Source organism: Micromonospora sp. WMMA1976, from assembly GCF_027497335.1.
Classification (GTDB): Bacteria; Actinomycetota; Actinomycetes; order Mycobacteriales; family Micromonosporaceae; genus Micromonospora; species Micromonospora aurantiaca.
On sequence record NZ_CP114912.1, the window covers coordinates 4,920,952 to 4,975,578 of the forward strand.

Consider the following 54,627-nt stretch of genomic DNA (forward strand, 5'->3'; position numbering starts at 1 on the left):
GCCGGCGATGCTCCGCGAGCTGCGGCCGGACCTGCGGATCGGCTTCTTCCTGCACATCCCGTTCCCGCCGATCGAGCTGTTCATGCAGATGCCGTTCCGCACCGAGATCCTGCGTGGACTGCTCGGCGCGGACCTGGTCGGCTTCCAGCAGCGGCTGGCAGCGCAGAACTTCGTCCGGCTGGCCCGGCACCTGCTCGGCCTGCGCTACGAGGGCCAGATGATCCAGGTCGACGGCCGGCAGGTGAAGGCGGGCGCGTTCCCCATCTCGATCGACACCAAGGAGATGGAGCGGCTGGCCGAGGACCCCGCGATCCAGGCCCGGGCCAAGCAGATCCGCGAGGAGCTGGGCAACCCGAAGACGATCATCCTGGGCGTCGACCGGCTCGACTACACCAAGGGCATCGAACTCCGGCTGAAGGCCTTCCGCGAACTTCTCGCTGACGGAAAGTTGACAGTTCCGGACGCGGTTATGGTGCAGGTCGCCACGCCCAGCCGCGAGCGCGTGGAGCACTACCAGGCACTTCGGGTGAAGGTGGAACGCGAGGTTGGCCGGATCAATGGTGAATTCGGCCGGGTCGGCGTGCCTGCAGTGCATTATCTGCATCAGTCGTACAGTCGCTCCGAACTGGCCGCGATGTACGTCGCGGCCGACGTGATGATGGTGACCCCGCTGCGAGACGGAATGAATCTGGTGGCCAAGGAGTACGTCGCATCGCGCGCCGACCAGGGCGGCGCGCTCGTGCTCAGTGAGTTCGCCGGCGCCGCGACAGAGCTGCGCCAGGCGTTCCTGTGTAATCCGCACGACCCGGACGCGGTGAAGGACGCGTTGCTGCGGGCCGTGCATGTCGAAAAGCCCGAAGCCCGCCGCCGGATGCGCGTCATGCAGCGCCATCTGCGCAGCCACGACGTGGGCCACTGGGCCAAGTCGTTCCTCAGCGAGCTCGGCGTCGGAGATACGGAGGCTGCGTGACCTCGCCCGCCCCCGCCGCCGCCCACGGCGGCGTGCTGGATCCCGAACTGCGTGCCGCCATCGGCCGTATCGCCCGGGTTCCGCAACTCCTGGTCGCCTGCGACTACGACGGCACACTGGCGCCGATCGTCGAGGACCCCAGCAAGGCCGTGCCGCTGCCCGAGTCGGTGGCGGCCGTACGCGCGCTCGCCGCACTGCCGCAGACGAGCGTCGCTGTCGTCTCCGGCCGGGCGCTGCGCGACCTGGCCACACTGTCCCGGCTGCCGAGCGAGGTGCACCTGGTCGGCAGCCACGGCTCGGAGTTCGACATCGGCTTCGTCGAGCGGCTCACCCCCGAGCTGATCGCGGTCCGGCACCGGCTCCGCGAGGCACTGCGCGAGATCGCCGCCGAACACCCGGGCATCCGCCTGGAACGCAAGCCGGCCAGCGTCGCCGTACACACCCGCGGTGTCGACCCGCACGTCGCCGCCCGGGCCGTCGAGGCGGTCCGCAACGGCCCCGCGACCTGGGAGGGCGTGACAGTCACCCAGGGCAAGGAGGTCATCGAGCTGTCGGTGGTGGTGACCAACAAGGGCACCGCCGTCGACCAGCTCCGTACCCAGCTCGCCGCGAGCGCGGTGCTGTTCATCGGCGACGACGTCACCGACGAGAACGCCTTCGGCAACCTGACCGGGCCGGACGTCGGCATCAAGATCGGTCCCGGGGAGACCCGCGCCGACTACCGGGTGGCCGAGCCGATCGAGGCGGCCCGCGCGCTGGGTCTGCTGCTGGAGACGCGGCGGCACTGGCTGTTCGGCGAGCGGGCGGTGCCGATCGAGCGGCACTCGATGCTCGCGAACGGCCGTACCGTCGCGCTCGTCACGCCGGAAGCCAAGATCACCTGGTTGTGCCACCCGAAGCCGGACTCGGCGGCGATCTTCGCCGACCTGGTCGGCGGCAGCCCGGCCGGGCACTTCACGGTCGGCCCGGAGCGCGGCGGCATCCCGCTGGGCCAGCGCTACCGCAGCAACACGATGACCGTCGAGACCCGCTGGTCCGGCCTGACCGTGACCGACTGGCTCGACCTCCCGGTACGGGAGACCACGCCGGACGACCCCGCAGTGGTCAGCGGCGACTCGACACTGGTCCGGGTGCTCAGCGGCACCGGGCGGGCCCGGGTCGAGTTCGCGCCGCGCCCCGAGTTCGGTCAGGTGGCGGTGCAGCTCCAGCCGCTCGACGACGGGCTGCTGGTGCTCGGCTCCAACGAGCCGGTCGCGCTGCACTCCCCCGGCGTCGAGTGGGAGGTCACGAACGACGCCGGGTACGAGACCGCGAAGGCGGTGGTCGACCTGTCGGCGGCCGGCGGCCAGGTGGTGCTGGAGCTGCGCTTCGGCACGCAGAGCCTGGAGCCGCACCGGCTGCCGCTGCACGAGCGGCAGACCGCCGCCGAGCAGCCCTGGAAGGACTGGGTGGCCTCACTGCGGCTGCCCGCCACCGCCCGGGACCTGGTCGCCCGCAGCGCGCTGACGCTGCGCGGCCTCTGCCACGAGCCGACCGGCTCGATCCTCGCCGCGGCCACCACGTCGCTGCCCGAGGAGCTGGGCGGTGTCCGCAACTGGGACTACCGCTACTGCTGGCTGCGGGACGCGGCGATGACCGCCCGCGCGCTTGTCGACCTCGGCTCGACCGAGGAGGCCGAAGGGCTGCTGCGCTGGATCGACGGCGTGGTCGAGCGCACCGGAGGGCACCCGGAGCGGCTGCACCCGCTCTACACGGTGGACGGCTTCGAGCTGGGCGCCGAGGCGGTCATCGACACGCTGCCCGGCTACGCCGGCTCCCGGCCGGTACGCGTCGGCAACCTCGCCAACCACCAGCTCCAGCTCGACGTCTTCGGCCCGGTCGCGGACCTGATCGCGGCGGTGGCCGACGCCCGGGGCTCGATCCGCGACGACGAGTGGCGGGTGCTGGAGAACATGGTCGAGGCGGTACGCCGCCGCTGGCACGAGCCTGACCACGGCATCTGGGAGGCCCGCCTCCCCCCGAGGCACCACGTCTTCTCCAAGGTCATGCTCTGGATGACTGTGGACCGCGCGCTGCACGTGGTCCGCCGCCACGGCGGCGAGGACCGACCCGAGTGGGTCGAGCTGCGCGACCGGATCGCCGCGAACGTGCTGGAGCACGGCTGGCACCCGGAGGCCGAGGCGTACAGCGTCGCCTACGGGTACGAGGAGATGGACGCCTCGTCGCTGTGGATCGGCATCTCCGGGCTGCTCGCCGGCGACGACCCGCGCTTCCTCTCCACCGTGCTCAAGATCGAGGCGGAGCTGCGCAGCGGTCCGGTCGTCTACCGGTACCACTGGGACGACGGCCTGCCCGGCCGGGAGGGCGGCTTCCACATCTGCACGTCGTGGCTGATCGAGGCGTACCTGCGCACCGGCCGCCGCAGCGACGCCGAGGAGCTGTTCACCCAGATGCTCGACACGGCCGGTCCGACCGGCTTGCTGCCGGAGCAGTACGACCCGCTGGCCGAGCGCGGGCTGGGCAACCACCCGCAGGCGTACAGCCACCTCGGCCTGATCCGCTGCGCCCTGCTGCTCGACAACATGCTCAAGCAGTGACCGACCGGGGCGGGGGACTGACGTCCCCCGCCCCGTCCCCGTCCCGGTCCCCGTCGACGCTTCTATAGGTGGGCCGGTTCCGGGAGGTTGGTATCGGTAGGGTTCGACGTTGGTGATCTATGGGTGACTCATGCAAGATCTGGCCGCTGTCAGTTGGTGTGCCGTGGCGTCGACTTGTCCTCGTGGGTTGCCGGCGTCGGCCCGGCCCACCTTGTTGGCCTGATCAGAAGCCTGTCCGCGAAGGGGTGTGCAGCCCGTGTCGCGTGACTCATCACAGATGTGCCGCTGGGTGATCGCTCCCGGGCCGACGCCGTCCGAACGTCGTCCCGTGCAAGGGAGAACCGTCCGTGTTTCCCATCCTGGCAGAACGTCTGGCCGAGCGTGTCGACGCGGTCGTCGGTGCGGACACCCATACCGATACGCACACCGCCGCGGTGCTCACCGCGGTCGGCACCGTGCTGGCGGAGATCACCGTGCCGGCCACCGACGACGGCGCCGCTGTCCTGCTGGCCTGGGCCGGCCGGCAGACGGCCGTGCTGGGAACGGGCCGGCGGGCCTGGGCCCTGGACGGCGCTCGTTGTCACGGTGTCGGTCTGCTGCGCGTCCTGCGCGCCGCGGGTGAGTACGTCCTGGAAGCACCCAAACCCGCTGCCGGGCGCTGCCGTCGAGGCGGCAAGTCCGACGCGCTGGACGCCGCGCACGCCGCTCGTGGCGTCCTGGCCGCCGACCACGTCGCCTCACCCCGCACCGACGGCGACCGGGAAGCCCTGCGCCTGCTGCACGTCTGCCGCCGCCACTACAGCGACACCCGCACCGCCACCATCAACCTGTTCAAATCGGTGATCCTCACCGCCGACGACGACCTCCGCACACAGATGCGAGGACTGAGCACCCTGCGACAGGTCCAGCACGCCACCACCCTCACCACCACCAGCGGCAGCGGTCTCGACCGGCTGCGCCGCACTCACCTGGCAACCCTCGCCGAGCAGATCCAGACCCTCGACCGGCTCCTGAAAGCCAACCTCACCGAAATCCGCACCCTGGTCGACAAACTCTGCCCCACCCTGCTCGACCAACCCGGCATCGGCCCCGTCACCGCCGCGATCGCGCTGACCGCCTGGTCACACCCCGGCCGGTTCCGCAACGAAGCCGCCTTCGCCTCACTCGCCGGCGTCAGCCCCGTCCCCGCCAGCTCCGGGCGCATCACCCGCCACCGCCTCAACCGAGGCGGCGACCGCACCCTCAACGCCGCCCTGCACACCATCGCCAAAACCCGCCAACGATGCCACCAGCCCACCAAGGACTACATCAACCGCCGCACCACCGAAGGCCGCACCCCAGCCGAGATCACCCGCAGCCTCAAACGCTACATAGCCCGCCAAATCTGGCGCACCCTCGAAGCCACCACTTGACAGCAACCTTCACAGATCTTGCACTTTCCGCCCTGACATAAGGGCTATAACGGGCACCTGGTGGGCACCAAGTGCAAGATCGACGGGGTCAGGCGCGCGTCGGGGCGGCGGGGGTCAGGGCGTGGACCACGTCGCCGAGCACCACGATCGCGGGTGGGCGTAGCGCGGCGGTCTCGACGTCCTGCGCGACAGTGCCCAGTGTGGAGCGCAGCGTCCGCTGGGCGGCTGTGGTGCCCTCCTGGATCACCGCGGCGGGGGTGTCCGCCGGCTTGCCGTGCGCGATCAGGGTCGCGGCGATCGCGGCGAGGTTCTTCAGGCCCATCAGGATCACGAGCGTGCCCCGCAGCCCGGCGAGGGCGTCCCAGCGCACCAGCGACGCGGGCGCGTCGGGCGCGAGGTGTCCGGACACCACAGTGAACTCGTGCGCCACGCCCCGGTGCGTCACCGGCACCCCGGCCACCTCGGGCACCGCGATCGCGCTCGTCACGCCGGGCACCACAGTCACCGGCACGCCCGCCTCGGCGCAGGCCAGCAGTTCCTCGCCGCCCCGGCCGAAGACGTACGGGTCGCCGCCCTTGAGCCGTACCACCACCTTGCCGGCCCGCGCCCGGTCCACCAGGATCCGGTTGATCTCCTCCTGGGCACGCGACGGCCCGTACGGGATCTTGGAGGCGTCGACCAGCTCGACGTCCGGCCGCAGTTCGTCCAGGAGCAGGCCGGGCACGAGCCGGTCGGCGACGACCACCTCGGCCTCGGTGAGCAGCCGCCACCCCTTCACCGTGATCAGCTCCGGGTCGCCCGGCCCGGATCCGACGAGTGCGACGCGCCCGCCGGTGTCAACAGGGGGCCCCTCCGCTACCGCAGGGGTTAAAAGGGGGCCCTTCCTTCCGAGCAGGGCGCGGATGGCGTCGCGGGTCGCCATCGCTCGGCGGGGGTCGCCACCGCCGAGTACCGCCACGGTGACCGGGCCGTGCCGGGTCACCGCCGGGGTCCACGCGCTCGCCGCCGTCCGGTCGTCGGCTCGTACGCAGAAGATCCGCCGCTCGGCCGCTGCCGCGCTGACCGCGGCAGCGGCGGCCCGGTCGTCGACAGCCACCTGCACCAGCCACGCGCCGTCCAGGTCGCCGGGGACGAACCGGCGCGGCTCCCAGTGCAGCCGCCCGGCGTCGACGTGCGCGCGCAGCGCCGGGGTCAGCTCGGGCGACACCAGCAGCACGTCCGCGCCGGCGTCGAGCAACGCGGGGACCCGCCGGGTCGCGACCGCTCCCCCGCCCACGACCACCACGCGCCGCCCGTCCAGCCGCAAACCCAGGGGGTACGGGCTGGGCGGCGTCGGCCCGGCCGGCTCGGTCACTTCTCCGCCACCCCGGCGGAGTCGAACGTGGCGACCTCGTGCAGTACCCGGACCGCGCCGGTGACCACCGGCAGGGCGAGCAGCGCCCCGGTGCCCTCGCCGAGCCGCAGGCCCAGGTCGATCAGCGGTTCCAGGCCGAGATGCCGCAGTGCCGCCGTGGCGCCCGGCTCGGCGCTGCGGTGCCCGGCGATCATGGCGCCCACCGCGTCCGGCGCGAACGCGGCGGCGGCGACCGCGGCGCTGACGGCGATCACGCCGTCGAGCAGCACCGGCACCCGGCGCGCGGCGGCGCCGAGGATCAGGCCGGTCAGCGCGGCGTGCTCCAGCCCGCCGACGGTGGCCAGCACGCCCAGGGGGTCGGCCGGGTCGGGCTCGTGCCGGGCCAGCGCGGCCCGCACCACAGCCACCTTGCGGGCGTACGTCTCGTCGTCGACCCCGGTGCCCCGGCCGGTGGCCGCCTCGGCGTCCACGCCGGAGAACGCGGCGATGAGCGTGGCGGACGGGGTGGTGTTGCCGATGCCCATGTCGCCGGTGAGCAGGATGCCCGCCCCGGCGTCGATCAGCTCACCGGCGATCCGGATGCCGGTTTCGACGGCCGTGCGGGCCTCGTCCCGGGTCAGCGCCGCGGTGACCGTCATGTCGCCGGTCCCGGGGCGGACGTTCGCGGACACCAGGCGCGGCCCGGCCGGGTCGGCGGACTCGGCGCCCGGGATCGGGGTGGCCACGCCGACGTCCACCACCGTGACCGAGGCGCCGGCCTGCCGGGCGAACGCGTTGACCACAGCGCCGCCGGCCAGGAAGTTGGCGATCATCTGGGCGGTGACCTCCTGCGGCCACGGGGTCACGCCCTGGGCGTGCACGCCGTGGTCACCGGCGAAGATCGCCACCGCGGCCGGCTCGGGCAGCGGCGGCGGGCAGGCGCCGGCCAGCCCGGCGAGGCGTACCGAGAGCGGCTCCAGGGCGCCGAGCGAGCCGGCGGGCTTGGTCAGCCGCCCCTGCAACTCGCGGGCCGCCGTCATGGCGGCCTCGTCCAGCGGCCGGATCGTCGCGACTGTGGACTCCAGCATCATGCCTCCAGGATCCGTGCCAGCGTCTCGATGAACGCGTCTGTGGTGCCCCGGTCGCGTACGGCGATCCGGAGCCAGTCCGGGCCGAGCCCGGGGAAGGTGTCGCCCCGGCGTACCGCCCAGCCGTGCGCTCGTAGCCGCTCTCGTACGTCGGCGGCGCCGGCCACGTGGATCAGGACGAAGGCGGCGGCGGGGCGGCCCGCCACGCGTACCCCCGGCAGGCCGGACAGGCGTGCCACCAGGTGGTCGCGGTCGGCGGCGAGTTCGGCGGCGATGCCGCGTTCGGCGGCGACGGCGGCCGGCGCGGCGCAGGCGGTGGCGGCGGCGAGCGCCGGGGTGGAGACCGCCCAGAGCGGCTGCGCGGCGGCGAACCGGGCCAGCAGCGCGGCATCGCCGAGCAGGTAGCCGATCCGCAGCCCGGCCAGGCCCCAGGTCTTGGTGAGGCTGCGCACCACCACGAGGCCGGGGAGGTCGCGGCGGGCGGCGAGCGACTCGGGCTCGCCGTCGACGCCGGGTGCGGCGGTGGTGTCGGCGAACGCCTCGTCGACCACGAGCACCCGGCCGGGACGGGCCAGCGCGGCGATGGTGCCGGCCGGGTGCAGCACCGAGGTCGGGTTCGTGGGGTTGCCGATCATGACCAGGTCGGCGTCGCCGGGGACGCGGGCCGGGTCCAGGCGGAAGCCGTCGGCCGGGTCGAGCAGCACCCTGTCCACCCGGTGCCCGGCAGCCCGCAGCGCGGCCTCCGGCTCGGTGAACTGCGGGTGCACCACCACGGGGTGGCGGACGCCGGACAGTGCGCGGGCGATCAGGACGAATCCCTCGGCGGCGCCGGCGGTGAGGAGTACCTCTTCCGGGGGTCGCCCGTGCCGGTGAGCGACGGCGACGCGGGCCGGCGCCGGGTCCGGGTACGCGGCCAGGTCGCCCAGCGCGGCGGTGATCGGGTCGGCCAGCCAGTCCGGCATCGGGGCGCGGCGCACGTTCACGGCCAGGTCCACCAGGCCGGGCGTGGCCTCGGCGTCCCCGTGGTGGCCCAGGTCGGGCTCGTCGAGCGCGGCGGCGCTCCCGGTCGGTGCTGCGGGCATGTCCGCGATCCTGCCGGGTAGCCGCCGCCCGGGACAGCGCATCCCGGCGTGGGTCGCGTCACGGTCCGCCGGTTTATGAGTTCTTCTCATTTCCGAATCGGAAATGTCATAGCTTGACCCCGTGAGCAGTCGTCCCCTTGCTTCCGCTGGCCGTCTCGTTCCCCTTCTCCGCGCCGGGCTGATCGCCGGCATCGTGGTCGCCGCCGCCCTGTATCCGCTGGTCGCCGTCACCGGCATCGGGGCCAAGGCCACCGCGCACGCGATCGAACAGAAGACGAACATCCTCAAGACCGCGTTGCCGGCCGAGACCTCGTACGTCTACGCGCCGGACGGCAAGACGGTGCTGACGATGTTCTACGAGGAGTACCGGCAGTACACCAAGATCGAGAACATGTCGCCGAACATCCAGCAGGCGATCGTCGCCGCCGAGGACAACCGCTTCTACCAGCACCACGGCGTCGACCCGAAGGGCGTGGCGCGTGCTTTCGTGTCAAACGCCCGATCCGGCGGCGTATCCCAGGGCGCCTCGACGATCACCATGCAGTACGTGCGGATGGCGCTGCGGGACAGCGCGACCACACCCAAGGAGGTCCAGGAGGCGACCCAGCAGACCAGCCTGCGCAAGGTCAAGGAGATGCGCATGGCGCTGGACATCGAGAAGCACCTGAGCAAAGAGCAGATCATGGAGCGCTACCTCAACTCGGCCTACTTCGGTCACCGGGCGTACGGGATCTACGCCGCCTCGCAGATCTTCTTCTCCAAGACGCCGGCCACGCTCACCCCGGTCGAGGCGGCCACGCTGGCCGGGCTGGTGAAGTCGCCGTCGGAGTACGACCCGATCACCTCCGACCAGAAGGAGGCCACCGGCCGGCGCAACTACGTGCTGGACAACATGGCCCGCCTCGGTTACCTGTCGCCGGACGCCGCCGCCGAGGCGAAGGGTCAGCCGATCAAGCTGAAGCTGACCGACCCGCCCAACGACTGCGCCGCCATCGACGGCGGGCACCGCGCCTGGGGCTTCTACTGCGACTACCTGAAGAACTGGTGGAGTTCCCAGCCCGCGTTCGGCGAGAACCGGCTGGAACGGATGGACAAGCTGCGCCGTGGCGGCTACCGGATCGTGCTCGCGCTCGACCCGAAGACCCAGGCGGCGGCGGAGAAGAACGTCGGGGCCAAGGACAACACCGGCAGCCCGTTCGCCAACGGCATCGTGGTCGCCGAGCCCGGCACCGGGCGGATCAAGGCGATGGCGGTGAACCGGAACTACTCGCTCGACCTGGCCGAGAACCCGAACAGCTCGAACCCGGAGGCCGGCCCGAAGGTCAAGGCGAACTACCCGAACACGGTGGCGCCGCTGCTCGGCGGCGGGACGCTACCGGGCTACCAGGCCGGTTCGACGTTCAAGATGTTCCCGATGCTCGCCGCGCTCAACGCCGGGATGCCGTTGTCCACCGCGTACGACTCGCCGTACACGTACAAGTCGGCCGTCTACGACGGGTGGGCGCCGTCCAACGCCAGCGGCGCGATGACCGGCCGGCAGACCATGTGGTCCGGATTCGGCAAGTCGGTGAACACCTACTTCGTCCAACTGGAGGAGAAGATCGGCGCGGACGCCGGGGTGCGCCTGGCCGAGCAACTGGGGCTGCGCTGGCGTACCGACGTGGACAAGGAACAGGCGTCGCCGGGCAAGGCGAAGAAGTGGGGCGCGTTCACGCTCGGCGTCTCCGACGCCACCCCGCTGGAGATGGCGAACGCGTACGCCGCCATCGCCGCCGACGGGCGCTACTGCGAGGCCATCCCGGTCAACGCGATCATGAACCGGGACGGCACGCCGGCCACGTACACGACGCCGGGCGGGGTGCAACGGGAGGTCGCCAAGCCGCGGTGCCGGCAGGTGGTGAACGCCGACGCGGCCCGCGCCGCCACCGACGCGGCGCGCTGCCCCACCGGCGACACCCCGGCCAAGGGGAGCTGCGGCGGCTGGTCGACGGCCGACAGCGTCCGCGGCACGGTCGGCCGCCCGGTCGCCGGCAAGACGGGTACGACGGACAGCACCCGGTCGGCGTGGTTCGTCGGCTACACGCCGGAGCTGGCGGCGGCGAGCTTCATCGCCGACCCGGACAATCCGTTCAACGCGGTGGGCGACGGGCAGTCGCAGATCCCGGTGAACGCGGTGGCGCAGACCCTGCGGGACTCCCTGAAGGGCCAGCCCACCCGCCAGTTCACCCCACCCTCGGACCAGATAGTCGGCTGAGCCGCCCTGATCCGCCCGGGGGTGCGCCCGGGTAGTTGATCAAGGAGTTTGCGTCACGGATCGTCCTATCCGCAGACGCGAACTCCTTGATCGACGTTGCGAAAGGGTGAGCTCAGCGGAGGTCCGCGGCGACGAAGGACCACAGCTCCAGGTCGACCCGGGCGCCCCTGACGAAACCGGCGTTGCGCAGCAGGCCCTCGTAGCTGAAGCCGGCCTTCTCGGCGACCCGCCGCGACGCCACGTTGCCGGCCGCCACCCGCAGCTCCACCCGCTGGAACCCGTGCTCCAGGATCAGAGCGATCGCCACCGCGTCCACCGCCTCGACCGCCAGGCCGTAGCCCCGGGCGTGCGGCGCGATCGCGTACGACAACTCGGTGAGCCGGGCGCCCCAGTCGGTACGGCGGGCCCAGAGCGAGCCGACCACCCGCTGGTCCTCCCGGCGGACCACCGCCCAGTGGTCGCCGTCGCCGCTGTCCCGCCGCTGCCGGGCCAGCTCGGTGCACCACGCCCGCCCGTCGATCTGCCCGGACGCATCCGCCAGCGGCAGCCAGCGTTGCGTCTGCCGGTCGGCGAACACCTCGTCCATCGCCTCCGCGTCGGCGGCGACGAGGTGCCGCACCTCGATGCGCGGGGTGGAGACGGTCAGCGCCGGGAAGCGGCGTACCGCCACCTGCCCGATCACGCCGACGCCCCCACCGGTGCCAGCGCGGCGGCCACCAGCCGGGCCGCGACGTCCGGATGCGCGGCCCAGTGCGGCACGAGCTGCGAGGCGTGCACCGCCTGCCGGACGAAGCCCTCCGGATTGCCACCCTCCCAGCGCCAGGCCGGCCGGTCACCGGCGCGCGGCGTGAGCACTGCGGCGTGCTGCTTGTGCCCGGTCACCGTGGCACCGGCCGCCGCCACCACGCTGTCGGTGACCGCCGTGGCCGTGCGGTAGCCGACCACCAGGCCGTCCCGGACCGTGCCGACCGCGTCCAGCACCCCGCACATGGGCAGGCCGTCCAGCTCCCGGGCCAGCCACAGCAGGCCCGCGCCCTCGGCGATCACCGGGCGGCCCGAGCGGGCCAGCTCGGCCACCGCGATGCAGAGGCGGCGGTTGGCGGAGAGCTGCTCCGCGTACGTCTCGGGCAGCCCGCCGCCGACGACCAGCGCGCGGGCCCCGGCGGGCAGCGCCTCGTCGCGCAGCGGATCGAGCGTCACCACCTCGGCGCCCGCCGCACGCAGCAGCTCGGCGGTCTCGGGGTGGCTGTAGGTGCCGGCCGGCCCGCCGGCGAGCGCCACCACCGGCCGTTCCCCCGACGGCTGCGGGGCGTCGGCCGGCTCCGGCGACCACGGCTCGACGGTGAGCGCGGGGGCGGAGCGGGCCAGCGCCAGCAGCCGGTCGAGGTCGACGGTGGCGGCCACCGCCTCACCGAGCCGGCGTACGCCCCGTTCGGCGTCCGCGTCGGCGCGCACCACGGGCCCGGTGCCGTACCGGCGGGCGGGCAGCACCGGGGGCAGCTCGTGCCGGCGCAGCGCCCCGTAGACCGGCACGCCCACGTCGTCGAGCGCCTCGCGCAGCAGCGCCTCGTGCCGGGGCGAGGCCACCCGGTTGAGGATCACGCCGCCCAGCCACAGCTCGTCGTCGTACGCCCGGAAGCCGTGCACCAGCGCGGCCACCGACTGGCCCATCGCCGCCACGTCCACCACGAGCACCACCGGGCTGCGCAGCGCGGTGGCGACGGCCGCCGTGGACTCACTCTCGGGTCGTCCGGCGACCGAGTCGTAGAGGCCCATCGTGCCCTGCACCAGCGCGAACCCGGCGCCGTTCGCGCCGTACGCGAAGAGGGGGGCGATGCGCTCCGGGCCGACCAGTCTCGGATCGAGCGTGCGCCCGGCGCGCCCGGCGGCGAGCCCCAGATACGCCGCGTCCACCTGGTCCGGCCCGACCTTGAACCCGGCCACCGGGATCCCCCGGTCGGTGAGCGCCGCGAGCAGGCCGAGGGAGACGGCGCCGGTGCCGTGCCCCGAGGAGGGCGCACTCAGCACGACGCGCGGCACGTCGGTCATCATCGACTCCTGATGTGGGTGGTTTCCGCCCGCGTGACCATACCCGTCCGGCCCGGCGCGCGAGAGCCGCGCACACCGCCGTTTCTGCCTGGCAGCGGCGAGTGGCATCGCTCATACGGGTAGCCTTGGCCAACGTGTACCGGTTCCTGCTGACCCCGCGCTGGCTCGGCTACCTCGCGCTCACGCTCGTCGCCGCCACGGTGATGGTGTTCCTGGGCAACTGGCAGCTGGACCGCTACCGGGGGCGCACGGCCGTCAACGAGCGCATCGACGCCGGGGCCACCATGACGCCCGCGCCGTTGCGCGACGCGCTCCCCGCGCCCAGCGGCGGCGACGTCGGTCCCGCGCCGTCCGAGGAGCTCACCTGGAGCCGGGTCACCGCCACCGGCCGGTACGACAGCGCGAACACCGTCCTGATCCGCGGCCGGACCCTCGACCGGACGGTCGGCTTCGAGGTGCTCACCCCGCTGGTGCTTGCCGACGGCACCGCGGTGCTCGTCGACCGGGGCTGGATCCCGCCCGTGCCGGGCGCCGGCGCGACAGTCCAGCCGGACGTGCCGGCGGCGCCGACCGGCGAGGTGACAGTGACCGGCCGGGTGGTCGGCAGCGAGAGCGGCGGCGGCGCGGTCAGCCGGCGTGACGGCAAGCTGGAGGCCCGGCGCATCGACATCCCCCGCCTGGCCGAGCAGCTCCCCTACCCGGTGACCGGCGGTTACGTCCTGCTCGACGGGCAGACGCCGGCGGCCGACCCGGCCTTCCATGCGGTCCAGATCGGGCACACGAACAACTGGCAGAACTTCGGCTACGTGTGGCAGTGGTGGATCTTCGCGGTGATGAGCCTGTTCGGCTACGGCTGGGTGGCGCGCCGGGAGGCCCGCCGCCGGGCCGGGCTGGACACCCCGGGCGAGCCGGTGGACCGCGCCGCCGAGCCGGCCACTCCCACCTCCGCCTGAACAGGCCGCACCGGGCACGGCCCGCCTCGTCGATCCTCTGCACAAGCGCCCGTTACTCGCCGTAGCGGCCATCGACGAAGGACTCCTCACGACGGATATGCCTGAGAGGCATATTTATGCCTCTCAGGCATATCCGTTCCGAGCGATGAGGCTTCCGCGCAGGGGCGGGCCGTGGATCCGGCGGCACACCGGGCGGCAGGGACGTTGGTAGGGTCCGCGGATGATCGTCAATCGTGGGGGTCGCGGTGACCTCTGACGCCACGACGCCCCCGGCCGCCGAGCCACCCGCGTACGACCCGTGGTCGGCCATGCCGCCGGCCGTCGCGCCCCCCACCGAGCAGTTCCCGGTGATCGCCGCGCCGGACGCACCGGTCACCCCCGCGCCGCTCTCCGCACCGCCCGCACCGGTCTCCGCACCGCCGCCCACCGCTCAGTTCCCGGCCGCGCCGCAGTTCTCCGCACCGCCCGCGCAATACTCCGCGCCGCCCGCGCAGTTCTCCGCACCGCCGGTGCCGGCGGCCGGGGTGGTCGCGCCGTACCACGGGCCGGCACCCGCGGCGTACCCGCCGGCCGGGCCGGTGCCGCCCACGCAGTCGGCGGTGGCCGTGCAGATCGCCGAGATCGTGGTGACGCCGCCGGTGATCCGTACCCCGGTCGGTGTCCTGCCGCTCGCCGGTGCCTCCTGGTACGTGACCGACTACTGGCAGAAGGAGGAGAAGATCGCTCCGTGGGCCGTCGTCGCCGCGATCCTCGGCTTCTTCTGCCTGACCGTGTTCAGCCTCCTGTTCCTGCTGATCAAGGAGACGCGGCACTACGGGACCGTGCAGGTGACGGTGAGCAGTGGCGGGCACCAGTACGTCGCGCGGATCCCGGTCACCGACCAGTTCCAGGTGCAGCAGCTCAACAACCAGGTCAACTACGCCCGGTCGCTGTCGGCGGGCTGAGCCGTCAGCCGGTGACCCGGCCGGCGTGGATGGCGCGGACCGCGTCGATGGTGTCCGCCTCGGCGGCGGTCTTGTCGTGGCGGTAGCGCAGCACGCGGGCGAAGCGCAACGCCATGCCGCCCGGGTACCGGCTGCTCGTCTGCACGCCGTCGAACGCGATCTCGACCACCTGTTCCGGCCGGACCCGCACCACCCAGTCGCCCTTCTCCACGGCGAGCGACAGGAACCGTTCGGTCTGCCAGCGCAGCAGCTCGTCGGTGAGCCCCTTGAACGTCTTGCCCAGCATGACGAACTCGCCGGTGCGCGGATCGCGGGCGCCGAGGTGCAGGTTGGACAGCCAGCCCTCCCGCCGGCCGCTGCCCCACTCGACCGCGAGGACCACCAGGTCGAGCGTGTGCCGTGGCTTCACCTTGACCCAGGCCGAGCCGCGCCGGCCGGCGTCGTACGGCGCGGCCGGGTCCTTGACGACCACGCCCTCCTGACCGGCGTCGACAGCCGCGGCGAACGCCGTGGCCGCCTGCTCCGCGTCGTCCACCTCGACCCGGTCGACGAGCAGCGAACCGTCGACAGCGCGGGCCAGGGCCGCCCACCGCTCCCGGCCGGGTGCGTCGATCAGGTCGGCGCCGTCGAGGTGCAGCAGGTCGAAGAAGTACGGCGTGAGCACCGGTTCGCCGGTTCGCTCGGCGGCGGCCAGCACGGCGGGCGCGACCTGCGTCGGCCCGGTGGTGCTGGGCGTGGCGCGACGGGCCGCGCGGCTGGAGGTCTCCTGGAACGGCAGCGGCCGGCCGGCGGCGTCCAGCCCGATCGCCTCGCCGTCGAGCACCAGCTCGCGTGCGGGCAGCGCGCGGACGGCTGCGACCACCTGGGGCAGCCGGCCGGTGATCTCGTCCAGGCTGCGGGTGAAGACCGCGATGTCCGCCCCGGAGCGGTGCACCTGGATGCGGATGCCGTCGAGTTTGACGTCGACCACGGCCGGCACGCCGGTGGCGGTGAGCGCCTCGTCGACCGAGGGCGCGCTCTGCGCCAGCATCGGCGCGAGCGGACGGCCCACCTGGAGCCCGAACCCGGCCAGCGCGGCGGCACCGCCGGTGAGCGCCGCGACCGCCACCGCCCGCAGGTCACCGGCGAGCAGCAGGGCCCGCCGCACGGCGGCGACCGGCACGTCGGCGGCGCGCGCGACCGCGTCGGTCAGCAGCCCGGCCTGTGCGCCCTGGCGCAGCTCGCCCCGGAACAGGCCGGTCAGCAGGCGCTGCTCGTCGGCGGTGGCGGCGGCGAAGAGACGGCCGACCAGCTCCCGTCGCCGGGCCTGCGAACCGGACCCGGCGACGCGGGAGATCTCGTCGATCGCCGCGTCGACCGCGCCGACGGTGAGCGTCGGCTCGGCGGCCGGCGTGGGCAGGTCACGCAGGCCCGCCCAGCCGACACCGGTCTGACGCTGGCGCAGCTCACCGGCGAGGTAGCCGGCGCCGGCCGGGATCTCGCCCGGCTCCAGACCGCGCAGTGCGGCGGCCAGCAGCTCCACCTTGGCCCGACGGCCGCTGGTGGCGCCGACCGCGGCCGAGGTGGCCGCCAGCTCTGCGAAACGCACGTCCACATCCTGCCAGCCACCTGTGACATCGGGGCGGATCCGGCGACCCGGCACACCGCACGGGTGCGCCGGGGCCGCCGGGCCGACGGTCAGGCCGAGACCGGTTCCTCGATGCGCAGGCCGCGCCCGCGCACGCCCTCGGCGACCCGGGTGAGCAGCGCGTCGAGCGTGACCAGGGCGGCGGAGAGCTCGCCGATCTGTTCGTTGAGCGTGTCCTCGGACCACGCGGAGACGTCGACGTCCCCCAGAGCACGGACGGCGGCCTGAAGCCGCTCCATCTCGTCGTTCGTACGCATGTTCGAAAGGCTATAACACCCCGCCCGCCGACACACCACAAACTCCGACATCGGCCCCGAAGTTACGGTTTCGACACCTCAGACGGGGTTTCCGGCCTCCGCCACCCGGGCCAGCAGCAGCGCCTCGGCCAGGCACACCCGGGCGAACTCACCCAGGTGCAGGCTCTCGTTCGGGCCGTGCGCCCGCGCGTGCGGGTCCTCCACACCGGTCACCAGGATCGCGGCCCGCGGGAACATCTCCTGGAACGTGGCGATGAACGGGATCGATCCACCCACCCCGATGTCGACCGGGTCGGTGCCGTCCCAGGCCGTCCGGAACGCCGACCGGGCCGCGTCGAACATCGGCCCGGAGGCGTCGATGACACAGGGCGCGCCGTCGTGCTCGAACGTCACCGACACCTGCGCGCCCCACGGCGCGTGCCGCTCCAGGTGCGCGGTCAGCGCCGCGTACGCCTTCTTCGGGTCGTCGCCCGGCGCCAGCCGTACGCTCAGCTTCGCCTTCGCGGACGGCACCAGCGCGTTCGGGGCCTCGCCGGTGGACGGCGCGTCCACGCCGAGGATCGCCAGCGCCGGCTTGGTCCAGAGCCGGTCGGTGATCCGGCCGGTGCCGAACAGCGTCGCGCCGTCGACCAGGCCGGCCTCGGCCCGGAACCGGTCCTCCGGGTAGTCGACGCTGGCGCCCTCGCGGCCGACCAGCCCGTCCACCGCGACGTCGCCCGCCTCGTCGTGCAGCGTGCCGAGCAGCTTCACCAGCGCGGTGAGCGCGTCCGGCACGGCGCCGCCGAACATGCCGCTGTGCACGGCGTGGTCGAGCGTGCGCACCTCCACGAAGCAGTTGACGATGCCGCGCAGCGAGGTGGTCAGCGCCGGCACGCCGACGTCCCAGTTGGTGGAGTCGGCGATCACGATGACGTCCGAGGCCAGGTCGTCGCGGTGCTCGGCGAGCAGCCGCTCCAGCGAGTCCGAGCCGTACTCCTCCTCGCCCTCGATGAACAGCACCACGCCGACCGGGAGCCGGTCACCGAACGCGCGCAGCGCGGCGACGTGCGCCATGATGCCGGCCTTGTCGTCGGCGGCGCCCCGGCCGTAGAGGCGGCCGTCGCGCTCCACCGGCTCGAACGGGTCCGACTCCCACAGCGACAGGTCGCCGACCGGCTGCACGTCGTGGTGCGCGTACATGAGCACCGTCGGCGCGCCGGGCGGGGCCGCCTTCGTGCCGATCACCGCGGGCTGCCCGCCGGACCGGACGATCCGCGTGTCGAGGCCGCAGCCGCGCAGCAGCTCCGCCACCGCCTCGGCGGAACGCTCCACGTGCGAGTGGTCGAAGCCCTCGAAGGCGATGCCCGGGATACGGACGAGTCGCTCGAGGTCGGCACGGACGCCGGGGAGTTCCCGCTCGACGGCGGCCCGCACCTCGGACTCGGAGAGGATCGGAGTGGTCATGACCGGAATCGTATGCTGGCCTTACCCCGCCACGTCGCCCGAGCCCGATCGCCGCCTGAGGCGCACGTAGTAGCGGTCCGCGTCGTGCGGCAGGTCCGGAGCGCCGTCGACCACCAGGTCCACCGCCCTCGCGGTGTCGTCGGCGGTGAAGTGCGCCCGCTCCCCCGCGTGCCACCGGCGCAGCTCCGGCAGGATCTGCGCGCCGTCGCGAGCCAGCGCCCGGCGTAACCGCAGCTCGGCCGGCGCGGTGACCAGGACCGACAGCGTCAGCTCGGGGCGTACCGCGGCGCGGGCGGCGCTCACCCCCTCGACGATCAGCACCGGACCGGCGGGCACCGGCACCACCCGGTCCAGGAAGCGCCGGCGCACCCAGCTGTAGCGGCGGTAACCTCCCGCCCGGCCGGCCCGCACCGGGCCGAGCACCTGCTCCTCCAGCCGGGTCCAGAACGTGAGCTGGTCGTCCCAGCCGTCGAGCAGGTCGTCGGTGTGCACGAGCGGCGGTCGCACGCCGCCCGCCCGCGCCGCGAGGGCGTCCGCGAGGCGCGTCGCGAACCGGCTCTTGCCCGCGCCGCTGGGCCCGTCGACGGCGACCAGCCGGGTACGCCCCAACCGCGCCGGACCAGCCAGTACCCGACCGGCCAGCCCGGCGTACGCCTCGATCACCGCCACGTTCACCCGACCGACGCTAACGTTCCCCCGTCCGCTGGAAACTGCGACCCGGGCGGACCGTTTCGCCGAGCGGCGGCGCGGCGCGCTGGGCATCATCGGGGGGTGCTCCATGACGTGATGTGTCCGGGCGTCGACGCCCTCCTGGAACAGGCCCGCGCCGGTCTCCGCCGGCTGACCCCGCACGAGACCGTCGAGGCGGTCCGTGGCGGCGCGCTGCTTATCGACACGCGTACCGAGGCGCAGCGCCGCGAGGAGGGTGAGCTGCCCGGCGCGATCGTCATCGACCGCACCGTGCTGGAGTGGCGGCTCGACCCGGCCAGCGCGTGGCGCATACCGGAGGCCACCGGGTACGACCGCGAGGTCGTCGTGGTGTGCCGGGAGGGGTACAGCTCCAGCCTGGCCGCCGCCAGCCTCCAGACGCTGGGGCTGCGGCAGGCCACCGACATGATCGGCGGGGTGCAGGGCTGGCGGGAGGCCGGGCTGCCGATGTCCGACCGCCCGGCCGACGTGCGCTACTGAGCCGGTGGCGCGCCGGGTGGCACGAACGGCAGTCCCGGCGGTGGCCCGGACTCGATCAGCCGCCACAGCGCGTCCGTGTCGAGGTGCTCCTCCACCAGGTCGCCGAGCAGGTCGAGCGTCCGCTCCCGGGCCGCCGCGAAGGACGTGTCCGGCGCGACCTTGAACCCGGTACGCCCGGCCGCCTCCGCCACCTCGGTCAGGAACCGGCGGCGGAACGCGTCGGAAGAGAAGGCGCCGTGCCAGTGCGTGCCGTACACGGTGCCGAGACGCGCGCCCTCGCCGGTGCCGTCGGCGTGGCGCAGCAGCGGCGCGAGTCCCGGGTCTGCGGCCGTGACCCGGCCGTGGTGGATCTCGTACCCGTGCACCGGCACGTCGCCGGCGGCGGTGCCCTCGGCTCGGCGAACCGTCTTGCGCGGCTCGAAGGTGATCTCGACGGGCAGCAGCCCGAGGCCGGGTACGGTGCCCCGGCGGCTCTCCACCGCGTCGTGGATCGCCCGGCCCAGCATCTGGAAACCGCCGCAGATGCCGAGCAGCGGCCGTCCGGCGGCGGCGTGCGCCCGGACCGCGTCGGCCAGGCCGGTCTCCCGCAGCCAGGCCAGGTCGGCGACAGTCGACTTGGTGCCGGGGAGCACCACCACGTCGGCGGCGGCCAGTTCGGCCGGCTCAACGGTTAGGCGGACCCGCACGCCCGGCTCGGTCGCGAGGGCCTCCACGTCGGTGGCGTTGCTGATCCGCGGTAGCCGCACCACGGCGACGTCGAGCCAGTCGGTGCCCCGGGGCGCCGCCGGGCGGCCGAGCACCCGCCCGTACGCGAGCGAGTCCTCCGCGTCCAGCCACAGGTCCAGCGCCCAGGGCACCACCCCGTACGTCGGGCGGCCGGTGACCCGGCGCAGCATGTCCAGCCCCGGCTGGAGCAGGCCGCGGTCACCACGGAACTTGTTCACCACGAACCCGGCCAGCAGCGCCTGGTCGGCCGCGTCGAGCAGCGCGACGGTGCCGAACATCGAGGCGAACACGCCGCCCCTGTCGATGTCGCCGACCACGATCGTGGGCAGCCCCGCCTGCCGTGCCAGACCCATGTTGACGTAGTCGCCGTCGCGCAGGTTGATCTCGGCCGGGCTGCCCGCGCCCTCGCAGATCACCACGTCGTACTCGGCCCGCAACTCGGCCAGCGCCGCGTACGCCGTGGTGGCGAGCCGGGACCGTACCTCGTGGTAGTTGCCGGCGGTGACCGTGTCGACCGCCTCGCCGAGCAGCACCACCTGGCTGGCATGGTCGCTACCCGGCTTGAGCAGCACCGGGTTGAAGCGCAGGTCGGCGTCGAGCCCGCAGGCGGCGGCCTGCATCGCCTGGGCGCGGCCCAGCTCGCCGCCGCGACCGTCCGGCCCGACCACCACGGCGGAGTTGTTCGACATGTTCTGCGCCTTGAACGGGGCGACCCGGACGCCCCGGCGGCGCAGCCAGCGGCAGATGCCGGCGGTGAGCACGCTCTTGCCGGCGTCGGAGGTGGTGCCGGCGACGAGCAGCCCGCCGCTCACCGCCCGCTCCCCCGGCGGGCCGCACGCATGAGGACGCCAAGCGCGGCCCGTCCGGCCGCCCCGGCCGCACGGCCGACCGTCACCGGGTAGAGCGCGGCCAGGCCGAGCGCTGCCACACCGACCGCGCCGGAGATCCGGGCGGCCCGCTTCAGGTGCCGCGCCTCGGGCCGGGGCCCGTCGCCGAGGAAGGGCCGCGTCTCGGCGCGGCCGAAGTAGACGTTGCGGCCGCCGAGCCGGACGCCGAGCGCGCCTGCCATCGCGGCCTCGCACTGACCGGCGTTCGGGCTCGGGTGGTCGGTCCGGTCCCGCCGCCACACGTGCCACGCGGCGGCGCGGTCCCCGTGCGCCACCGGCGCGACGGCCACCGTGAGCAGCCCGGTGAGCCGGGACGGCAGCAGGTTCAGCGCGTCGTCCAGCCGGGCCGCGGGGGTGCCGAAGCGGGCGTACCGGGGTGAGCGGTGGCCGACCATCGCGTCGAGCGTGTTCGCCGCCCGGTAGCCGAGCAGGCCGGGCAGGCCCGCGACGGCGCCCCAGACCAGCGGGGCGACCACGGCGTCCGAGGTGTTCTCGGCGACCGATTCGACTGTGGCGCGGGCGAGTTCGGGCTCGTCGAGGGCGGACGGGTCGCGCCCGCAGAGGTTGCCCAGGCGGGCCCGGGCGGCGGGCAGGTCGGCCCGGCCGAGTGCCCGCGCCATCACCCGGGACTCGTGCCGCAGCGTGCGCCCGCCGAGCACCGTCCAGGTGCCGGCGGCCACCAGCGCGGCCCGCGCGATCGGATGGTGCCGGGTCGCCAGCGCGGCGGCGGCACCGAGCAGGACCGGCGCGCCGACGGCGAGCGCCGTGAACGCGGTGCCGGCCGCCCGGTCGGGGCGGTAGACCCGCCGTTCCAGCGCACCGGCCGCCGTGCCGAAGCCGGCCACCGGATGCCACCGGCGGGGGTCGCCGAGCAGCGCGTCGAGCGCGTAGCCCGCCACCAACCCGGTCGCGTTCGCCATGGCGGTCGCCTGCCGCACCCGTCACCACCTCCGGCCGGCCAGCCTAGTCGTACCGCGGGGTGGTGACGCCGACGTCACCACCCCGCGCCCCCGTCGGACGAAGGGTCAGGCGGGCACCGGGGTACGCCGCCGTCCGCGACGCCCCGACGCGTTCCCGCCCGCACCGCCCGGGCTCGCGGCGCCCGCCTCGCCCTCACCCGGTCCGGCACCACCCGGCCCGTCGGCCTCCGCCGGCGCGGCCTCGCCCAGTTCGTCGTCCTCGGCCGTCGCCGGGCCGTCGTCCTCCGCGTCGCCCAGCTCGTCCTCCTCCGGGCCGCCCGACCCGGGGTCGAAGCCGGCGGCCTGTCGCACACCGGGCCGGCCGTCGAACGGGTCGGGCTCGCCCACCCGCTCGACGGTGCCGGCCAGTCCGACCCGGCCCCCGTACTCCGGCGGCGGGAAGTCGTCGTCGAAGGGCCGGTCGTCGAACGTCGCCGGGGCCTGCGCGTCCGGCACCGGCTCGGTCGCCTCGCCGTGCACCCGCTGCTCGGCCTCCGCGTCCTCGACCGTGCTGGTGGCCGCGCGGGGCTGGTTGCGCAGGAAGCGGGCGCGGCCCCGGGACAGGTCGTGCCCGACCGCGACCGCCTCCAGCTCGTAGAGCGTGCGGTGGGTGCCGGACTCGTCGGTCCAGTCCCGGGTGTAGAGGCGCCCGGCCACGATGACCGGGTCACCGACCGCCACCGAGGCGGCCACCCCCTCGGCGAGGCGGCGCCAGCAGTTGACGCGTACCCGAAGGCTGTTGCCGTCCACCCAGCGGCCGCTGTCGCGGTCGAGCCGGCGGGCGGTCGAGGCGACCTTGAAGTTGGCCACCAGCGTTCCGCTCTGCGTGGTGCGGCGCCACTCCGGCGCGGTCAGCACGTTGCCGACGATCGTCACGTACGTATCGAACATCGCCCCTCCCAGGGATCGACTTGTCCCGGTGAGCGTCGGCCGGACGCCCGCCCCGGACCACCCGCCGGCCCGGACCTGTGGACGACGAGCGGGCCTGTGGACAACCACCTGATCAAGGTCCCGATCTGCTAGGCCGACCGGCCCTACGGGTCTGACCTGCGCCGACGCACGATCGAGTGGAGCCGGCAAGCAGGCGTTCCGGAATCACGCCGGTTGGGTAAGTACTTGATCAACCGAGAGAAAGGGAGCTCCCATGCTTCTCCGAGACGTCCGCGAGGCAGCGCGATGAGCGCCGTGGCGAACCCCGCGACCGTGGCCGAGTGCCTGCGGGTCGGCGCCGGGTTCTCCCAGGGCGACCGCAACTGGATCGCCGAGCAGTTCGGGACCCTGGACGCCCGGCTCGCCGGCTTCCACGCCGACGCCACCGAGCTGGAGGTGTCCGTCAAGGATCGCGAGGCCCGGGGCCAGAAGGTGACCCTGGAGTGCTGGATCGCCGGGCGGCAGAAGATCGTCACCACCTCGACCGAGGAGGATCTGCACGCCGCGCTCAACGACGTCCGGGACGACCTGCGCCGCAAGCTCAACGACGCGAAGACCCGGCAGGAGCCGCGCCACAACAAGCACCTGCGCGCCGTCGACCAGCCCGAGGGCGTCCCGTTGCAGGACGCCGAGCGCGAGGACGCCGAGACCGTCTGAGGCCCTGTGCCCCCGTCCGTCCGGTGCGGGCGGGCGGGGGCTACCGCCGGGTAGCGAGGCGGCGTACCGTCGCGGTCGTGGAACCGGACGTGCTGGGCGCCCCCTACGAGCGGCGGACGATCGAGCTGGGCACCGACGACGAGGGGCCGGTGGTCGCGACCCTGGTGCGTCGGCGGGCCGACCGCCCGACCGGCCGCGCCGTGCTCTACGTGCACGGCTTCGTCGACTACTTCTTCCAGACCCACGTGGCCGACTTCTTCGCCGAGCGTGGCTGGGACTTCTACGCGCTCGACCTGCGCAAGTACGGCCGCAGCCTGCTCCCGCACCAGACCCCGAACTTCTGCCGTGACCTGAGCGACTACTTCCCCGAGCTGGACGCCGCCGCGGAGATCATCCGCGCAGAGGAGGGCCACGACACCCTGCTCGCGATGGGCCACTCGACCGGCGGCCTGATCATCTCGCTCTGGGCACACGACCGCCGCGACGCCGGCCTGGTCGACGGCATCGTGCTCAACAGCCCCTTCTTCGACATCAACGCGCCCTGGATGGTCCGCCGGCCCCTCGCGGCCGCCGTCTCCCGCCTGGGCCGCAGGGCGCCGCAGCGGGTACTGCCGTTCGGCCTGGGCACGGTGTACGGCGAGAGCCTGCACGCCGACCACCGGGGCGAGTGGCGCTACGACCTGGCCTGGAAGCCGCTCGCCGGGTTCCCGGTCCGGGCCGGCTGGCTCAACGCGATCCGTACCGGCCAACGTCGCCTGCGGGCCGGGCTGGACATCCCGGTGCCGGTGCTGCTCGCCTGCTCCACGCGCAGTTTCCGGGGCACCAAGTGGCACGACAGCGCCACCGGCGCCGACGCGGTGCTCGACGTCGAACACATGGTGCGCTGGGCGCCCCGCCTCGGCCGGCACGTCACGCTGGCCCGCTTCGACGGCGGGTTGCACGACCTCACGCTCTCCAGTCCCGGCGTACGCGAGAGGGTCTTCGCGGAGGTCGGACGGTGGGCGGAGGGGTTCCTCCGCGCCGGGCCGACCGAGCCGGAGCCCACGACGCCGCCGGCCCCTCGGCGGCCGGCCGACGCGAACGCCGAGGGCTGAGGCCGGCCGGCCTCGCCGCGGGCTCAGTCGGTGACGACCGCCGTGAGCGCGGCGCGGATCCGGTCGAAGGTGGCGATCGGATGGCCACCAGCCTGCGGCGGCAGCACCACGCCGAGGCAACGCAGCGCGGGCCCGCCGTCCGGCCCGGCCTCGACCGCGAACACGGGCGCGCCCACGTAGCCCGCTGGTAGTTCCGTCGTGACCCGCACCTCGCCGCCGTCCCGGGCGACCCGCTCGACAACCGCCTCCAACGGCCGTGACCCGCCGTCGCCGACGCCCAGGGCCAGCACGAACGCCGAGGCCGGCGCCGCGCCGATCCGGGCGACCGAGTCGGCCGGCGCGGCCACCGCCTCGGTGACATGCTGGGTACGCCAGCGCCAGCCCCGGTCGTCGGCCCAGCCGTGCAGACCGCCGGTCGGCATCGCGGCGAGCCCCAGCTCCGGCAGGTGCAGCCAGTGGTCGGCGAAACCGGGCAGGTCGATCGGCTCGTCCGCCCCCTCGGCCGGGTCGGTGACGCTGGGCCGCAAGCCGATCTCGCCGTACGCCCGGTCGGTGAGCGCGTCGGCGGTGAGCAGCCACTCGTGCGCGATCTCGCCGTCGTCCGTAGCGCCGACCAGCTCGCTGTAGAAGAAGGCGGTGCCGAGGACGCCGGGCGGTGTGCCCGGGCCGTCCGAGCCGGTGAGGGGCAGGATGGCCCGCCCGAGGAGCTGACACAGCTCGAAGACGATCTCGTTCTCGGTTTCCTGGTCGAGCAGCATCCGACGAGGGTACGGATCGCGTGCCGCCCGGCCCGCGCCGGACCCGCCGGAACTGTGGTGCCGGTCCGGGCCCCGGCGTGGGACGCTGAGGGGCGGAACGGACGCGCCGACCCGTACCACCGGGCACGCGGGGAGCGGCGGTACCCTCTTGGCGCGACGACCGTCGGCACGCGCCCGTAGCTCAGCGGATAGAGCAGGGGACTTCTAATCCCAAGGCCGCAGGTTCGAATCCTGCCGGGCGCACCACCGTCACCGCGGGTCAGCGATGGCTGGCGGACGAGCCGGTTTGACGGTGTTGCGTGCACCAGGTCCTCTTCGCTCTACCTGCTCCCCGTCCCAGGAGGCTGGACGGTCTGGCGATTACTCGACGATGAAATCCACCGTTGAGAACAGGTCAATCTTCGAGCCAAATAAGGCTGTTCTACCAGCGCGCGGTAGTCAAACATTCCTGGCGAGCAGCTTCGAGATGCAAACAGCAATGACACTCGGGCATAGATTCACCTAAGCACGGCCAACTCGTGATCGGCAACCACGTCGAAGTTCTGAAGCCTGCACGCCGAGCGAGCAGCGATCAATCCAAGGCATCCATTTGCCGGTCCAGCCGCGATTTTCCATTCGATCTACCCGCAAACGACTAACAGCGTTCGCTCATGCGCGGCTCCGCAACAGTCGCCCCGCCGACTGGCTCGACCGCAACTCGGTCGAGGTAAAGCAGCTAAAACTGACGCACTGTACGGGCAAGCGCCCTCGTCCAACTCAGATTGAACGAGGGAGCCCACTCAACTGAACGTTCGCGGGGCTGGCACACATTCGCATGACTCACCACCTCGCGAGCCGGACAAGCAGTAGTTAGGGGCTGGCGTCAGACATCCTTAAGGCACGCCTGGTAGGTGAACATCGTAACGCCGTCCCGGAAGAGGATCTTGACCCAGCCGTTGCCATTGGTCACTCCGCAGGCCGTATACCTGCCGCCGATGTAAAGGCTGCCCTTTTCACAGTTGAACTGGTCGCCCTTGGAATAGCGATTGTCCCAGCTCTCTGAATTGATGTCGATCTCAACATAGAGAGGGAGGTTATTTGCGAGTGACGCAACCCTTCCAGTACCGCACTTCTGCGTGTAAGCAGCAGCTTGAGCAGCCGTCGGAACCGCCAGAAAGAGGGCTGCCGTCAAAGCAGATGCACCCATCACGGCGCCGATTCTTTTCATCTTCATAGCTCCTCCCCGACACACAGCAGCATGACATGGGGCAGCGGCTGGATGCCCTGCACGAGCAATACCGGCGATCACGGCCCTTATTCGCGAGGATGTTAGCCCTGATCAATGAAGCGCGCTACCCCGCCAGCCCTGCCCACCGCCGATCTGCCCTCCGCAAACGCGCGCTACCCCGGCCCTCTCTTCGTGCCCCGTCGCATCGCGGCAAGCTCAACGGCCGTCTATCGTGCCAGCTGCCTTGCCACGAGGCTGAGGATCAGTGAGCGGCCAAGCTCTGAATTCGGAGTCGGGATAGTACAGCCAGGCCCGTCCGCGAGTACGACCTGACGGACGGGCCGGCCGAAACATCTCAGGCCGCCGTCAGCGCCGCCAAGGCCCGCTCCATCGCGGCGTTGAACTCCTCCGGCGTCAGCGTCAGCCGGGACTTGACGTCGCGGCTCCACTGGTCGGCGAGCACTTCGGCGGCACCCGCCTCGACGCCGTCGAGCGCCGCATCGGCCAGGTCCGACGGCGCGATCTTGTCGACGGACCAGCCGGCTGACATGTCGGTGTCGGCCAGCCCGAGGTGTACCGCCGTCACGAGCGTGCCCTGTTCGGCGAGTTCCAGGCGTACGCCGTTGGTCATCGCCCACGCGGCGGCCTTGGTCAGGTGGTACGCCCCGGCGCCGCTGGTCCCGAACCATGACATGGCGGAGAGCACGTTCACGATTGCGCCTCCGCCGTTGCGGGCGAGTGCCGGCGCGAACGCCCGGATCATCTCCAGGTGGCCGAGCACGTTGGTGTCCACCTCGTGCCGCACCGCGTCCAGCGAACCGGTCACCAGGTCGGTTCCGGTCTGGATCCCGGCGTTGTTGACGAGCAGCGTGACGTCCGGGGCGGCAGCGGCGACGGCCCGTACGGATGCGGGGCTGGTGATGTCCAGCGGCAGCACCTCGACGCCGGGCAGGTCGACGGTCTCGGGGCGGCGGGCGGTCGCGTAGACCTTGCGGGCGCCCCGTTCGAGCAGCCGCTGGGCGAAGGCGCGGCCCAGTCCGCGGTTGGCTCCGGTGACGAGGGCGATCGAGTGGTTGATGTCCATGCGAGGTACGCTAAAACCTGACGTTAACGTCAGAGGCAAGTGTCGATCGCCGGGATCGGGGTGAGAGGGGTCACCATGACCACGACCGCAGCCGAGCGGCTGATCCGCATCGGTGAGGTGGCGCGCGGCGCCGGTGTCTCGGTGCGCGCCGTGCGCTACTACGAGGAACAGGGTCTTCTCGTCCCCCGGCGCAGCCCGTCCGGCCAGCGCCTCTACCGGCCGGACACGGTCACGCTGGTGCGCTTCATCCAGCAGATGTACGCGGCCGGGCTGACCAGCAGCCGGATCGCGGAACTCCTGCCGTGCTGGGACTCCGGGCACACCGACCCCGCGCAGCGGGCCATGCTGCGCGCCGAGCGCGAGCGCATCCAGGCCAAGGTCGACGAGCTGCGGGCCGCGCTGGACCGCCTCGACGAGGTCATCGCGATCACCGATTCGCACCCGTAGGCGCGACCACCCGCGTAAGGGGGAGACTACGGACGGGCGTTCTCGCGGGAGGCACGCAACACGCCGACGACCGCCAGTCCCGCGCCGCCGAGCGCGACAGCCGTCTCCACTGCCGAGGACACCTCAAGGGCACCTCCCGCCGAGCCACCCACGCTCACCATGAATCCCGGTTGCAGGAAGGCGTCCCTGGCGGGCTCGACAAACGTCCACCAACTCGCCCACGCGGAGGCGAGGTCCGCGCAGGCCCGCACGGCGACCACCGCCAGCAGGACCATCCCCGCCGTGAGGAGCCCGCGCCGGTCGCCCCGCCATCCGGACCACGCCAGCACCCCGGCGGTCACGAGCGCGGCGAGCAACGCCGGCTGCAGCGCCAGGAGCAGCTCGGGCAGCGGCGGGTCGCCGGGCGCCGCCGCCACTTTCAGCCCGCACCAGACGAGCACGGCCACCGCCAGGACCGTCGTCACCACACCCCGCCGTCCGCCGCGTGCCGGCAACGCCGGCACGGCAACGGAAAGCAGGAGTACGCCGAGAGCCAAGCCCCACGCGGTCAGGCGTTGCTGGTCCAGGCCCTCCCGCAGGCTCTCCACAAGGTACGTCCGCGTCGCCGCCTGGCTCCCCCGTGGCCCGCCCGCGTCCGCCACCCGTTCTCGGTGCCAGAGCAGGTTCGCGGCTGCCACCAGAGCGAACAGCCCGGCGCCGGCGGCGACGCCCCATCGCACCCGGGGCGTACCGGAAGCGGCGAGCGCGTGGCCGGCCAGCGCCGCCAGCGTGACCACCGCCCACAGGAGCGACGCTTCCCGCATGGCGAGCAGTGCCGCTCCGACCGACAGCAGACCAGCCACGACCGCGGCGACTCGCAGGCCCGACGACAGACGCATGGCGGAGACAGTGGCACAGGAATCCTGGTCGCGTTGACCCGCCGGTTTCGTCGGTGGTCTCGGGCATGATCGCGTGCGCCGCCGGACGTGGCGGCGACGAGCGGGATCACCGGGAGGAAGCGTGGGCGCATCGGGATGGACCTACTTCGTGGCGTACCAGCCGGATGCCCAGGCCGCGCTGGACGAACTGCGCCGACAGGTCTTCGAGGCCGGCGACTACTGGTGGGCGGTGCCGGGCGGGTTCGGCGCTTCCGCCGCCGACTTCCCGGACCGTCCCCGCAGCGAGGAGGAGCTGTGGGCGGACGAGCGGGTGCAGGAGTCCGGCACACACTCCATCCTCGACATGACGCGGGTGCTGGCCGACGGCGAGGAACCCGGCTTCGGGGCGTTCCAGCGGGTGACCGAGGCCGAGGCGCTCGCCCGAGCGGGCGTCGCGAGGCCGACCCGCGCTCACGTCGAGGCGCTCGAGCCGCTGGCGGAGCAGCGCTGGTTCGGCCGGTACGCCGTCCTGCACGACGAGGCGGGTGCCCCGAACGAGCTCTACTTCTGGGGGTTCTCCGGGGACTAGCGTGCCGCGCCGGCGAGCAGCCACCGCCGGACCGGCACCTCCAGCAGCACCCGTTCACTGTCCGGGGTGACGGGCTGCCGGATGTCCCATCCCCCGTACTTCTCCGCGAACGCCGCCACGATCGCGGGCGGGAAGTCGGCCCGGTGCACCCGAGCCTCGCCCTCCGCGACGACCGGGTGGACGCCGTCCTCCAGTGCGAGCGAGACGCGGGGGTCGGCCGCCACGTTGCGGGCCTTGACGCTGCGCCCCTCGCAGCCGATCCACCAGACGCCGTCGGCGTAGACGAACCACACCGGCGTGACGTGCGGGGAGCCGTCATGGCGCAGCGTACAGAGCCAGACGTTGCGCTCGCGGGCGAGCCGGTCCTCGACGGCCGGCGGAAGCGGTGCGGTGGATGGTGAGGCCATGCGACAAGTGGATCAGGTGCGCGCGGGAGAGCGCCAGCGGCTCACTCGCAGATCCGCCACTCCCCGTCCTCCTTGACCATCGGGAACGACTGCGTCACGTTGGTGCCGACCGCCGGGGTGAAGCGGATGGTCGTCGCCCCGCTCACCCGGCCGTTGTTGTTGGACACGTTGAGCCCGGTGATCTCGTAGCCGGTGAACTCCGGCTGGGAGGACTGCTGCCGGGTGAAGTCCGCCTCGCTGACCCGGTCGCGTACGCGGGTGCAGAGCTGCCGGTACGCGGCCGGATAGTCGCGGTCGACGATCGCCTCGGCGAACGTCTCCGCTGTGGACCGCGCCGGGCCGGTGGCTTCCTGCACGGCCCGGAAGAGGAAGAAGCCGCTGAGCACACCGCCGCAGCAGCAGATCGCCAGCACCAAGCCGAGCACGATGAAGAGGGTTCGCTTGGACTTCTTCGGCGGCACCATGGCCGGCTGGTATGCCATACCCCGCAGGGTAGGGAACGCGGGCAACCGTAATCCGGATGCCCTGGTTCCGCTTCTCGACGACCATCGGTTGATGCCCGCACACCGTCCACCCGAGCCGGACGTCAGTCGCTACTACACCGAGGTCTACGTCGAGGCCGACCGGCTGGAAGGGTCGCCGCAGGGCCGGCTGGAGGCACGCCGTACCCGGGATCTGCTCGCCCGCCTGCTGCCCGCCGCACCGGCCGACGTGCTGGACGTCGGCGGTGGTCCCGGGGCGTACGCGGGTCCGCTCGCCGCGGCCGGTTACCGGGTGCACCTGGTCGACCTGGTGCCCGCGCACGTGGCGGCGGCGCGGTCGGCGTACCCGCTGGTGACCGCGTCGGTGGGTGACGCCCGCGCGTTGCCCGCGCCCGACGCGGCGGCGGACGCGACGCTGCTGCTCGGACCGCTCTACCACCTGCCGCGGCAGACCGACCGGGTGGCCGCGCTGCGCGAGGCGGCGCGGGTGACCCGGCCGGGCGGAACGATCGTGGCGGCGGCGATCAGCCGTCACGCCGCCCTGATCGACCTGACCGCGCAGGGCCGCCTGGACGACGACAACCGGCAGTTGCTGCGCGCCGAGTACGAGACCGGGGTGAACGATCCACGCACCGGCTTCACCACCGCGTTCTTCCACCGCCCGGAGGAGTTGGCGGCCGAGTTCGTCGCGGCGGGCCTGCCCAACCCGCAGGTGTACGGGGTGGAGGGTCCGCTGTGGCCGGTGCTGAACGCGCTCGGCACCGGGCCGGACGAGCGGCTGTTCGCCGACGCGGTGGCCTGCGCCGAGACGTTCGAGCGGGACGCCGCGATCCTCGGCGCCAGCGCTCACCTGCTCGCCGTAGCGCGCCGCTGACCGCCGGGCCGGACGGCCGGCTGCTTTACGCCGGAGCGAAACTCGTCAAGCACCAAGGGTGACCAGTTGCGACAAACCATGTTATTCTCCAGCGTCAATCTATGCCGCGCGGACCCGGCCGGGTCGCAACCGGAAGGACATCTCCCCGATGCCGGTCGCTGCCGCCATGCCCCTGCCCCGGCCCCCGCTGGCCCGCCCGGCGGGTGACGCGTTCAGCCTGATCTTCACGACCCTGCCTGCGCTGCTGCGGTTCACCTGTGGTCTGGTCGGCGCGGTCGTCGCGCTGTCGGTGCGTACGCCGCCGGTGCGGGTGGCGCTGCTGATCCCCGCCGTCGTCGTGCTAACCGCCTGGTCGGTCTGGTACGCGTTCCGCGCGCTGCGGCACGGCATCGGCGGCGCGCTGGTCGCCGGTGACGTGGCGCTGACCACCGCCGCCGCACTCGCCGTACCGTGGCTCGTCGCGCCGGAGGTGCTGCCGGGTGAGGCGAGCTGGATCGCGGTGCTGGCCAGCTCGACAGTCATCAACACGCAGGCCACCGCCCCGGCCCGCTGGTCCGTGCCGGCCGGCCTGCTGGTCACCGCCGCGTACGTCACCGGCACCGTGCTGGCCGGCAACCCGGCCGAGGCTCGGGCGCACGCCGGCACGCTGCTGGTGCAGACCGGCAGCGCGGCGGTGATGACGGCGGTGATGCGCCGCCGGATCGCCCGCGCCGACGCCGCGTTCGCCGACTACCAGCGGCTGTCCCACGAGGCGGTGGTGGCGCGCGCCGCCCGCGAGGACGAACGGCGGCAGAACCGCGACCTGCACGACACCGTCCTGGGCACGCTCACCATGGTCGGCCTCGGTGCCGTACCCGACTCGGCGACGTTGCGCGAGCGGTGCGCGGACGATCTGCGTACCCTCACCGCCCTTGCCGGTGCGCGGACCGCGACCGCGGCCGGTGAGGCCGACCTGGACGAACGGCTGCGTGAGGTGCTCGCCGCGACGTCCGGGCCGGCGGTGACCGCGACGCTCGCGCCGTGCCGGCTGCCGGCGGAGGTCGCCACGGCGCTCGCCGACAGCGCCGCCGCCGCGCTGGCGAACGTGGCGCGGCACGCGCCGGGCGCGGCCGCGTCGCTGCGCCTTGCCCGCGAGGGCGGCACCGTCGTGGTCGAGGTGGTCGACGACGGTCCCGGTTTCGACCCGTCCACGGTCCCGGCGCACCGGTACGGGCTGCGCGAGTCGATCCACGGCCGGATGAGCACTGTGGGCGGTCGGGCGGTGGTGACCTCCGCCCCTGGCGCCGGTACCCGGATTCGGCTGGAGTGGTCCGATGGCGAGTGAGTCGGGTACGGCGGTGACGGCCAGCCACGCGCTGCGCCCGCTGCCCCGGCCGCGGGTGGCGACGCGCTCCGGAACGGCCACCGCCCCGCCGGAGGCGCACGCGGTGGCCGACGCGTCCGACGGTGGCGCGCGCATCGCCGCGATCGTCATCGCGGCGACCTGGCACCTGGCGGTCGCGCTGCCCGCCGTGTTGCGGGCCGGGCCGGGAATGGCCTTCCCGGCCGTGGTGGCCGCGGGCTGGCTGGTGACCGCGCTGGTCGGGGTCGGGGCCGGGGTACGGCTGCTGCGCGGCGGGCTGCCGCCGGCCGGGCCGCTGGCGGTGGCGCTGCTGGGGGTGGACGCGGCGGTGGTCGCCGGGGCCGGCGAGCGATTCCTGTTCAGCACCGCCAACTGGGTGTGGGGCGGCCTGGCCTGGTTCTTCCTGCTGGTGCTCTGGCGGCGGCCGGTGCGCTGGCTGCTGCTCATGCTCGCCGCGCACGGCACGATCGCGCTGGCGGCGGTGGTGCTGTACGGCGCGACCGCGCCGGCCGACCTGAGCCGCGCCGCGATGTACGTCTACGGCACCTCCACCCTGCCCGTGGCGGTCTTCGTCGGCGCGGCGGCGCTCACCGCGCAGGCCCGGGACCGGGCGGCCACCGCAGCGGCGACGCTCGCCGTGGCCGCTGAGCAGGAGGCGGCCGAGCGGGCCCGCACCGAGCGACAGGCGCGCCTGGCGCTGGTCAGCGGCACCGCCGAGGAGGTGCTGGCCGGGCTGGCGGCGGGCGACGCCGACCCGGCCGACCCGGCGGTACGGCGGCGCGCGGTGCTGGCCGCGGCCCGGCTGCGCCGGCTGATCGCCGAGTCGGACGACGTGCCGGACGCGCTGCTGCACGAACTGCGCGCGGCGGCCGACCTGGCCGAGCGCAACGGACTGCCGATCGACCTGGTGTCGGTCGGCACGCCACCGGAGCTGCCGGTGCAGATCCGGCGTGGGCTGGCCGACCCGCTCACGGCGGCGCTCGCCGGGGCCGAGGGCTGGGCTCGGCTCACCGTGGTGGCGGGTCCGGACGAGGTGGTGGTCAGCCTGGTGACGCCGGATCACGACGGCCCGGACGAGCCGGTGACCGGCGGGGACGGGCCGGTGGAACACCTGCACGAGCGGGACGGGGAGATCAGATGGACGCAGACCCGCTGGCGGCGGACGTGAACGCCGGCACCCCGATCGGGGTGGCGATAGTGGACGACCATCCGGTGGTGATCGACGGGGTGCGCGCCTGGCTGGCCGGCGAACCGCGGTTGCGGGTGCTGGCCACCGGCGACGACCCGGACGAGGTGCTGCGGGCCGCACCGGACGCCGAGGTGGTGCTGCTCGACCTGCGCCTGCACGGCCGGATGGTGCTGGACAAGCTGGCCGAGCTGAGCGCGGCCGGGCGCCGGGTGGTGGTCTACTCCGAGCACAGCGACCCGCAGACCATGCTCGCCGCGCTGGACGCCGGGGCGGTCGCGTTCCTGGCCAAGCACGAGGGACGCGAGCACTGCGTGGCGACGGTGCTGGCGGCGGCGAGCGACCGGCCGTACGTGCCGCCTGCGCTGGCCGGAGCGATGGTCGGGGACGCCCGTCCGGATCGTCCGTCCCTGTCGGACAAGGAGCGCGAGGCGCTTCTGCTGTGGTTCCAGTCGATGTCGAAGGCGTCGGTGGCGCGCCGGATGCAGATCAGTGAGCACACGGTGAAGCAGTACGTCGACCGTGCGCGGATCAAGTACACCCGAGCGGGCCGTCCGGCCGCCACGAAGGCGGCGCTGCTCGCCCGGGCGATCGAGGACGGACTCGTCCGACCGGAAGATATCGGCATCTACCGGTCGCAGGCGTCGGCCGACCGGCCGACCCCCTAACAGGTGTCATGACAGTCACCCCAGGAATCGGGCAGGCTCACCGGTACCGCCAACCGTCACCGGGAGGTCGTACCGTGCCGGAGGACGCCACACCTTTCTTCGTCGGGCCGCATCGGTTCGACGCCGACGGCGACCCCACCCGTCCCGTGCTCGACCGGCGCTACGAGCTGGTGCCCGAACCGGGCGAACGCCTGCTCGGGCAGCACTGCCTGCGCGTCGCCGGTCACCTGCTCGGCCCCACCGAGGACGTCCGCTGCTGGTCGCTGCCGGCGCCGGCGACGATCACCGTCACCGAGCGCCGGTTGGCGTACGTCTGCACCGGCTCGGATCTGTCGGTGGTCTCCGGGCGGGACGGCCGGGCGGTCGCCCGGCACCGGCGTCCGGTCCGGTTGTCCCGCCTGGTCAGTGGGCAGATCCGCTGGCAGTGGCCGTCCCGGCTGGAACTGGCCGAGGCGGGCGACGGCACCGCCGAGCTGCGCATCGTCTGCGACGCGCTGCGCACCATCCGGCAGCCGGCGCTGGCGCTGACCGGCCCGGTCGGTCAGGTGGCCGCGCTGGCCCGGCAGGTACGCCGCGCGGTGGCCGGTTTCCGGCTGGCGAACGCCGAACTGGTGGACCTGTCCCCGCCGGAGCGGGACGTGCTCGCCGTCCGGGTGGCCGCCTCCCCCGGCCCGACGCTGGGCACTGTGACGCTGCCGGGCTCGCTGCCGGTGGAGTTCCTGTCCCGCGACGACTACTACCGTCCGGCGGAGGCCGAGGCATCGCCGTGGTCGTGGTCCGGGTTCCCCGCCCACGACCAGCCCGGCTCCGCCTGCTGACGCCGTCGTCGCCGGCCGATGGCCCGCCGAAGTCGCCGACTCGGGCGCACTCGCACTCCAGGCCTGTCGCTCACCCGTTGAGCGCCACTACATGAGACAAACGTCCCGATTCATGGGATCAGCACAGATCTTGGTATGAAACGGCCCTCCTAGGGGCCCTTTCGTACCAAGATCTCGCGAGCCCACAGCGCGCGGGGGCGGGGGCCGTCAGGAGGCGCTGCGGGTGCGGCGCTCGGACCGGTCCAGCTCGACCGCTTCCTCCGGGGTCGGCGCGCTGCCGCCCAGGTGGGCCGGCTGCCACCAGGTGTCGTCCGGGCCGGACGGCTTGTCCGGGTACTCCCGCTGGGCCCGGTCGACCAGCGCCGACAGGCGGCTCCGCAGGTCGGCGGTCATGACCGTGGCGTCCGGGTAGGCGGCCGGGTCCATCGGCTCGCCGACGATGATGGTGATCGGCGTGTGCCGGCGGGTCAGCGTGCGCGGGCGGCCCTTGGTCCACAGCCGCTGGGTGCCCCAGAGCGCGACCGGCAGCAGCGGCACGCCCGCCTCCTGCGACATCCGGGCCGCGCCGTTCTTCAGGTCCTTCACCACGAAGGAACGGCTGATCGTCGCCTCCGGGAAGACGCCGACCACCTCGCCCCGGCGCAGCGCGCCCACCGCTGCGGCGTACGAGCCGGCGCCGGCGGCCCGGTTCACCGGGATGTGCTTCATGCCGCGCATCAGCGGACCGGAGACGCGGTGCCGGAAGACGCTGTCCTTGGCCATGAACCGGACCAGTCGCTTCGCCGGGTGCGCGCCGTAGCCGCAGAAGATGAAGTCGAGGTAGCTCACGTGGTTGGACGCGAGCACCGCGCCGCCGCTGTGCGGCACGTGCTCGCTGCCGGAAACGTCCAGGCGCAGGTCGAGCAGCCGGAACATCGTCTTCGCGGCGGTGATCACAGGTGGGTACACGAGTTCCGACATGGCGAAACTTTACCCCGAGTAGGTTACGCGACCGTAGGGCCGATCTGCCCTCGGCAGACCCGGGTCGCGCACCGACGCGGGTGCGGCGACGATGGCGACATGCCCGAACGCGCGGTGCTGCTCTGGATCCACGGCGGTGGCTGGCGGGCCCACGCCGAGGAGGACGGGGCGGCGCTCGCGGCGCTCGGGCTGCGCGTGGTCGAGGCCACGTACCGGTTCTCCCACCAGGCGCGCTGGCCCGCCCAGCTCGACGACGTCCGCGACGCGGCCCGGGCCGCCCGGGCTGCGGCGGGCGGCCTGCCGCTGCTGGTGGCCGGTGACTCGGCCGGCGGGATGCTGGCCCTACAGCTCGGCCTGCGTGGGGTGGACCGGCCCGGCGACGTGACGGGCGTGCTCGCGTACTGGGCCCCCGTGGACCCGCTCGACCCGGAGCAGCGGCGCCGGCGCGCCCCCGGCGACGACCCGTGGACCGACCTGCTGGGCCACCCGCCGGCCGCAGGCGACCCGGCCACCGTCGGCGCGACAGTCGCCACCCACGTCGGCTCCGGCGTGCCGGTGCTGCTGGTGCAGGGCCGCGACGACGTGGCGGTGCCGGCCGCCCAGCCGGTGGAGCTGACCGGCCGGCTGCTCGCCGCCGGTCACCCGGTGCATCTGTGGCTCACACACGGCGGTCACGCGCTCGACCTGGCCCGGCCCGACCTGATCGCGGCCGCCGCCGCGTTCCTGGACAGCGTCCTGCCCGCAGGCGCGGGCGACTAGGTTCGAGGCATGCCCGACCTCGCCGCGATCGTCATCCACTGCCGCGACCCCTACCTGCTCGCCCCGTTCTGGAGTGCGGTCACCGGGCTGCCGGTGGTCGAGGCGGACCGGGTGAAGCTCGCCGAGGGCACGCTCGCGCCGACGGAGGCGGTGCTGCTGCGCGACCCGCACGGGCGGCGCCCGGACCTGTGGATCAGCCCGGCCGAGACGCTGCCGGAGCCCGGCCGGATCCACCTGGACCTGGTCGGCGACGCCGAGGAGCGGGCCGCGGTGCTGGAGGCGGGCGCGACGGTCGTGCGTGAGCTGCCGCGCTGGACCGTCCTGGCCGACCCGGAGGGCAACGAGTTCTGCCTGCTCCCGCCGAACGAGGCGCACGACGCGTCGCCGCCCGGGCACTGACCGGGCTCAGTCGGCCAGTTCCTCGAGGTTGAGCCGGCCCCGGGCGAACGCGTCCACCCGGCCCCAGCGGCCCGGGATGTCAAGCACCTCGATCCGTCCCATGCCCACCGGCAGCCGCGGGTCGACAGCCAGGTGCTGCTCGTGCGGCTCCAGCCCGAGTATGGTGCGCAGCAGCAGCAGCGGTGCACCGGTGGACCAGGCCTGCGGGCTGCACGCGGTCGGGTACTCCACCGGGAACTTGGTCAGCTCGCGCTGGTAGCCGCCGAACGCCTCCGGCAGCCGGCCGTCGAAGTAGGTGGCCGCGTCGAGGATGCCGTTGGCGACGGTGGCGGCCTCCTCGGCGAAGCCGTACCGGCGCAGACCCCAGGCGACGAACGAGTTGTCGAACGGCCAGATCGTGCCGTTGTGGTAGCCGATCGGGTTGTAGCGGACCTCACCCTCGGCCAGCGTCCGCACCCCCCAGCCGGACCAGAGCCGGGGACCGACCAGATGCTCCGCGACCTTCGGCGCCCGCTCGTCGTCCACGATCCCGCTCCACAGCAGGTGGCCCATGTTGGAGCTGAGCACGTCGCACTGACGCCCGTCCGGGTCCAGGGCGAGCGCGTAGAAGCCGCGATCGGCGACCCACCAGTCGTTGTTGAAGCGCCGCTTCAGCTCCGCCGCCTCGCGTTCCAGCTGATCGGCGTACGCGGGGTCGCCCCAGAACAGCCGGGCCATCCGGGCGGCCCGCATCTTCGCGTCGTACGCGTACCCCTGCACCTCGCAGGTGGCCCGCGGGAACGGCGGCAGCGTGCCGTCGGCGTACGAGATGGAGTCCCACGAGTCCTTCCAGCACTGGTTCTCCAGGCCGGTGTCGGTGTTGCGCCGCTCGTACCAGATGTAGCCGTTGCCGAGCAGGTCGGCGTAGTCGTCGATCCACTTCAGCGCGGACCGGCACTCCTGTTCCAGCTCCTTCACAAGCGCGCCGTCGCCGCTCCACCGCTCGTACTCGTCGAGCAGCACCACGAACAGCGGCGTCGCGTCCACCGAGCCGTAGTACGGCGAGTGCGGCTGCTCCTCGAACGCCGCGGTCTCGCCGTACCGCATCTCGTGCAGGATCCGGCCCGGGTCCTCGTCCCGGAAGTCGTCGAACCGGGTGCCCTGGAGCGCGCCGAGGATCCGCAGCGTGGTCTTCGACATCTCCGGCGCGAACGGCAGCACCTGCAGGCAGGTGAGGATGCTGTCCCGGCCGAACATGGTCATGAACCAGGGCAGACCGGCAGCCGGCAGCGTCTGCCCGCCCAGCGACAGCGGCGAGAAGCGCAGCGCCGCGAGGTCGACGAGGCTCCGCCGGTACGTCGCGGCGAGTTCCTCGTGCTCGCTGTTCAGCTTCGGAGCCCGGCTGATCCACTCCTCCAGGTCGTGCTGGAGCGCGAGCCGCTCGGTGCCGTGCGCGCGCAGCCCCATCCGCAGGTCCCGGCCGCCCGGGCCGATCGCGAACGTCTGCACGTCGATGACGGCGTCCCACTGCTCGTTGGGTTCCAGCCGGATGCTCCAGGCGAAGCCGCGCTGGTCGTAGCGGGCCGGCTGGTTGGCGGAGACGAGCGTCTCGCGCCGGAAGTTGCCGCGCCGGTAGCCCAGGCGCAGCCGGTCCGACTCGGCCTCGGCGTAGTGCTCGCCCTTCTTGTTCAGGATCTCGTCCTTGACCTGGAACAGGTCGGCGAAGTCGGACCCGGCGTCCATCCGGACCTCCAGGTCGACCGGCTTCTCGTCGTGGTTGAGGATGGTCAGCGTCTCGCGGAAGCTGCCGCCGACCGCCCGTTCCCGGATGACCGACAGCTTCGCGTCGACGTAGTGCGTGGCCATGCCGGGTACCAGGAAGAACCGGGCCTCGTAGTACTGGAGGTCGTCGTAGGACAGCGCGTTGAGGCGCTCGCCGTTGACGGTGAGCACCCACTTCGACAGGTAGCGCGTGTCGAGCGAGAACAGACCGGTCGGCTCGCTCGGGGTGGCCTCGATGTCGCCGGTGTCCTCGCTGACCACGAACGTGTTGCCGTCCAGGATCCGGACGGTGTTGCCGCTGCCGGGCATCAGGCACCCCTCCCGCCGAACGTGTGGTGCGGTCCCCGGGAGTCCGGCGGGCCGGGGAAGACCCGCTCGACCTGAAGCACGAGCCGCAGGTCGCCGACGACAGTCATGTCGCCGCGCAGCAGCGCCGCGATGGCGTTCTCCTCACCACCGACCAGCTCGGCGAACAGGCGCGGCTCGGTGCCCACCACCGTGTCCGCCTCGCCGTCCTCCTGCCGGACCCGCAGCTTGCCGTGATCGATCTCCAGCAGCCAGTGCGTGGTGTGCGGACCCTCGTGCAGGTCGAAGCGGAGCGTTCCGGATGTCTTGACCAGCAAGGGTTCGAACCCCCGCCGATCCAGGTCCTCGAAGAATCTCGTGGTCATGTCCACCATCCGGGCGACTCCTCCCGCGATCCGCGGTCTCCCTGTCCGTGGCCCGTGTCCCCACCCGTTCCGCGGCCAACCTCGCCCGAAGCGGGTGAACGCGGCGCCACCGCGTGCACGCGCGACGCCGGCCCCCGAACCGGGAGCCGGCGTCATCGCGGCGGACAGGTCAGTTGTTGGGGTCGTCGGCGCTGATGTCCGCGAGCACCGACTGGGGTTCCCGCTCCACCGCCAGGTCACCCATCGAGATCAGGCCGATCAGGCGGCCGTCGTCGACCACCGGGAGGCGGCGGACCGCGTACGTGCGCATCAGGTCGGCGGCGGCCACCGCGTCGTCGTACTGGCTCACCGTCACCACGTCCTTGCTGGTGATCTGGTTGAGCCGGGTGGCGGTGGGGTCCATGTTCTCGGCCACGCCCCGTACCGTGATGTCCCGGTCCGTCACGATGCCGACCACGTTGTCGCCGTCGGTCACCACCACGTCGCCGATGGCGCTGTCGCGCATCTCCTGCGCTGCGGCGATGAGCGTGTCGTTGCCGTCCATCGTCACCAACCGGGTCGTCATGAACTCTCCGACCGTTGTCATGGTGCTTCCCCTCTCGGTGTCGGCACGGCCGTCTACCCGCCGCCGCAGGCGGGGTAACGCCCGCGTCACCGCCGGGGGTGCAGGCGCCGGCGCAGGTCGTAGGAGCCGTTGCTGGACAGCCCGTAGAAGATCGGCAGCAGCAGGAGCACCACCAGCGCCGCCGGCACGCTCAGCAGCACGCCCACCAGACCGGCGATCGCGTACGCGAGCACGCCGAGCAGGGCCCGGACGCGTTCGGCCTCGAAGAACCGGGCGGGGACGTGCGGCTCCAGCAGTTCCCGGTGCCGGCTCAGGTAGTGGTAGAGCCACAGCCAGGTGATCGACAGGATCACGCCGACCAGCGCGTACGCGGACACGGCAACCCGCTCGTCGAAGACGTCGCCCGCCTCCACGGCGCGGGAGACCAGCGCGGTGACGAACGGCAGCAGCGCCACGCTGAACAGCACGCCGAGGTTCGCCCAGTGCAGTCCCCGGTCGGTGCAGCGGACCCGGTGGAACGTCCCCTTGTGGTTCAGCCAGTTGACCGCCACGTACAGGTAGGACGTGACGTAGGCGAGGTAGACCGGCCACTGGTCGAGCAGCGCGCGCAGCATCCCGCCCGGCGCCGTCTCGGGCACCCGCAGGTCGAGCACCAGCAGCGTGATGACGATGGCGAAGACCGCGTCGCTGAACCCGACAGCCCGGCCCGTGTCCGAACGCATCCCGGCGGACTCGGTGTCCCCTTCAGCCGTCATCTGCACCCCCGCCTGCCGGCGCGGGCGGCCGGCGACCCGGCGGGCATACCCGCTGTGCGGGCGTCCGTGCCGGGTGGCAGGGCACGGACGCCCGACGGGTCAGCGCTCGGCGGCGACCAGCTCGGCGAGCTGCACGGCGTTGAGAGCCGCGCCCTTGCGCAGGTTGTCGTTGGCGCAGAACAACGCGAGCCCGTGCTCGACGGTCTCGTCGGCGCGGATCCGGCCGACGTACGTCGGGTCCTGGCCAGCCGCCTCCAGCGGCGTCGGCACGTCGCGCAGCGCCACGCCGGGCGCGCCGTCGAGCAGCTCGCGGGCCCGGGCCGGGTCGATCGGCCGGGCGAACCGGGCGTTGATCTGCAGCGAGTGGCCGGTGAAGACCGGGACGCGCACGCACGTGCCGGAGACCTTGAGGCCGGGGATCTCCAGGATCTTGCGGCTCTCGTTGCGCAGCTTCTGCTCCTCGTCGGTCTCGAAGGAGCCGTCGTCGACGATCGAGCCGGCGAGCGGGAGCACGTTGAAGGCGATCGGGCGGGCGAACGAGCGCGGCGCCGGGAACTCCACCGCGCCGCCGTCGAAGGCGAGCCCGGCGGCGTCCTCGGCCACCTTGCGGACCTGCTCGTCCAGTTCCGCCACGCCGGCCAGGCCGGCGCCGGAGACCGCCTGGTAGGTGGCGACGACGAGGCTGACCAGCCCGGCCTCGTCGTGCAGCGGGCGCAGCACCGGCATGGCGGCCATCGTGGTGCAGTTCGGGTTGGCCACGATGCCCTTCGGGCGGTCCGCGATCGCGTGCGGGTTGACCTCGGCCACCACCAGCGGCACCTGCGGGTCCATCCGGAACGCCGAGGAGTTGTCGATCACCACGGCGCCGGCCTCCGCGACCCGGGGAGCCAGCTCCTTCGCGGTGCCCTTGCCCGCCGAGAAGAGCACGATGTCCAGGCCGCGGTAGTCCGCGGTGGCCGCGTCCTCCACGGTGACCTCGCCGTCGCGCCAGGGCAGCGTGCGCCCGGCCGACCGGGCCGAGGCGAACAGGCGCACCTGCTCCGCCGGGAACTCGCGCTCCGCCAGCACCTGCCGCATGACGCCACCGACCTGGCCGGTGGCTCCCACAATGCCGATCCTCATGCCCGCGAGGCTACCCAGCCGGGCGGCGCGGGTGGGAAACGTTTCCCACCGCACGGATGCGGGGCGACGGGAATCACAGGCCCGCCGCCCCGTCCGGTCAGGTGTGGTCGACCACCTCACCGAGACCGCTGGCGACCAGCTCGTCCCGGATGACCGCCGCGTCCCCCTCGATCACCATGGTCAGCGACTCGGGGTGCAGGTAGGTCGCCGCGGCGGCGGAGACGTCCTCGACGGTCGCCGCGAGCAGTTGCTCACGCAGCCGCGCGTGGTAGTCGTCCGGCAGGTCGTGCACGACGAGCGTGGTCAGGGCCGCGGCGATGGCTCGAGGGCTCTGCAACTCGACCGAGAGCTGCCCGGCCCGCCAGGAACGCGCCACCTCCAGCTCGTCCTCGGTGACGCCGGTGAGCCGGGTACGCGAGATCTCGCCCACCGACTCGACGAGCGCCGGGGCGGTCACCGCGGTCTGCACGCCGGAGCTGACCGCGAACCGGCCGAACCGCCGGGACGAGGCGAAGTCGCCCCGGATCCCGTACGTGTACCCGCGTACCTCGCGGATCAGGTGGTTGAGCCGGGACGTGAACGCGCCGCCGAGCACGGTGCCGGCGAGCGTCATCGGCACGTGGTCCGGGTGGGCGCGGTGCGGGGACGGGTGGCCCAGCCGCAGCGTCGACTGCACCGAGCCGGGCCGGTCCACCAGGATGATCCGGCGCTGCCCGGCCAGCGGCACGTCGATCGGACCGCCGCGTTCCACCGGGCCGCCGCCGGCCCCGGCGAACGCCGTCGCGGCGAGCGCGTCCAGGTCGATCCGCTCCAGGTCACCGGCGACGACGAGCGTGCCGGGGCGGATGAACCACTCCGAGTGGAAGACGGTGACGTCGTCCACCTCCAGCGCGGCCACGCTGTCCGGGTCGCCGTAGAGCGGGCGGCCCCACCGGTGCTGCGCGCCGAACAGCTCGGCCCGCAGCACCGCGTCGGCGCGCGGGCCGGGGTTGGCCCAGTCCATCCGCAGCGCCGTCGCCTCGTCGTCGCGGACCCGCCGCACGTCGGCCGGGTCGAGCCGGGGCGTACGGACCGCCTCGGCCAGCAGCTCCACGGCGGCGGTCAGCCGGTCCACCGGCACCTGCACGCTCACCTGGAACGAGTCCCAGTCCAGCCCGGTCGACAGCTCGGTGCCGAGCGCCTCGATGGCCAGCGCGTACGCGGTGGCGTCCCGCTGCGCGGTGCCCTCCTCCAGCGCCTTCGCCAGCACCGCGCCGAGGCCCTCCTTGCCGACCGGCTCCCGGCCCGCGCCGCCGTCGAGCAGCAGCAGCGCGACGGCGAGATTCTGCCCGGGCAGGTGCGCGGCGACCACCTGACCGCCGGCCACCGTCCGCCGGACCACCTGCGGGAACCGGTAGGCGCGGGCGGCGCCGGGGCCGGGACGGGTGGCGATCAGCGACATCACTTCTCCTCGGGCAGGTAGGACAGGATCACCCGGTCGGCGGCGCCGAGCAGCTCGGCGGCCTGCTCGGCGATCTGCTCCGCGGTCACCGCGAGCCAGGCCGGCAGCCGGTCGGCCGCGCGGGCCGGGTCGCCGAACTGGGTGGCGTACCGGCCGAGCGTGTCCGCCCGTCCGTCCACGGTGGACATCTGCCGCCACCACATGGTGCTCAGCAGCGCCTTGGCGCGGTCCAGCTCGGCGGCGGTCACCGGCACGGTGGCCAGTTCGTCGACCACGTCGGCGAGCCCGTCGCGCAGCCGCTCGGCGCTCACCCCGGGCCGGGCCGTGGCGGTGGCGATCAGCGGGGCGGGCGCGTGCGCCAGGTCCACCCCGTACGCGCCGACCAGGTCCGGCTGGGCGATCCGCTCACCGTCGGCGAGTCGCTGGTAGAGCCGGCTGCCCCGGCCGCTGCCGAGCACCGTGGCCAGCACCGTCGTCACGTCGTACCCCTGGGTGCCGAACGGGTGGGTGCGGTGCGCGACGTAGACGCGGGGGGCGGGCACGTCGGCGGTGACCGTCTCCACCGCCGGGCTGCCGGTGGCGGGCACGGTGCGGCCGTCCGGCGCGGCCGGGATGTCGGCCCGCGCGGCCAGGCCGCCGAAGTACTTGTCGGCGAGCCCGAACACCTCCGCCGCCTCGGTGTCGCCGACCACGGTGAGGACCGCGTTGTTCGGCGCGTAGTAGGTGCTGTGGAACTCCTGGAAGGTGGCCAGGTCGGCGGCGTTCAGGTCGGCCATCGACCCGATCGTGGCGTGGTGGTACGGGTGGCCCGGCGGGTAGAGCAGCGGCAGCAGGCGCAGCCACGCGTCGCCGTACGGCACGTTCTCGTAGCGCTGGCGGCGCTCGTTCTTCACCACGTCGCGCTGGTTGTCCAGCGTCTCCTGGGTCAGCGCCGGCACCAGCCCGCCCATCCGGTCGGCCTCCAGCCAGAGCGCCAGTTCCAGGTGCTCGGCCGGGACCGTCTCGAAGTAGTTGGTCCGGTCCGGGTTGGTGGTCGCGTTGAGCGAGCCGCCCGCGCCCTGGATCAGCTTCATGTGCTCGGTCTTCGCCACGTTCACCGAGCCCTCGAACATGAGGTGCTCGAAGAGGTGGGCGAAGCCGGTCTGTCCCGCCGGCTCGTGGCGTGAGCCCACGTCGTACCAGAGGTTGACCGCCACGGCCGGGGCGGTGCGGTCCTCGCTCACCACCACGCGCAGGCCGTTGTCCAGTCGGGTCGTCTCGATCGGCCAGGGGAAACCGCTGTCGGGCATGAGACGACGCTATCCGATCCCGGCGGCGGAAAGGTGACACGCGCGCCGGAGCATCGTCGGTGCGCGCCGGGGTACCCGTGCGGGCATGGCCGCCACCACACCCTCCGCCGTCGAGCGCGCCGCCGCCGCGCTGGCCCGGCTCCGGCACGCCCGGCTGCTGCACCCGGCCGGGCGCACGTTCGCCGGCGAGACCCGGATCTGGGGTACGCCGGGACCGCCGACCGGGGTGCCGCTGCTCGACCTGCCGGGCCGGTGGCCGGCCACGATCCGCCTGTCCAAGGGCGTGCCGACGCCGGGTGGCTGGCCGGACGTGCTGGGCGTGGCGGTACGGCTGCACCGCGACCCGGAGCCGCCGGTGGACCTGCTGTGGAGTTCCAGCGGCGCCGCGCCGGTGCTGCGGAACCTGCCGCTGCCCCGGCGGCGCTTCACCGGGACGTACACGTCGATCATGCCGTTCCGGGCCGGCGGGCGGCGGCTGTTCCTGGCCGTGCTGGCCGACCCGGAGTCACCCGACCTGGGTCGCGGCCTGGCCGGGGTGGGCGCGGCGGTCGCGGCAGACGAGCCCCGGCTGGTGCTGGCGGTCGCCTCGGCGGTGGGCCGGTGGCGGCCGTTCGGCGAGGTACGCCTCGACGACGAGCGCGGCGCCGCCGAGGACGCCGCGCTCGCGTTCGACCCGATCGGCAACGTGCCGCCGGGATTGCGTCTGGCCGGCCCGCTGGCCCGGCTGCGGGACGACAGTTACCGGGGTTCCCGCCGGGCCCGGGGCGCCGGGCTCAGTCGGGCGGCTCGACGGGGGTGACGGTCTGCTCGGAGGTGCGGTGCTCCAGCACCGTGTCGGGGGCGGCGTTCTGGTCCGCCTCGCGGATGTCGGACTCGGTGAGGATCGCGTCGGCCTGCGCCTCGGCGTCGTCGCTGCCCGCCGCCGCCTCCTCCGGCAGCAGATGCGCTCGGGACTCGATCCGTTCCTGGTCGCTCGGGTCATGGCTCGTGGTCATGCCGATCACATACCCCGCGTTCCGCACTTCGGAACGACAGCGGGCTTTCCGCCGCGCGTCGGGTACGCTGGCCGACGTGACGCGGTCGTATCGATGGTTTAGGCAGCCGGCTGGAGGAGCCGGTGACTCGACCATGAGCTGACGTCACTTACCTCTTCGAGCCGGCCGGGCAGGGATTCTTTTCCCTGCCCTTTCGTATGCGAGCAGCCGGCTCGATCCCCCGGACCCGGCACGGGGGCACGGTCGGCGGAAGGAATCCCCACCGTGACCACGTCCCAGGACGCCCATCGGGTCATCGACCAGCGCATCGACCGTGTGGTGCCGCTGACCACCCCGGCCCTGCTGCACCACCACCTGCCGCTCGAGACCCCGCTGGCCGAGGCCGTCGTGGCGGGCCGCCGTGCCGTCGGCCGGGTGCTGGACCGCGCCGACGACCGGCTGCTCGTCGTCGTCGGCCCCTGCTCCGTGCACGACCCGGCCGCCGCCCTGGAGTACGCGGGCCGGCTGCGCGAGGCCGCCGCCCGGGTCGCCGACGACCTGCTCGTGGTGATGCGTGTCTACTTCGAGAAGCCGCGTTCGACTGTGGGCTGGAAGGGCCTGATCAACGATCCGGCGCTGGACGGCTCCGGCGACGTGAACACCGGCCTGCGTACCGCGCGGGCGCTCCTGCTCGACGTGCTGCGGCTGGGCCTGCCGGTGGGCTGCGAGTTCCTCGACCCGATCACCCCGCAGTACATCGCGGACACGGTGGCCTGGGGCGCGATCGGCGCGCGGACGGTGGAGAGCCAGGTGCACCGGCAGCTCGCCTCCGGGCTGTCCATGCCGATCGGCATGAAGAACCGCCCGGACGGCAGCATCGCCACCGCCGTGGACGCGATCCGGGCAGCAGGGGTGCCGCACGTGTTCCCCGGCATCGACGTCTCCGGCACCCCGGCGATCATGCACACCCGGGGCAACGCGGACGGGCACCTGGTGCTGCGCGGCGGGGGCGGCCGGCCGAACTACGACGCGGAGTCGGTGGCCGGGGCGCTGGAGCTGCTGCGGGCGGCGGGCCTGCCGGAGCGGGTGGTGGTCGACGCCAGCCACGCCAACAGCGGCAAGGACCACCGCAACCAGCCGCTGGTCGCCGCCGACGTGGCCGCCCAGCTCGCCGCCGGTCAGCGCGGGATCGCCGGCATCATGCTGGAGAGCTTCCTGGTGCCCGGCCGGCAGGACCTGGACCCGACCCGGGAGCTGACGTACGGCCAGTCGGTCACCGACGCCTGCATCGGCTGGGACACCACGGCCGAGGTGCTGGAGCACCTGGCCCAGGCCGTCCGGGCCCGCCGGGCCACGCTCCCGGCCCGGGCCTGAGCGGGGTTGGGGCGAGTTTGACCGGTTCGGTGCCGGGTAGGTGGTCGGCGTGACCGATGACGCGCCCGTGACCGAGCAGCCCGACACGCGGCCGCTCGACGACCTGCTCGACGACATCTACCACGGCCAGGAGCGAATCACCCAGGCGGACATCTACCGCCGGGCGGTGGCCGCCGAACTCCCCGCGGAGCTGCTCACCCGGATCGCCGCGCTCCCCCAGGGCGAGTACGCGGCGGACGAGGCGGCCGATCTGCTGGGCGGCACGGTCGCCTGAGCCCCCCGCCGACGAGAGGACGCGAGATGACCCACCACGACCGCGAGCACGAGCACCTGGCGGCGCTCGGCCAGCCCCCGGAGGGCGTCGACACGCTGCCGGAGCCGGACTTCGCCAACGAGCACGACCGGACCGCCGTGGACCGGGACGTCGTCACCGGCGAGGACGAGGACGAGCGGGAGCCGGAGGCGTCGCGCGGCTGGGCCGGCGAGGACCACGGCACCACCCCCACCTGACGGTGGAGACAGACGAAAGGGGGCCGGCGCCCGCGCGCCGGCCCCCTTCGTGTCCGCGTGTCACGCCTCGTGGCGACCGCCCTCGGCCGCCTGCTGGGCGACCGCGTACCCCATCTGGAGGAAGTCGGAGGCGGCCACCGCGGTCAGCGCGGTGGCGACCAGCCGGGTCAGCCGGGGCGCCAGGACCAGGCCGCCGGTGAGCCCGGTGGCCACCCAGACCGCCAGGCAGAACGGGCAGCTCACCAGCTCGCCGAGCGCGTGCCGGGTCGGGCTGCCCTCGTCGCGGACCTGCTCCATCACCTCGCCGCTGCCGATCGGGTGGTCGTAGCGGGTGAACGGCGCCCGCAGCGGGCTGGTGATCGCATCCTTGGACAGCAGCCGGCTGAGCTTGTGCGTGGCGATCGAGAGCAGCACCACGTCCGCCGGCGTGGGCCGCTCGGGCACCGGCCGGCCGGTCGCCCGGACCAGGCCGACGAGCGCGGCCGTCACCCCCGCGTACGTGCCCATCGCCTTCAGGTAGCCCTCCAGCGGCCGATGCTCGTGCGGCGCGTACGCCTGGCGCAGGCGCGCCACCTTCTGCTTCAGGCCACTCCCGGTCAACCCGGCCTCCTCGTGCTCGTCGTGCGGGCCGGGCTCAGCCGGCGGTCAGGTTGTCGGCCACCTCGCGGTCGAGGTTGGCCAGGATCTCGTCGGCCAGGTCGTGGTCCGGCCCGGCCAGGTCCAGCCGCACCCGGGCGCCGCCCGCGCCGGCCGGCTCCACGTCGATCTCGGCGGACCAGTCCGCGGCGCTCCACCGGGCCCGCATGTCGTCGGCGTCGACGACCTCCACCCGGCAGGTGCCGGAGTTGCGCAGCCGCTCGGGCAGCCAGGCCGAGGAGCGGTCCGGATCAGTGGCGGTGTTGAACACCACCTCCGGCGGCGCGGACATGCCGCGCTCGGCGTGGCTGGCCATCAGGCGTCCCGCAGCCGGCTCGGGTCGACCTCCCGGCCGGGGTGCCGGGCCAGGTACTCCGTCTCCAGTTCGGCGGTGCGCCGCAGGTGGTTGGCGAGCGCCGAGTCGGTGGCGTGGCGCAGCGTGTCCAGCCGGGTGCGGTGCAGGCTCTGCATCTCCCGGACCAGGTCCTCGTCGCCCAGCTCCACCGGGTCCACCCCGAGCTGATCGCCGTCGACGGTGCGGGCGTGATCGCCGTCCCACTCCGCGACCCGCTGTTCCGGGCTCGCGTCCCGGCGTACCGATTCGGTCATCGTCGCCCCCTCGTCTCGTTCGGGTTGGCACCTGTTCGGATGCCCACCGGGCGTGTCACCAAACCACCGCCCGGACTACGACGCCGTGTCGGAGACACCCGGGAGTCCCGGTACTCTCGTCGGCATGGAACGGCTCTGGACACCGGCGTGGATCGTCCGCCACGTGGCCATGGTCGTGCTGGTGGCGGGTTGCCTCGGCATGGGCTGGTGGCAGGTCACCCGCGCCGCCGGGGGAAACGCGATCAGCTTCGGTTACGCGATCGAGTGGCCGGTGTTCGCCGGTTTCGTGATCTTCGTCTGGTGGCGTGAGGTCCGCCAGACGCTGCGGGCGACGCCGCCGGGCGACGCGCAGCCGGCGGCCGATCCGGCACCGTCGGCGGCCGCCGGCGCCGCGCCGGTCGCCACCACCCCTGCGGTACGCCGGCCGGTGCGCGTCGTGCGGGCGCCGGCCGCCCCGGCCGACGGGGCGGACGACGCGGAGCTCGCCGCGTACAACAGCTACCTATCCTGGTTGAACGCCAATCCGGGCGCCCGGCCCGGCGACTATCCCGGCTGAGGCCGGTGCGGAAGGACGGACGACGGTGGGCGGAGCCCTTACCCGGTACCGCGTGATCGCCTGGATCGTGGGCGTGGCGCTCGTGGTGCTGGTCCTGATCGGCATGCCGCTGAAGTACGGCTTCGACAACCCGAGCGTGGTGGGCGTGGTCGGCGTGGCGCACGGTTGGCTGTACATGCTCTATCTGGCGCTCACGTTCGACCTGTCCCGCCGGGCGAACTGGCCGCTGAAGCGGATGCTGCTGGTGATGCTCGCCGGCACCGTGCCGTTCGTCTCGTTCTACGCCGAGCGTCGGGTGAGCCACTGGGTGGCCGCCGAGGCCCGGCCGCGTACGCCGGAGCCGGTAGCGGGCTGACCGCCCGTCACCGGGCCGGCCGCCACGGCTCGGCCGCCGGCGGGTCGGCCCAGCCGCCCAGCCGCGCCGCCTCCCGGGCCCGCCCCAGCGCGCGGGCGACCTGGCCGAACTGCCGCTCGTCGTCGCTGCTGAACAGCAGCACCTCGGTGCCCCGCACCCGGCCCCACAGCTCGTGCGCCGGGGGCCGTACGCGGTCGCCGATCAGCACCAGCAGCATCGGCACCAGCCCGACGGCGCCGAGCAGGAGGTACGCCCCGGCGGTGAGCCGGTGCAGGCCGCCGGTGAAGCCGAGCAGCAGGCCGACCGCGGCGATCATCGCGGCGGACACGGCGACGGCCCGGATCGCGAGCCGGTCGTGCGGCCCGCGGTCGATCCGGAGCTGGGTGATCTCGGCCACCGGCCAGGTGTTGCGGCCGACGGTGAAGCGCTCGGCGGTGACCACGATGCCGGGCCGGGCGTAGAGCAGCCTGGGTCCGGCCGGTCGCGGCGAGCGGGGCGGCTGGGTGGCGGAGCGGTCGGTCTGCACGGCGGCCTCCCGGGAGCAGGGATCCCGTGGTGGGATTTCCCGTCCGGGCTTCATTGTGTTTGCCTCGCGCCACCTGACCTCGGGGTTTCGCCTGTCGCGGGTTGACCGGCCCGCGCGCGCCCGCCGGAAACAGAGAATGATTTCCGTCTTTGTCATGACTTCGCCTGGCGTGGCCTGGCGACATCCGCCCAGAACGACGAATCGGGCGAGTCGCCTCATCCACCCACCGGCTCCCCCTCATCACTTTCCGCCACTTTGCCAACTTTCGCCCCTGCTTGAACTCCCGGCTACTGCGATCACGGGTTAGGTTGTCCAGGTCGGCCCGGTCGACAGCCGTCCACCCGGACGGCCCCGGGCCGGTGTCGCCGGGTCGCGAACGCGCCCGGCGACCGGTGGGAGAGGAGCTTTCCGCTCTTGTCGTCCTTACGGATGCTGCTCCGCTCGCTGGCGGTGGCCGGCCTATCGGCCGCGCTGCTCGCCCCGGCGCAGGTGGCCCGGGCCGAGCCGACCCCCGCCGAGCTGACGAAGCAGATCGAGAAGTCCTCGACTGAGCTGGAGCGAATCGTCGAGTCCTACAACAAGCTCAACGAGGACATCAAGGCCAACAAGGCCACCGCGGCCAAGTTGGAGGCCCGCATCGGGCCGCTGCAGGAACAGGCCGAACGCAGCCGCGCCGATGTGGCCGTACTGGCCGCGACGGCGTACAAGACCGGTGGCATGCGCACCGCGGCGGCCCTGCTGGACCCGGGCGGCCAGGCCACCCTGCCGGAGCGGCTGGGCACGCTCGACCAGCTCACCCGCCAGCGGCAGCGCACCATCAACAGCTTCACCGCCGACCAGAAGCGGCTGATCGACCAGAAGACCGCGCTGGACGTCACGCTCGCCCGGGAGGCGGCGCAGGCCAAGCAGCTCAAGTCCGCGAAGACGCGGATCGAGGCGGACCTGTCCGACCTCTACGAGATGCGGCGCAAGGCGTACGGGCGGGCCACGGAGGCACCCGGCAACCCCAGCTCGGCGGGCAAGCCGCCGGCCGTCTCCGGCGACGCCGGCACGGCGGTGCGATACGCCTACGGTGCGGTCGGCAAGCCCTACGGCTACGGCCAGGACGGCCCCGGCAGCTACGACTGCTCCGGTCTGACGCTCGCCGCCTGGCGGGCCGCCGGGAAGTCGTTGCCGCACAGCGCGGCGCAGCAGTGGGGGGCCACCACGCGGATCAGCCGCAGCCAGCTGCAACCGGGTGACCTGGTGTTCTACTCCGGGCTCGGGCACGTGGCGCTCTACGTCGGCAACGGCCAGATCATCGACGCGCCCAGCGCCGGACGCAACGTCAGCAAGCGCGGCATGAACATCATGACGATCGCCGGCTACGGCCGGGTCTGAGCACCGCGAAGACGGCGAACGGCCGGCGTCCCCCTGTCGGACGCCGGCCGTTCGCCGTTCATTGTTACCAGGTCAGGCCGCCTGGAGCCCCTCCGCGCGAGCCAGCTCACGCAGCCGGCCGAGAGCCTGGATCTCCAGCTGGCGGATGCGCTCCCGGGAGAGCGAGAACCGCGACGCGACCTCGGTCAGCGAGTGCTCGCGCCCGTCCTCCAGGCCGTACCGGGCCCGCATGATGCCGGCGGAACGGTCGTCGAGGTGGTTGAGCAGACCCTCGATCCGCTGCCGCTCCAGGCCGGTGAGCACAATCTCCTCCGGCGACGGCGCGTCGCTGTCGGCGACCAGGTCACCGAGGTTGGTGTCGCCGTCGTCGCCCACCGGGGTGTCCAGCGAGACGGTGTCCTGCGACCAGCGGACCAGCTCGTTCACCCGCTCGACGGTGACGCCGAGCGCGGTCGCGATCTGCTCCGGCTCCGGGTCGCTGCCCAGCTCACGGGTGAGCTGGCGGGCCACGTTGCGCATCCGGTTGACGTCCTCGACCAGGTGCACGGGCAGCCGTACGGTCCGCTCCTGCTGGGCGATCGCCCGGCTGATGGCCTGACGGATCCACCAGGTCGCGTAGGTGGAGAACTTGAATCCGCGCTCGTAGTCGAACTTCTCGACCGCCCGGACCAGGCCGGTGTTGCCCTCCTGGATCAGGTCCAGCATGGGCATCCCGGAGCGCACGTAGCGCCGGGCGATCGACACGACCAGTCGCAGGTTCGCGCGGATGAACAGGTCCTTCGCGCGCTCACCCTCGACGACCAGCCGCTCCAGGTCCTCCCGGTCGGCGCCCTCGGGGATCCGGTCCTCGTCGAGCAGGTGCTCGGCGTAGAGGCCGGCCTCGATCGCCTTGGAGAGGTCGACCTCCCGGGCGGCGTCGAGCAGCGGCGTCCGGGAGATCTCGTGCAGGTAGACGCCGACCAGGTCCCGCTCCTCGGCGACCTCGTCGGTACGCATGCCGATGTTCTTGTCCACGATTGCCACGGTCCCCTCGCTCGCGCCGGTTGCCCGGTTCCTTGCCATCCCCACGTTCATCAGCCCTCCCCGTAACCTCCGCTGTGCCCGTAGGTGCTGACACCTACACAACAGATGTGACGCGTCGGGGATTCCATGTCGTGAGTCGAAACTGTCACGAATGCCTGAGTAGTAGCTGAGAGCCCGGTCCATGTTTCCTGTTACCGGCCCGGTTCGGGCGGCTCGTGGGCGCCGTTTTCGGCGCATACCGGAGCTGCGAAATCGCCGTTCGCCCATGGAATGGCACCATTGCCTGTTCCATGAACACAGCGAGCCGCGTCACCGAGTCGTTGCGATCCTGGTCACTGCGAGATACGCGCCTGGGGACCGGTCGGTTCAGCCATGCTCAAGGATTACCCTCCGCCTCGTTGAACAATCCGTGCCGGAGGAGTCGTCCCCCTCCCGCACGTGATACGCGTCGCACCCGCCGGGCGGATGCGCCGGGCGGGTGGATCGGGCGGACGGGGCGGGACGGACCGGGACGGGCCGGGCTCGCGGCGAGGCCGGAGACGTCAGGAGGCGAGCAGGGCGAGCGCGCCGCGTACCTGGTGGGCGGAGCGGGCCAGCGCGGCCCGGGCGGCGGGCACCTCGGCGCCGGACACCAGAGCCACGAGCGCGGTCTTGAGGTCGCCGTCGGCCTCCCGCAGGGCGACCCGGCACACCTCCTCGGCGCAGCCGGTGGCCTCCACGAGAATCGAGATCATGCGGCCGCGCAGTTTGGCGTTCGTCGCCACCATGTCGATCATGAGGTTCGAGTAGACCCGGCCCAGACGCACCATCACGGCCGTGGAGAACGTGTTGAGCACCAGCTTCTGCGCCGTGCCGGCCTTCATCCGGGTCGACCCGGTGACCACCTCCGGTCCGGTGTCCACACCGATGAAGACGTCCACCGACGCGGCGGCCTCGGCCTCCGGATTCGCGCAGAGCAGCACCGTACCGGCCCCCTGCGCCCGGGACGCGGCGAGCGCCCCGAGGACGTACGGGGTGCGCCCGCTGGCCGCGAGGCCCACCACGAGGTCGCCGGGGCGTACGCACTCGGCGGCGTCGGCGGCGCCACCGCGCTCGTCGTCCTCGGCGTCCTCGACGGCGCGCCACATCGCCTCCGGGCCGCCCGCGAGGTGCGAGCAGAACCAGTGCCGCGGCGAGTTGAACGTGGGCGCCAGCTCGGCGGCGTCGAGCACGCCGAGGCGCCCGGAGGTGCCGGCGCCGAAGTAGTGCACGCGGTGCCCGTCGCGCAGCGCGGCCACGGCCAGGTCGACCGTCTCGGCGATCTCGTCCAGCACCGCGGCGACGGCGGCCGGTACGCGCCGGTCCGCCTCGTTGATGACCGTGAGCACGTCCCGGGTGGACATCAGGTCGAGGTCGACGCTGTGCGGGTTGCGCCGCTCGGTCGGCGCGCCGACGCGCACCACCGGCCGTACCGCCGCCACGCCGTCCCGCTCCACCCGACCCGCCGTCATCCCCGCCTCCGCCCGGGACCGACCCGGTGCGACTGGACCGCCTCGGCGGTGGCCTCCAGGGCCTTCTTCGTGCGGGCCCGGCTGCGGGCGGCCACCCCGACGAAGAGGCAGTCGACCACTGTGAGCTGGGCCAGCCGGCTCGCTGTCGCGCCGGAGCGGTAGGTCGTCTCCCGGGCGGCGGTGGTGAGCACGTGGTCCGCGACCTCGGTGATCGGCGAGCGCGGGAAGTTGGTGAGCGCCACTGTGGTGGCGCCGCGCGCCCGCGCCTGCTCCAGCACCTCGATGACGTCGGAGGTGGTGCCG

General features: G+C 73.3%; 59 protein-coding genes and 1 tRNA gene (2 of these 60 cut by a window edge). 26 read left to right on the forward strand and 34 right to left on the reverse strand.

All coding sequences use genetic code 11. The annotated features are described in order from the left end of the window. The 3 genes from O7546_RS22560 to O7546_RS22570 form a co-directional block, all read left to right on the forward strand. Nucleotides 1-970 carry the 3' portion of a trehalose-6-phosphate synthase gene (locus O7546_RS22560; RefSeq protein WP_043328887.1) on the forward strand. Its footprint begins 431 nt before the window's first position, so the window shows 970 of its 1,401 coding nt (coding positions 432-1,401); the start codon falls outside the window, past its left edge; it ends in the stop codon at nt 968-970. Further along, entirely contained in the window at nt 967-3,567 is a 2,601-nt protein-coding gene (otsB, locus tag O7546_RS22565; RefSeq protein WP_194803388.1) for a trehalose-phosphatase, read from the forward strand. The genes O7546_RS22560 and otsB overlap by 4 nt, the downstream gene beginning before the upstream one ends. 347 nt (nt 3,568-3,914) lie before the next feature. Beyond that, entirely contained in the window at nt 3,915-4,979 is a 1,065-nt protein-coding gene (locus O7546_RS22570) for an IS110 family transposase (protein WP_281600011.1), read from the forward strand. 88 nt (nt 4,980-5,067) lie between these two features. Here O7546_RS22570 and cobA read toward each other — a convergent pair whose 3' ends face one another. Genes cobA through cobC form a run of 3 tightly spaced genes read right to left on the reverse strand, consistent with a single transcriptional unit; the run spans nt 5,068 to nt 8,482 of the window. Then, nucleotides 5,068-6,333 (reverse strand): uroporphyrinogen-III C-methyltransferase, encoded by a 1,266-nt coding sequence (gene cobA, locus O7546_RS22575; RefSeq protein ID WP_194800713.1) that lies wholly within the window; start codon nt 6,331-6,333, stop codon nt 5,068-5,070. Then, entirely contained in the window at nt 6,330-7,400 is a 1,071-nt protein-coding gene (gene cobT, locus O7546_RS22580; RefSeq protein ID WP_281601178.1) for a nicotinate-nucleotide--dimethylbenzimidazole phosphoribosyltransferase, read from the reverse strand. Before cobT ends, cobA begins: the two co-directional genes overlap by 4 nt. Beyond that, nucleotides 7,400-8,482 (reverse strand): Rv2231c family pyridoxal phosphate-dependent protein CobC, encoded by a 1,083-nt coding sequence (gene cobC, locus O7546_RS22585; RefSeq protein WP_194800712.1) that lies wholly within the window; start codon nt 8,480-8,482, stop codon nt 7,400-7,402. Before cobC ends, cobT begins: the two co-directional genes overlap by 1 nt. Nucleotides 8,483-8,603: 121 nt before the next feature. On the opposite strand from cobC, the gene O7546_RS22590 reads away from it, so the two are divergent. Beyond that, nucleotides 8,604-10,736, forward strand: a complete 2,133-nt coding sequence (locus tag O7546_RS22590; RefSeq protein WP_281600012.1) for a transglycosylase domain-containing protein — start codon at nt 8,604-8,606, stop codon at nt 10,734-10,736. 112 nt (nt 10,737-10,848) lie between these two features. Here the strand turns inward: O7546_RS22590 and O7546_RS22595 are convergent, their stop codons facing one another. Both O7546_RS22595 and O7546_RS22600 read right to left on the reverse strand, forming a co-directional pair. Beyond that, a complete protein-coding gene (locus tag O7546_RS22595) occupies nt 10,849-11,418 on the reverse strand; it encodes a GNAT family protein (RefSeq protein WP_135241673.1) in 570 nt (189 codons plus the stop codon). Further along, the gene (locus O7546_RS22600) at nt 11,415-12,785 is read right to left on the reverse strand and encodes a cobyrinate a,c-diamide synthase (RefSeq protein WP_194800710.1); all 1,371 of its coding nucleotides are present in this window, start codon (nt 12,783-12,785) and stop codon (nt 11,415-11,417) included. The genes O7546_RS22595 and O7546_RS22600 overlap by 4 nt, the downstream gene beginning before the upstream one ends. Before the next feature lie 134 nt (nt 12,786-12,919). On the opposite strand from O7546_RS22600, the gene O7546_RS22605 reads away from it, so the two are divergent. Together O7546_RS22605 and O7546_RS22610 are read left to right on the forward strand one after the other, a co-directional pair. Then, nucleotides 12,920-13,738, forward strand: a complete 819-nt coding sequence (locus O7546_RS22605) for an SURF1 family protein (protein ID WP_281600013.1) — start codon at nt 12,920-12,922, stop codon at nt 13,736-13,738. Nucleotides 13,739-13,983: 245 nt separating this feature from the next. Continuing rightward, nucleotides 13,984-14,682, forward strand: coding sequence for a hypothetical protein (locus tag O7546_RS22610; RefSeq protein WP_269697506.1), 699 nt, complete (start codon nt 13,984-13,986; stop codon nt 14,680-14,682). A 4-nt stretch (nt 14,683-14,686) separates the two neighbouring features. On the opposite strand, the gene O7546_RS22615 is transcribed toward O7546_RS22610, so the two are convergent. From O7546_RS22615 to O7546_RS22630, 4 genes are all read right to left on the reverse strand, one after another. Beyond that, nucleotides 14,687-16,270 carry an ATP-dependent DNA ligase gene (locus O7546_RS22615; RefSeq protein ID WP_194800707.1) on the reverse strand — a complete coding sequence of 528 codons (1,584 nt, stop codon included), beginning with the start codon at nt 16,268-16,270 and terminating at the stop codon, nt 14,687-14,689. An 89-nt stretch (nt 16,271-16,359) separates the two neighbouring features. Continuing rightward, nucleotides 16,360-16,566: a hypothetical protein gene (locus tag O7546_RS22620; protein ID WP_030273275.1), complete on the reverse strand. Its 207-nt coding sequence runs from the start codon at nt 16,564-16,566 to the stop codon at nt 16,360-16,362. A 78-nt stretch (nt 16,567-16,644) separates the two neighbouring features. Next, nucleotides 16,645-18,009 (reverse strand): dipeptidase, encoded by a 1,365-nt coding sequence (locus O7546_RS22625; RefSeq protein WP_194800706.1) that lies wholly within the window; start codon nt 18,007-18,009, stop codon nt 16,645-16,647. A 21-nt stretch (nt 18,010-18,030) separates the two neighbouring features. Further along, nucleotides 18,031-18,684, reverse strand: coding sequence for a hypothetical protein (locus O7546_RS22630; RefSeq protein ID WP_194800705.1), 654 nt, complete (start codon nt 18,682-18,684; stop codon nt 18,031-18,033). Between the two features lie 111 nt (nt 18,685-18,795). Between O7546_RS22630 and O7546_RS22635 the strand changes: the two genes are divergently transcribed. After that, nucleotides 18,796-19,197 carry a rhodanese-like domain-containing protein gene (locus tag O7546_RS22635; RefSeq protein ID WP_194800739.1) on the forward strand — a complete coding sequence of 134 codons (402 nt, stop codon included), beginning with the start codon at nt 18,796-18,798 and terminating at the stop codon, nt 19,195-19,197. On the opposite strand, the gene O7546_RS22640 is transcribed toward O7546_RS22635, so the two are convergent. From O7546_RS22640 to ssb, 3 genes are all read right to left on the reverse strand, one after another. Continuing rightward, entirely contained in the window at nt 19,191-20,735 is a 1,545-nt protein-coding gene (locus O7546_RS22640) for a cobyric acid synthase (RefSeq protein ID WP_194800704.1), read from the reverse strand. The two genes, O7546_RS22635 and O7546_RS22640, sit on opposite strands and share 7 nt — an antisense overlap. Beyond that, entirely contained in the window at nt 20,732-21,730 is a 999-nt protein-coding gene (locus O7546_RS22645) for a cobalamin biosynthesis protein (RefSeq protein WP_281601179.1), read from the reverse strand. The genes O7546_RS22640 and O7546_RS22645 overlap by 4 nt, the downstream gene beginning before the upstream one ends. Nucleotides 21,731-21,835: 105 nt before the next feature. Next, the gene (ssb, locus tag O7546_RS22650) at nt 21,836-22,660 is read right to left on the reverse strand and encodes a single-stranded DNA-binding protein (protein ID WP_194800703.1); all 825 of its coding nucleotides are present in this window, start codon (nt 22,658-22,660) and stop codon (nt 21,836-21,838) included. Nucleotides 22,661-22,945: 285 nt separating this feature from the next. On the opposite strand from ssb, the gene O7546_RS22655 reads away from it, so the two are divergent. Both O7546_RS22655 and O7546_RS22660 read left to right on the forward strand, forming a co-directional pair. Then, entirely contained in the window at nt 22,946-23,356 is a 411-nt protein-coding gene (locus O7546_RS22655) for an HPF/RaiA family ribosome-associated protein (protein ID WP_194800702.1), read from the forward strand. Nucleotides 23,357-23,433: 77 nt separating this feature from the next. Further along, nucleotides 23,434-24,450: an alpha/beta hydrolase gene (locus tag O7546_RS22660; RefSeq protein WP_194800701.1), complete on the forward strand. Its 1,017-nt coding sequence runs from the start codon at nt 23,434-23,436 to the stop codon at nt 24,448-24,450. A gap of 23 nt (nt 24,451-24,473) precedes the next feature. On the opposite strand, the gene O7546_RS22665 is transcribed toward O7546_RS22660, so the two are convergent. After that, nucleotides 24,474-25,208, reverse strand: a complete 735-nt coding sequence (locus O7546_RS22665) for a hypothetical protein (protein WP_194800700.1) — start codon at nt 25,206-25,208, stop codon at nt 24,474-24,476. Nucleotides 25,209-25,378: 170 nt separating this feature from the next. Between O7546_RS22665 and O7546_RS22670 the strand changes: the two genes are divergently transcribed. Continuing rightward, a tRNA-Arg gene (locus tag O7546_RS22670) sits at nt 25,379-25,454 on the forward strand. Nucleotides 25,455-26,070: 616 nt separating this feature from the next. Here the strand turns inward: O7546_RS22670 and O7546_RS22675 are convergent. Both O7546_RS22675 and O7546_RS22680 read right to left on the reverse strand, forming a co-directional pair. Further along, a complete protein-coding gene (locus O7546_RS22675) occupies nt 26,071-26,421 on the reverse strand; it encodes a hypothetical protein (protein WP_194800699.1) in 351 nt (116 codons plus the stop codon). Between the two features lie 349 nt (nt 26,422-26,770). Next, on the reverse strand, nt 26,771-27,499 hold the full coding sequence (locus tag O7546_RS22680; protein WP_194800698.1) for an SDR family oxidoreductase: 729 nt from the start codon (nt 27,497-27,499) through the stop codon (nt 26,771-26,773). Nucleotides 27,500-27,574: 75 nt separating this feature from the next. Between O7546_RS22680 and O7546_RS22685 the strand changes: the two genes are divergently transcribed. Continuing rightward, complete coding sequence (locus O7546_RS22685; protein ID WP_194800697.1) at nt 27,575-27,946, forward strand: MerR family transcriptional regulator; 372 nt, start codon at nt 27,575-27,577, stop codon at nt 27,944-27,946. A 26-nt stretch (nt 27,947-27,972) separates the two neighbouring features. Here O7546_RS22685 and O7546_RS22690 read toward each other — a convergent pair whose 3' ends face one another. Continuing rightward, nucleotides 27,973-28,824 carry an aminopeptidase gene (locus O7546_RS22690; RefSeq protein ID WP_269697516.1) on the reverse strand — a complete coding sequence of 284 codons (852 nt, stop codon included), beginning with the start codon at nt 28,822-28,824 and terminating at the stop codon, nt 27,973-27,975. A gap of 121 nt (nt 28,825-28,945) precedes the next feature. Here O7546_RS22690 and O7546_RS22695 point away from each other — a divergent pair, with 121 nt between their 5' ends. Then, on the forward strand, nt 28,946-29,392 hold the full coding sequence (locus O7546_RS22695; RefSeq protein ID WP_194800695.1) for a hypothetical protein: 447 nt from the start codon (nt 28,946-28,948) through the stop codon (nt 29,390-29,392). Here the strand turns inward: O7546_RS22695 and O7546_RS22700 are convergent. Continuing rightward, nucleotides 29,389-29,799, reverse strand: a complete 411-nt coding sequence (locus tag O7546_RS22700; protein ID WP_194800694.1) for a TIGR03618 family F420-dependent PPOX class oxidoreductase — start codon at nt 29,797-29,799, stop codon at nt 29,389-29,391. The genes O7546_RS22695 and O7546_RS22700 overlap by 4 nt on opposite strands. Before the next feature lie 41 nt (nt 29,800-29,840). Further along, a complete protein-coding gene (locus O7546_RS22705; RefSeq protein WP_281600014.1) occupies nt 29,841-30,281 on the reverse strand; it encodes a hypothetical protein in 441 nt (146 codons plus the stop codon). Nucleotides 30,282-30,354: 73 nt separating this feature from the next. Here O7546_RS22705 and O7546_RS22710 point away from each other — a divergent pair, with 73 nt between their 5' ends. The 5 genes from O7546_RS22710 (at nt 30,355) to O7546_RS22730 (ending at nt 35,169) form a co-directional block, all read left to right on the forward strand. After that, entirely contained in the window at nt 30,355-31,155 is an 801-nt protein-coding gene (locus O7546_RS22710) for a class I SAM-dependent methyltransferase (protein WP_281600015.1), read from the forward strand. Nucleotides 31,156-31,303: 148 nt separating this feature from the next. Next, nucleotides 31,304-32,479 carry an ATP-binding protein gene (locus tag O7546_RS22715; RefSeq protein ID WP_281600016.1) on the forward strand — a complete coding sequence of 392 codons (1,176 nt, stop codon included), beginning with the start codon at nt 31,304-31,306 and terminating at the stop codon, nt 32,477-32,479. Beyond that, the gene (locus O7546_RS22720; protein WP_281600017.1) at nt 32,469-33,665 is read left to right on the forward strand and encodes a hypothetical protein; all 1,197 of its coding nucleotides are present in this window, start codon (nt 32,469-32,471) and stop codon (nt 33,663-33,665) included. Before O7546_RS22715 ends, O7546_RS22720 begins: the two co-directional genes overlap by 11 nt. After that, nucleotides 33,635-34,351: a response regulator transcription factor gene (locus tag O7546_RS22725; protein WP_013288128.1), complete on the forward strand. Its 717-nt coding sequence runs from the start codon at nt 33,635-33,637 to the stop codon at nt 34,349-34,351. Before O7546_RS22720 ends, O7546_RS22725 begins: the two co-directional genes overlap by 31 nt. 74 nt (nt 34,352-34,425) lie before the next feature. Further along, a complete protein-coding gene (locus tag O7546_RS22730) occupies nt 34,426-35,169 on the forward strand; it encodes a hypothetical protein (RefSeq protein ID WP_194800689.1) in 744 nt (247 codons plus the stop codon). 207 nt (nt 35,170-35,376) lie between these two features. Here the strand turns inward: O7546_RS22730 and O7546_RS22735 are convergent, their stop codons facing one another. Beyond that, entirely contained in the window at nt 35,377-36,129 is a 753-nt protein-coding gene (locus tag O7546_RS22735) for a lysophospholipid acyltransferase family protein (RefSeq protein WP_194800688.1), read from the reverse strand. A gap of 99 nt (nt 36,130-36,228) precedes the next feature. Between O7546_RS22735 and O7546_RS22740 the strand changes: the two genes are divergently transcribed. Continuing rightward, nucleotides 36,229-36,888: an alpha/beta hydrolase gene (locus tag O7546_RS22740; RefSeq protein WP_281600018.1), complete on the forward strand. Its 660-nt coding sequence runs from the start codon at nt 36,229-36,231 to the stop codon at nt 36,886-36,888. Nucleotides 36,889-36,897: 9 nt separating this feature from the next. Continuing rightward, nucleotides 36,898-37,287: a VOC family protein gene (locus O7546_RS22745; protein WP_194800686.1), complete on the forward strand. Its 390-nt coding sequence runs from the start codon at nt 36,898-36,900 to the stop codon at nt 37,285-37,287. A 6-nt stretch (nt 37,288-37,293) separates the two neighbouring features. Here the strand turns inward: O7546_RS22745 and O7546_RS22750 are convergent, their stop codons facing one another. From O7546_RS22750 to O7546_RS22780, 7 genes are all read right to left on the reverse strand, one after another. After that, entirely contained in the window at nt 37,294-39,357 is a 2,064-nt protein-coding gene (locus tag O7546_RS22750) for an amylo-alpha-1,6-glucosidase (RefSeq protein ID WP_194800685.1), read from the reverse strand. Further along, the gene (locus tag O7546_RS22755; RefSeq protein WP_194800684.1) at nt 39,357-39,728 is read right to left on the reverse strand and encodes an SCP2 sterol-binding domain-containing protein; all 372 of its coding nucleotides are present in this window, start codon (nt 39,726-39,728) and stop codon (nt 39,357-39,359) included. The genes O7546_RS22750 and O7546_RS22755 overlap by 1 nt, the downstream gene beginning before the upstream one ends. A gap of 160 nt (nt 39,729-39,888) precedes the next feature. Continuing rightward, on the reverse strand, nt 39,889-40,305 hold the full coding sequence (locus O7546_RS22760; RefSeq protein ID WP_030502240.1) for a CBS domain-containing protein: 417 nt from the start codon (nt 40,303-40,305) through the stop codon (nt 39,889-39,891). A 65-nt stretch (nt 40,306-40,370) separates the two neighbouring features. Beyond that, nucleotides 40,371-41,039 carry a TMEM175 family protein gene (locus O7546_RS22765; RefSeq protein ID WP_281600019.1) on the reverse strand — a complete coding sequence of 223 codons (669 nt, stop codon included), beginning with the start codon at nt 41,037-41,039 and terminating at the stop codon, nt 40,371-40,373. Nucleotides 41,040-41,138: 99 nt separating this feature from the next. Continuing rightward, nucleotides 41,139-42,161, reverse strand: a complete 1,023-nt coding sequence (locus O7546_RS22770) for an aspartate-semialdehyde dehydrogenase (RefSeq protein WP_194800682.1) — start codon at nt 42,159-42,161, stop codon at nt 41,139-41,141. A gap of 97 nt (nt 42,162-42,258) precedes the next feature. Next, nucleotides 42,259-43,602: a pitrilysin family protein gene (locus O7546_RS22775; protein ID WP_194800681.1), complete on the reverse strand. Its 1,344-nt coding sequence runs from the start codon at nt 43,600-43,602 to the stop codon at nt 42,259-42,261. Further along, on the reverse strand, nt 43,602-44,891 hold the full coding sequence (locus tag O7546_RS22780; protein ID WP_269697523.1) for a pitrilysin family protein: 1,290 nt from the start codon (nt 44,889-44,891) through the stop codon (nt 43,602-43,604). Before O7546_RS22780 ends, O7546_RS22775 begins: the two co-directional genes overlap by 1 nt. 85 nt (nt 44,892-44,976) lie before the next feature. Between O7546_RS22780 and O7546_RS22785 the strand changes: the two genes are divergently transcribed. Then, nucleotides 44,977-45,690, forward strand: a complete 714-nt coding sequence (locus O7546_RS22785) for a phosphodiesterase (protein ID WP_194800679.1) — start codon at nt 44,977-44,979, stop codon at nt 45,688-45,690. Here O7546_RS22785 and O7546_RS22790 read toward each other — a convergent pair. Next, nucleotides 45,665-45,886 carry a hypothetical protein gene (locus tag O7546_RS22790; RefSeq protein ID WP_013288141.1) on the reverse strand — a complete coding sequence of 74 codons (222 nt, stop codon included), beginning with the start codon at nt 45,884-45,886 and terminating at the stop codon, nt 45,665-45,667. The genes O7546_RS22785 and O7546_RS22790 overlap by 26 nt on opposite strands. Before the next feature lie 255 nt (nt 45,887-46,141). Between O7546_RS22790 and O7546_RS22795 the strand changes: the two genes are divergently transcribed. The 3 genes from O7546_RS22795 to O7546_RS22805 are packed head-to-tail and all read left to right on the forward strand — an operon-like array spanning nt 46,142 to nt 47,749. Further along, nucleotides 46,142-47,239, forward strand: a complete 1,098-nt coding sequence (locus tag O7546_RS22795; RefSeq protein ID WP_194800736.1) for a 3-deoxy-7-phosphoheptulonate synthase — start codon at nt 46,142-46,144, stop codon at nt 47,237-47,239. Between the two features lie 49 nt (nt 47,240-47,288). Next, nucleotides 47,289-47,513, forward strand: coding sequence for a hypothetical protein (locus tag O7546_RS22800; protein ID WP_013288143.1), 225 nt, complete (start codon nt 47,289-47,291; stop codon nt 47,511-47,513). 26 nt (nt 47,514-47,539) lie between these two features. After that, entirely contained in the window at nt 47,540-47,749 is a 210-nt protein-coding gene (locus tag O7546_RS22805) for a hypothetical protein (RefSeq protein ID WP_194800678.1), read from the forward strand. Between the two features lie 60 nt (nt 47,750-47,809). On the opposite strand, the gene O7546_RS22810 is transcribed toward O7546_RS22805, so the two are convergent. The 3 genes from O7546_RS22810 to O7546_RS22820 are packed head-to-tail and all read right to left on the reverse strand — an operon-like array spanning nt 47,810 to nt 48,994. After that, on the reverse strand, nt 47,810-48,349 hold the full coding sequence (locus tag O7546_RS22810) for a DUF1360 domain-containing protein (RefSeq protein ID WP_013288145.1): 540 nt from the start codon (nt 48,347-48,349) through the stop codon (nt 47,810-47,812). Nucleotides 48,350-48,383: 34 nt separating this feature from the next. Beyond that, complete coding sequence (locus O7546_RS22815; RefSeq protein ID WP_030502250.1) at nt 48,384-48,701, reverse strand: SRPBCC family protein; 318 nt, start codon at nt 48,699-48,701, stop codon at nt 48,384-48,386. Beyond that, entirely contained in the window at nt 48,701-48,994 is a 294-nt protein-coding gene (locus tag O7546_RS22820; protein WP_135241715.1) for a DUF6158 family protein, read from the reverse strand. The genes O7546_RS22815 and O7546_RS22820 overlap by 1 nt, the downstream gene beginning before the upstream one ends. A gap of 124 nt (nt 48,995-49,118) precedes the next feature. On the opposite strand from O7546_RS22820, the gene O7546_RS22825 reads away from it, so the two are divergent. Then, nucleotides 49,119-49,550: a hypothetical protein gene (locus O7546_RS22825; RefSeq protein ID WP_194800677.1), complete on the forward strand. Its 432-nt coding sequence runs from the start codon at nt 49,119-49,121 to the stop codon at nt 49,548-49,550. Nucleotides 49,551-49,575: 25 nt separating this feature from the next. Beyond that, nucleotides 49,576-49,905: a DUF3817 domain-containing protein gene (locus O7546_RS22830; protein WP_194800676.1), complete on the forward strand. Its 330-nt coding sequence runs from the start codon at nt 49,576-49,578 to the stop codon at nt 49,903-49,905. A gap of 7 nt (nt 49,906-49,912) precedes the next feature. On the opposite strand, the gene O7546_RS22835 is transcribed toward O7546_RS22830, so the two are convergent. After that, nucleotides 49,913-50,431, reverse strand: coding sequence for a DUF6232 family protein (locus O7546_RS22835; protein ID WP_194800675.1), 519 nt, complete (start codon nt 50,429-50,431; stop codon nt 49,913-49,915). Between the two features lie 414 nt (nt 50,432-50,845). On the opposite strand from O7546_RS22835, the gene O7546_RS22840 reads away from it, so the two are divergent. After that, nucleotides 50,846-51,811: a C40 family peptidase gene (locus tag O7546_RS22840; protein WP_194800674.1), complete on the forward strand. Its 966-nt coding sequence runs from the start codon at nt 50,846-50,848 to the stop codon at nt 51,809-51,811. Between the two features lie 72 nt (nt 51,812-51,883). On the opposite strand, the gene O7546_RS22845 is transcribed toward O7546_RS22840, so the two are convergent. From O7546_RS22845 to O7546_RS22855, 3 genes are all read right to left on the reverse strand, one after another. After that, a complete protein-coding gene (locus tag O7546_RS22845) occupies nt 51,884-52,873 on the reverse strand; it encodes a sigma-70 family RNA polymerase sigma factor (protein WP_194800735.1) in 990 nt (329 codons plus the stop codon). Nucleotides 52,874-53,376: 503 nt separating this feature from the next. Continuing rightward, entirely contained in the window at nt 53,377-54,324 is a 948-nt protein-coding gene (gene murQ / locus O7546_RS22850) for an N-acetylmuramic acid 6-phosphate etherase (protein WP_135241720.1), read from the reverse strand. Then, a protein-coding gene (locus O7546_RS22855; RefSeq protein ID WP_194800673.1) for a MurR/RpiR family transcriptional regulator crosses the window boundary here: on the reverse strand, nt 54,321-54,627 show its final stretch. 608 nt of this gene lie beyond the right edge of the window; the window shows 307 of its 915 coding nt (coding positions 609-915); the start codon falls outside the window, past its right edge; it ends in the stop codon at nt 54,321-54,323. Before O7546_RS22855 ends, murQ begins: the two co-directional genes overlap by 4 nt.

Excerpts from the sequence above, each read along its gene's own strand:
- cobT (WP_281601178.1), bottom strand. The coding sequence starts at position 7,400 with ATGCTGGAGTCCACAGTCGCGACGATCCGGCCGCTGGACGAGGCCGCC.
- cobC (WP_194800712.1), bottom strand. The coding sequence starts at position 8,482 with ATGCCCGCAGCACCGACCGGGAGCGCCGCCGCGCTCGACGAGCCCGAC.
- O7546_RS22600 (WP_194800710.1), bottom strand. The coding sequence starts at position 12,785 with ATGACCGACGTGCCGCGCGTCGTGCTGAGTGCGCCCTCCTCGGGGCAC.
- O7546_RS22620 (WP_030273275.1), bottom strand. The coding sequence starts at position 16,566 with ATGCGTACGAACGACGAGATGGAGCGGCTTCAGGCCGCCGTCCGTGCT.
- O7546_RS22625 (WP_194800706.1), bottom strand. The coding sequence starts at position 18,009 with ATGACCACTCCGATCCTCTCCGAGTCCGAGGTGCGGGCCGCCGTCGAG.
- O7546_RS22635 (WP_194800739.1), top strand. The coding sequence starts at position 18,796 with ATGTGTCCGGGCGTCGACGCCCTCCTGGAACAGGCCCGCGCCGGTCTC.
- O7546_RS22645 (WP_281601179.1), bottom strand. The coding sequence starts at position 21,730 with ATGGCGAACGCGACCGGGTTGGTGGCGGGCTACGCGCTCGACGCGCTG.
- ssb (WP_194800703.1), bottom strand. The coding sequence starts at position 22,660 with ATGTTCGATACGTACGTGACGATCGTCGGCAACGTGCTGACCGCGCCG.
- O7546_RS22655 (WP_194800702.1), top strand. The coding sequence starts at position 22,946 with ATGAGCGCCGTGGCGAACCCCGCGACCGTGGCCGAGTGCCTGCGGGTC.
- O7546_RS22665 (WP_194800700.1), bottom strand. The coding sequence starts at position 25,208 with ATGCTGCTCGACCAGGAAACCGAGAACGAGATCGTCTTCGAGCTGTGT.
- O7546_RS22675 (WP_194800699.1), bottom strand. The coding sequence starts at position 26,421 with ATGAAGATGAAAAGAATCGGCGCCGTGATGGGTGCATCTGCTTTGACG.
- O7546_RS22680 (WP_194800698.1), bottom strand. The coding sequence starts at position 27,499 with ATGGACATCAACCACTCGATCGCCCTCGTCACCGGAGCCAACCGCGGA.
- O7546_RS22685 (WP_194800697.1), top strand. The coding sequence starts at position 27,575 with ATGACCACGACCGCAGCCGAGCGGCTGATCCGCATCGGTGAGGTGGCG.
- O7546_RS22690 (WP_269697516.1), bottom strand. The coding sequence starts at position 28,824 with ATGCGTCTGTCGTCGGGCCTGCGAGTCGCCGCGGTCGTGGCTGGTCTG.
- O7546_RS22700 (WP_194800694.1), bottom strand. The coding sequence starts at position 29,799 with ATGGCCTCACCATCCACCGCACCGCTTCCGCCGGCCGTCGAGGACCGG.
- O7546_RS22705 (WP_281600014.1), bottom strand. The coding sequence starts at position 30,281 with ATGGCATACCAGCCGGCCATGGTGCCGCCGAAGAAGTCCAAGCGAACC.
- O7546_RS22710 (WP_281600015.1), top strand. The coding sequence starts at position 30,355 with ATGCCCGCACACCGTCCACCCGAGCCGGACGTCAGTCGCTACTACACC.
- O7546_RS22715 (WP_281600016.1), top strand. The coding sequence starts at position 31,304 with ATGCCGGTCGCTGCCGCCATGCCCCTGCCCCGGCCCCCGCTGGCCCGC.
- O7546_RS22720 (WP_281600017.1), top strand. The coding sequence starts at position 32,469 with ATGGCGAGTGAGTCGGGTACGGCGGTGACGGCCAGCCACGCGCTGCGC.
- O7546_RS22725 (WP_013288128.1), top strand. The coding sequence starts at position 33,635 with ATGGACGCAGACCCGCTGGCGGCGGACGTGAACGCCGGCACCCCGATC.
- O7546_RS22735 (WP_194800688.1), bottom strand. The coding sequence starts at position 36,129 with ATGTCGGAACTCGTGTACCCACCTGTGATCACCGCCGCGAAGACGATG.
- O7546_RS22740 (WP_281600018.1), top strand. The coding sequence starts at position 36,229 with ATGCCCGAACGCGCGGTGCTGCTCTGGATCCACGGCGGTGGCTGGCGG.
- O7546_RS22745 (WP_194800686.1), top strand. The coding sequence starts at position 36,898 with ATGCCCGACCTCGCCGCGATCGTCATCCACTGCCGCGACCCCTACCTG.
- O7546_RS22750 (WP_194800685.1), bottom strand. The coding sequence starts at position 39,357 with ATGCCCGGCAGCGGCAACACCGTCCGGATCCTGGACGGCAACACGTTC.
- O7546_RS22755 (WP_194800684.1), bottom strand. The coding sequence starts at position 39,728 with ATGGTGGACATGACCACGAGATTCTTCGAGGACCTGGATCGGCGGGGG.
- O7546_RS22760 (WP_030502240.1), bottom strand. The coding sequence starts at position 40,305 with ATGACAACGGTCGGAGAGTTCATGACGACCCGGTTGGTGACGATGGAC.
- O7546_RS22765 (WP_281600019.1), bottom strand. The coding sequence starts at position 41,039 with ATGACGGCTGAAGGGGACACCGAGTCCGCCGGGATGCGTTCGGACACG.
- O7546_RS22770 (WP_194800682.1), bottom strand. The coding sequence starts at position 42,161 with ATGAGGATCGGCATTGTGGGAGCCACCGGCCAGGTCGGTGGCGTCATG.
- O7546_RS22775 (WP_194800681.1), bottom strand. The coding sequence starts at position 43,602 with ATGTCGCTGATCGCCACCCGTCCCGGCCCCGGCGCCGCCCGCGCCTAC.
- O7546_RS22780 (WP_269697523.1), bottom strand. The coding sequence starts at position 44,891 with ATGCCCGACAGCGGTTTCCCCTGGCCGATCGAGACGACCCGACTGGAC.
- O7546_RS22785 (WP_194800679.1), top strand. The coding sequence starts at position 44,977 with ATGGCCGCCACCACACCCTCCGCCGTCGAGCGCGCCGCCGCCGCGCTG.
- O7546_RS22790 (WP_013288141.1), bottom strand. The coding sequence starts at position 45,886 with ATGACCACGAGCCATGACCCGAGCGACCAGGAACGGATCGAGTCCCGA.
- O7546_RS22805 (WP_194800678.1), top strand. The coding sequence starts at position 47,540 with ATGACCCACCACGACCGCGAGCACGAGCACCTGGCGGCGCTCGGCCAG.
- O7546_RS22815 (WP_030502250.1), bottom strand. The coding sequence starts at position 48,701 with ATGGCCAGCCACGCCGAGCGCGGCATGTCCGCGCCGCCGGAGGTGGTG.
- O7546_RS22820 (WP_135241715.1), bottom strand. The coding sequence starts at position 48,994 with ATGACCGAATCGGTACGCCGGGACGCGAGCCCGGAACAGCGGGTCGCG.
- O7546_RS22825 (WP_194800677.1), top strand. The coding sequence starts at position 49,119 with ATGGAACGGCTCTGGACACCGGCGTGGATCGTCCGCCACGTGGCCATG.
- O7546_RS22845 (WP_194800735.1), bottom strand. The coding sequence starts at position 52,873 with ATGGCAAGGAACCGGGCAACCGGCGCGAGCGAGGGGACCGTGGCAATC.
- murQ (WP_135241720.1), bottom strand. The coding sequence starts at position 54,324 with ATGACGGCGGGTCGGGTGGAGCGGGACGGCGTGGCGGCGGTACGGCCG.